At 34.6% G+C, this 57,671-nt stretch carries 60 protein-coding genes and 3 pseudogenes (1 of these 63 cut by a window edge); 16 read left to right on the top strand and 47 right to left on the bottom strand.

Going from position 1 to position 57,671, the window contains the following annotated elements; all coding sequences use genetic code 11:
- Window positions 1-40: 40 nt before the first annotated feature.
- The 5 genes from CDZ92_RS04935 to CDZ92_RS04915 form a co-directional block, all read right to left on the bottom strand.
- Window positions 41-289, bottom strand: coding sequence for a methionyl-tRNA formyltransferase (locus CDZ92_RS04935; protein ID WP_096154054.1), 249 nt, complete (start codon window positions 287-289; stop codon window positions 41-43).
- A gap of 134 nt (window positions 290-423) precedes the next feature.
- Window positions 424-906, bottom strand: a complete 483-nt coding sequence (locus tag CDZ92_RS04930; protein ID WP_217990658.1) for a hypothetical protein — start codon at window positions 904-906, stop codon at window positions 424-426.
- Window positions 907-1,337: 431 nt separating this feature from the next.
- Entirely contained in the window at window positions 1,338-1,886 is a 549-nt protein-coding gene (locus CDZ92_RS04925; protein WP_096154050.1) for a hypothetical protein, read from the bottom strand.
- Between the two features lie 22 nt (window positions 1,887-1,908).
- A complete protein-coding gene (locus CDZ92_RS04920) occupies window positions 1,909-3,825 on the bottom strand; it encodes a 3'-5' exonuclease (protein WP_096154049.1) in 1,917 nt (638 codons plus the stop codon).
- Window positions 3,826-4,220: 395 nt separating this feature from the next.
- Window positions 4,221-5,843 carry a GIY-YIG nuclease family protein gene (locus CDZ92_RS04915; RefSeq protein ID WP_096154047.1) on the bottom strand — a complete coding sequence of 541 codons (1,623 nt, stop codon included), beginning with the start codon at window positions 5,841-5,843 and terminating at the stop codon, window positions 4,221-4,223.
- A gap of 488 nt (window positions 5,844-6,331) precedes the next feature.
- Between CDZ92_RS04915 and CDZ92_RS04910 the strand changes: the two genes are divergently transcribed.
- Window positions 6,332-6,931 carry a restriction endonuclease gene (locus CDZ92_RS04910; RefSeq protein WP_096154045.1) on the top strand — a complete coding sequence of 200 codons (600 nt, stop codon included), beginning with the start codon at window positions 6,332-6,334 and terminating at the stop codon, window positions 6,929-6,931.
- Window positions 6,932-7,054: 123 nt separating this feature from the next.
- On the opposite strand, the gene CDZ92_RS04905 is transcribed toward CDZ92_RS04910, so the two are convergent.
- The 18 genes from CDZ92_RS04905 to CDZ92_RS04820 all read right to left on the bottom strand — a co-directional run bounded on the left by CDZ92_RS04905 (window position 7,055) and on the right by CDZ92_RS04820 (window position 19,560).
- Window positions 7,055-7,837, bottom strand: coding sequence for an NERD domain-containing protein (locus tag CDZ92_RS04905; RefSeq protein WP_096154044.1), 783 nt, complete (start codon window positions 7,835-7,837; stop codon window positions 7,055-7,057).
- Window positions 7,838-8,174: 337 nt separating this feature from the next.
- Window positions 8,175-8,447, bottom strand: coding sequence for a helix-turn-helix domain-containing protein (locus tag CDZ92_RS04900; protein ID WP_096154042.1), 273 nt, complete (start codon window positions 8,445-8,447; stop codon window positions 8,175-8,177).
- Between the two features lie 99 nt (window positions 8,448-8,546).
- The gene (locus tag CDZ92_RS04895) at window positions 8,547-9,056 is read right to left on the bottom strand and encodes a competence protein ComK (RefSeq protein WP_096154040.1); all 510 of its coding nucleotides are present in this window, start codon (window positions 9,054-9,056) and stop codon (window positions 8,547-8,549) included.
- A gap of 383 nt (window positions 9,057-9,439) precedes the next feature.
- A complete protein-coding gene (locus CDZ92_RS04890; RefSeq protein WP_096154038.1) occupies window positions 9,440-10,294 on the bottom strand; it encodes a GNAT family N-acetyltransferase in 855 nt (284 codons plus the stop codon).
- Window positions 10,295-10,425: 131 nt separating this feature from the next.
- The gene (locus tag CDZ92_RS04885) at window positions 10,426-10,980 is read right to left on the bottom strand and encodes a YdcF family protein (RefSeq protein WP_096154036.1); all 555 of its coding nucleotides are present in this window, start codon (window positions 10,978-10,980) and stop codon (window positions 10,426-10,428) included.
- Window positions 10,981-11,410: 430 nt separating this feature from the next.
- A complete protein-coding gene (locus CDZ92_RS04880) occupies window positions 11,411-12,073 on the bottom strand; it encodes a hypothetical protein (protein WP_141395199.1) in 663 nt (220 codons plus the stop codon).
- A 245-nt stretch (window positions 12,074-12,318) separates the two neighbouring features.
- Window positions 12,319-12,747, bottom strand: a complete 429-nt coding sequence (locus CDZ92_RS04875; RefSeq protein WP_096154032.1) for a hypothetical protein — start codon at window positions 12,745-12,747, stop codon at window positions 12,319-12,321.
- A 100-nt stretch (window positions 12,748-12,847) separates the two neighbouring features.
- The gene (locus CDZ92_RS04870) at window positions 12,848-13,369 is read right to left on the bottom strand and encodes a hypothetical protein (protein WP_096154030.1); all 522 of its coding nucleotides are present in this window, start codon (window positions 13,367-13,369) and stop codon (window positions 12,848-12,850) included.
- Window positions 13,370-13,516: 147 nt separating this feature from the next.
- Window positions 13,517-13,705: a hypothetical protein gene (locus CDZ92_RS04865; RefSeq protein WP_096154028.1), complete on the bottom strand. Its 189-nt coding sequence runs from the start codon at window positions 13,703-13,705 to the stop codon at window positions 13,517-13,519.
- Window positions 13,706-13,795: 90 nt separating this feature from the next.
- The gene (locus tag CDZ92_RS04860; protein ID WP_096154026.1) at window positions 13,796-13,987 is read right to left on the bottom strand and encodes a hypothetical protein; all 192 of its coding nucleotides are present in this window, start codon (window positions 13,985-13,987) and stop codon (window positions 13,796-13,798) included.
- Between the two features lie 102 nt (window positions 13,988-14,089).
- Window positions 14,090-14,305, bottom strand: coding sequence for a glycosyl transferase (locus CDZ92_RS04855; protein ID WP_096154024.1), 216 nt, complete (start codon window positions 14,303-14,305; stop codon window positions 14,090-14,092).
- 155 nt (window positions 14,306-14,460) lie between these two features.
- On the bottom strand, window positions 14,461-15,291 hold the full coding sequence (locus tag CDZ92_RS04850) for a DUF368 domain-containing protein (RefSeq protein ID WP_096154022.1): 831 nt from the start codon (window positions 15,289-15,291) through the stop codon (window positions 14,461-14,463).
- Window positions 15,292-15,438: 147 nt separating this feature from the next.
- On the bottom strand, window positions 15,439-15,657 hold the full coding sequence (locus CDZ92_RS04845; protein WP_176483714.1) for a hypothetical protein: 219 nt from the start codon (window positions 15,655-15,657) through the stop codon (window positions 15,439-15,441).
- A 129-nt stretch (window positions 15,658-15,786) separates the two neighbouring features.
- Window positions 15,787-16,242, bottom strand: coding sequence for a GNAT family N-acetyltransferase (locus CDZ92_RS04840; protein WP_096154021.1), 456 nt, complete (start codon window positions 16,240-16,242; stop codon window positions 15,787-15,789).
- A 393-nt stretch (window positions 16,243-16,635) separates the two neighbouring features.
- Window positions 16,636-17,511, bottom strand: coding sequence for a GNAT family N-acetyltransferase (locus CDZ92_RS04835; RefSeq protein ID WP_255249781.1), 876 nt, complete (start codon window positions 17,509-17,511; stop codon window positions 16,636-16,638).
- A gap of 193 nt (window positions 17,512-17,704) precedes the next feature.
- Window positions 17,705-18,175, bottom strand: coding sequence for a VOC family protein (locus tag CDZ92_RS04830; protein WP_096154017.1), 471 nt, complete (start codon window positions 18,173-18,175; stop codon window positions 17,705-17,707).
- Window positions 18,176-18,518: 343 nt separating this feature from the next.
- Window positions 18,519-18,704 (bottom strand): DUF6366 family protein, encoded by a 186-nt coding sequence (locus tag CDZ92_RS20225; protein WP_141395198.1) that lies wholly within the window; start codon window positions 18,702-18,704, stop codon window positions 18,519-18,521.
- A 76-nt stretch (window positions 18,705-18,780) separates the two neighbouring features.
- Window positions 18,781-19,560 (bottom strand): PhzF family phenazine biosynthesis protein, encoded by a 780-nt coding sequence (locus CDZ92_RS04820; RefSeq protein WP_096154015.1) that lies wholly within the window; start codon window positions 19,558-19,560, stop codon window positions 18,781-18,783.
- A 314-nt stretch (window positions 19,561-19,874) separates the two neighbouring features.
- Here CDZ92_RS04820 and CDZ92_RS04815 point away from each other — a divergent pair, with 314 nt between their 5' ends.
- Both CDZ92_RS04815 and CDZ92_RS20470 read left to right on the top strand, forming a co-directional pair.
- Window positions 19,875-20,135 (top strand): HRDC domain-containing protein, encoded by a 261-nt coding sequence (locus CDZ92_RS04815; protein ID WP_096154014.1) that lies wholly within the window; start codon window positions 19,875-19,877, stop codon window positions 20,133-20,135.
- Entirely contained in the window at window positions 20,122-20,268 is a 147-nt protein-coding gene (locus CDZ92_RS20470) for an HRDC domain-containing protein (protein WP_096154012.1), read from the top strand. Before CDZ92_RS04815 ends, CDZ92_RS20470 begins: the two co-directional genes overlap by 14 nt.
- A 203-nt stretch (window positions 20,269-20,471) precedes the next feature.
- Here the strand turns inward: CDZ92_RS20470 and CDZ92_RS20465 are convergent, their stop codons facing one another.
- Window positions 20,472-20,522, bottom strand: coding sequence for a hypothetical protein (locus CDZ92_RS20465; protein ID WP_369679958.1), 51 nt, complete (start codon window positions 20,520-20,522; stop codon window positions 20,472-20,474).
- A gap of 320 nt (window positions 20,523-20,842) precedes the next feature.
- On the opposite strand from CDZ92_RS20465, the gene CDZ92_RS04805 reads away from it, so the two are divergent.
- Window positions 20,843-21,388 carry a DUF6199 family natural product biosynthesis protein gene (locus CDZ92_RS04805; RefSeq protein ID WP_096154010.1) on the top strand — a complete coding sequence of 182 codons (546 nt, stop codon included), beginning with the start codon at window positions 20,843-20,845 and terminating at the stop codon, window positions 21,386-21,388.
- A gap of 261 nt (window positions 21,389-21,649) precedes the next feature.
- Here the strand turns inward: CDZ92_RS04805 and CDZ92_RS20460 are convergent, their stop codons facing one another.
- The 3 genes from CDZ92_RS20460 to CDZ92_RS04795 form a co-directional block, all read right to left on the bottom strand.
- On the bottom strand, window positions 21,650-21,727 hold the full coding sequence (locus CDZ92_RS20460; RefSeq protein WP_227521581.1) for a putative holin-like toxin: 78 nt from the start codon (window positions 21,725-21,727) through the stop codon (window positions 21,650-21,652).
- 531 nt (window positions 21,728-22,258) lie between these two features.
- A complete protein-coding gene (locus CDZ92_RS04800; RefSeq protein WP_096154008.1) occupies window positions 22,259-23,329 on the bottom strand; it encodes a M14 family zinc carboxypeptidase in 1,071 nt (356 codons plus the stop codon).
- Between the two features lie 313 nt (window positions 23,330-23,642).
- Window positions 23,643-24,146: a GNAT family N-acetyltransferase gene (locus CDZ92_RS04795; protein WP_096154006.1), complete on the bottom strand. Its 504-nt coding sequence runs from the start codon at window positions 24,144-24,146 to the stop codon at window positions 23,643-23,645.
- A gap of 221 nt (window positions 24,147-24,367) precedes the next feature.
- On the opposite strand from CDZ92_RS04795, the gene CDZ92_RS04790 reads away from it, so the two are divergent.
- Window positions 24,368-25,786: a M20/M25/M40 family metallo-hydrolase gene (locus tag CDZ92_RS04790; protein WP_096154004.1), complete on the top strand. Its 1,419-nt coding sequence runs from the start codon at window positions 24,368-24,370 to the stop codon at window positions 25,784-25,786.
- 1,427 nt (window positions 25,787-27,213) lie between these two features.
- On the opposite strand, the gene CDZ92_RS04785 is transcribed toward CDZ92_RS04790, so the two are convergent.
- On the bottom strand, window positions 27,214-28,863 hold the full coding sequence (locus CDZ92_RS04785) for a M20/M25/M40 family metallo-hydrolase (protein WP_096154003.1): 1,650 nt from the start codon (window positions 28,861-28,863) through the stop codon (window positions 27,214-27,216).
- 537 nt (window positions 28,864-29,400) lie between these two features.
- Between CDZ92_RS04785 and folE2 the strand changes: the two genes are divergently transcribed.
- Entirely contained in the window at window positions 29,401-30,297 is an 897-nt protein-coding gene (gene folE2 / locus CDZ92_RS04780) for a GTP cyclohydrolase FolE2 (RefSeq protein ID WP_096154001.1), read from the top strand.
- Window positions 30,298-30,480: 183 nt separating this feature from the next.
- Here folE2 and CDZ92_RS04775 read toward each other — a convergent pair whose 3' ends face one another.
- From CDZ92_RS04775 to CDZ92_RS04760, 4 genes are all read right to left on the bottom strand, one after another.
- The gene (locus tag CDZ92_RS04775; protein ID WP_096153999.1) at window positions 30,481-30,843 is read right to left on the bottom strand and encodes a hypothetical protein; all 363 of its coding nucleotides are present in this window, start codon (window positions 30,841-30,843) and stop codon (window positions 30,481-30,483) included.
- 806 nt (window positions 30,844-31,649) lie between these two features.
- Window positions 31,650-32,945: an ABC transporter substrate-binding protein gene (locus CDZ92_RS04770; RefSeq protein WP_227521476.1), complete on the bottom strand. Its 1,296-nt coding sequence runs from the start codon at window positions 32,943-32,945 to the stop codon at window positions 31,650-31,652.
- A 298-nt stretch (window positions 32,946-33,243) separates the two neighbouring features.
- Window positions 33,244-34,536, bottom strand: a complete 1,293-nt coding sequence (locus tag CDZ92_RS04765; protein ID WP_096153995.1) for a voltage-gated chloride channel family protein — start codon at window positions 34,534-34,536, stop codon at window positions 33,244-33,246.
- A gap of 9 nt (window positions 34,537-34,545) precedes the next feature.
- Window positions 34,546-35,160 (bottom strand): DUF421 domain-containing protein, encoded by a 615-nt coding sequence (locus tag CDZ92_RS04760; protein ID WP_096153993.1) that lies wholly within the window; start codon window positions 35,158-35,160, stop codon window positions 34,546-34,548.
- Window positions 35,161-35,570: 410 nt separating this feature from the next.
- On the opposite strand from CDZ92_RS04760, the gene CDZ92_RS04755 reads away from it, so the two are divergent.
- A complete protein-coding gene (locus tag CDZ92_RS04755; protein WP_096153991.1) occupies window positions 35,571-36,452 on the top strand; it encodes a helix-turn-helix domain-containing protein in 882 nt (293 codons plus the stop codon).
- A gap of 183 nt (window positions 36,453-36,635) precedes the next feature.
- Here the strand turns inward: CDZ92_RS04755 and CDZ92_RS04750 are convergent, their stop codons facing one another.
- From CDZ92_RS04750 to CDZ92_RS20455, 4 genes are all read right to left on the bottom strand, one after another.
- Window positions 36,636-37,613 (bottom strand): sensor domain-containing diguanylate cyclase, encoded by a 978-nt coding sequence (locus CDZ92_RS04750; protein ID WP_096153989.1) that lies wholly within the window; start codon window positions 37,611-37,613, stop codon window positions 36,636-36,638.
- A 2-nt stretch (window positions 37,614-37,615) separates the two neighbouring features.
- On the bottom strand, window positions 37,616-38,452 hold the full coding sequence (locus tag CDZ92_RS04745) for an alpha/beta fold hydrolase (RefSeq protein WP_096156915.1): 837 nt from the start codon (window positions 38,450-38,452) through the stop codon (window positions 37,616-37,618).
- A 346-nt stretch (window positions 38,453-38,798) separates the two neighbouring features.
- Complete coding sequence (locus CDZ92_RS04740; RefSeq protein WP_096153987.1) at window positions 38,799-39,173, bottom strand: hypothetical protein; 375 nt, start codon at window positions 39,171-39,173, stop codon at window positions 38,799-38,801.
- Window positions 39,174-39,281: 108 nt separating this feature from the next.
- Window positions 39,282-39,332, bottom strand: coding sequence for an SEC-C metal-binding domain-containing protein (locus CDZ92_RS20455; protein ID WP_227521580.1), 51 nt, complete (start codon window positions 39,330-39,332; stop codon window positions 39,282-39,284).
- Between the two features lie 544 nt (window positions 39,333-39,876).
- On the opposite strand from CDZ92_RS20455, the pseudogene CDZ92_RS04735 reads away from it, so the two are divergent.
- A pseudogene (locus CDZ92_RS04735) lies at window positions 39,877-40,005 on the top strand (DUF2200 family protein); the annotation flags it as partial.
- A gap of 95 nt (window positions 40,006-40,100) precedes the next feature.
- On the opposite strand, the pseudogene CDZ92_RS04730 reads toward CDZ92_RS04735, so the two are convergent.
- Window positions 40,101-40,244 (bottom strand): annotated as a pseudogene (locus CDZ92_RS04730) (GntR family transcriptional regulator); the annotation flags it as partial.
- 300 nt (window positions 40,245-40,544) lie between these two features.
- On the opposite strand from CDZ92_RS04730, the gene CDZ92_RS04725 reads away from it, so the two are divergent.
- Window positions 40,545-41,552, top strand: a complete 1,008-nt coding sequence (locus CDZ92_RS04725) for a DUF3231 family protein (RefSeq protein WP_176483713.1) — start codon at window positions 40,545-40,547, stop codon at window positions 41,550-41,552.
- Between the two features lie 154 nt (window positions 41,553-41,706).
- Here CDZ92_RS04725 and CDZ92_RS04720 read toward each other — a convergent pair whose 3' ends face one another.
- Window positions 41,707-42,507: a TerC family protein gene (locus CDZ92_RS04720; RefSeq protein ID WP_096153980.1), complete on the bottom strand. Its 801-nt coding sequence runs from the start codon at window positions 42,505-42,507 to the stop codon at window positions 41,707-41,709.
- A 1,156-nt stretch (window positions 42,508-43,663) separates the two neighbouring features.
- Here CDZ92_RS04720 and CDZ92_RS04715 point away from each other — a divergent pair.
- Complete coding sequence (locus CDZ92_RS04715) at window positions 43,664-44,896, top strand: hemolysin family protein (RefSeq protein ID WP_096153978.1); 1,233 nt, start codon at window positions 43,664-43,666, stop codon at window positions 44,894-44,896.
- A gap of 106 nt (window positions 44,897-45,002) precedes the next feature.
- On the opposite strand, the gene CDZ92_RS04710 is transcribed toward CDZ92_RS04715, so the two are convergent.
- Window positions 45,003-45,350 (bottom strand): hypothetical protein, encoded by a 348-nt coding sequence (locus CDZ92_RS04710; RefSeq protein WP_096153976.1) that lies wholly within the window; start codon window positions 45,348-45,350, stop codon window positions 45,003-45,005.
- Window positions 45,351-45,712: 362 nt separating this feature from the next.
- Between CDZ92_RS04710 and CDZ92_RS04705 the strand changes: the two genes are divergently transcribed.
- Both CDZ92_RS04705 and CDZ92_RS19850 read left to right on the top strand, forming a co-directional pair.
- Entirely contained in the window at window positions 45,713-46,063 is a 351-nt protein-coding gene (locus CDZ92_RS04705; protein ID WP_096153974.1) for a DUF2200 domain-containing protein, read from the top strand.
- 80 nt (window positions 46,064-46,143) lie between these two features.
- A complete protein-coding gene (locus tag CDZ92_RS19850; protein WP_157842707.1) occupies window positions 46,144-46,314 on the top strand; it encodes a hypothetical protein in 171 nt (56 codons plus the stop codon).
- A 92-nt stretch (window positions 46,315-46,406) separates the two neighbouring features.
- Here CDZ92_RS19850 and CDZ92_RS04700 read toward each other — a convergent pair whose 3' ends face one another.
- Window positions 46,407-47,261: a dimethylarginine dimethylaminohydrolase family protein gene (locus tag CDZ92_RS04700; protein WP_096153972.1), complete on the bottom strand. Its 855-nt coding sequence runs from the start codon at window positions 47,259-47,261 to the stop codon at window positions 46,407-46,409.
- 40 nt (window positions 47,262-47,301) lie between these two features.
- Window positions 47,302-48,036 (bottom strand): YqcI/YcgG family protein, encoded by a 735-nt coding sequence (locus CDZ92_RS04695; protein ID WP_096153970.1) that lies wholly within the window; start codon window positions 48,034-48,036, stop codon window positions 47,302-47,304.
- 218 nt (window positions 48,037-48,254) lie between these two features.
- On the opposite strand from CDZ92_RS04695, the gene CDZ92_RS04690 reads away from it, so the two are divergent.
- Window positions 48,255-49,004, top strand: coding sequence for an endonuclease/exonuclease/phosphatase family protein (locus CDZ92_RS04690; protein WP_096156914.1), 750 nt, complete (start codon window positions 48,255-48,257; stop codon window positions 49,002-49,004).
- Between the two features lie 96 nt (window positions 49,005-49,100).
- Here CDZ92_RS04690 and CDZ92_RS04685 read toward each other — a convergent pair whose 3' ends face one another.
- The 3 genes from CDZ92_RS04685 to CDZ92_RS04675 all read right to left on the bottom strand — a co-directional run bounded on the left by CDZ92_RS04685 (window position 49,101) and on the right by CDZ92_RS04675 (window position 51,033).
- Window positions 49,101-49,496, bottom strand: a complete 396-nt coding sequence (locus tag CDZ92_RS04685; RefSeq protein WP_096153968.1) for a DUF6069 family protein — start codon at window positions 49,494-49,496, stop codon at window positions 49,101-49,103.
- A 22-nt stretch (window positions 49,497-49,518) separates the two neighbouring features.
- Entirely contained in the window at window positions 49,519-50,385 is an 867-nt protein-coding gene (locus tag CDZ92_RS04680; RefSeq protein ID WP_096153967.1) for an SDR family oxidoreductase, read from the bottom strand.
- Window positions 50,386-50,463: 78 nt separating this feature from the next.
- Window positions 50,464-51,033 carry a TetR/AcrR family transcriptional regulator gene (locus CDZ92_RS04675; RefSeq protein ID WP_096153965.1) on the bottom strand — a complete coding sequence of 190 codons (570 nt, stop codon included), beginning with the start codon at window positions 51,031-51,033 and terminating at the stop codon, window positions 50,464-50,466.
- A gap of 1,522 nt (window positions 51,034-52,555) precedes the next feature.
- Here CDZ92_RS04675 and CDZ92_RS04670 point away from each other — a divergent pair.
- On the top strand, window positions 52,556-52,957 hold the full coding sequence (locus tag CDZ92_RS04670; protein WP_096153963.1) for a metallophosphoesterase: 402 nt from the start codon (window positions 52,556-52,558) through the stop codon (window positions 52,955-52,957).
- A gap of 319 nt (window positions 52,958-53,276) precedes the next feature.
- A complete protein-coding gene (locus CDZ92_RS04665) occupies window positions 53,277-54,296 on the top strand; it encodes an STAS domain-containing protein (RefSeq protein ID WP_096153961.1) in 1,020 nt (339 codons plus the stop codon).
- Window positions 54,297-54,415: 119 nt separating this feature from the next.
- Here CDZ92_RS04665 and CDZ92_RS04660 read toward each other — a convergent pair whose 3' ends face one another.
- Entirely contained in the window at window positions 54,416-54,997 is a 582-nt protein-coding gene (locus CDZ92_RS04660) for a CBO0543 family protein (RefSeq protein WP_096153960.1), read from the bottom strand.
- Between the two features lie 715 nt (window positions 54,998-55,712).
- Here CDZ92_RS04660 and CDZ92_RS04655 point away from each other — a divergent pair.
- Window positions 55,713-55,940, top strand: a pseudogene (locus CDZ92_RS04655) (TipAS antibiotic-recognition domain-containing protein); the annotation flags it as partial.
- A gap of 72 nt (window positions 55,941-56,012) precedes the next feature.
- On the opposite strand, the gene CDZ92_RS04650 reads toward CDZ92_RS04655, so the two are convergent.
- Together CDZ92_RS04650 and CDZ92_RS04645 are read right to left on the bottom strand one after the other, a co-directional pair.
- Window positions 56,013-56,402 (bottom strand): VOC family protein, encoded by a 390-nt coding sequence (locus CDZ92_RS04650; RefSeq protein ID WP_096153956.1) that lies wholly within the window; start codon window positions 56,400-56,402, stop codon window positions 56,013-56,015.
- Between the two features lie 183 nt (window positions 56,403-56,585).
- A protein-coding gene (locus tag CDZ92_RS04645; protein ID WP_096153955.1) for an LTA synthase family protein crosses the window boundary here: on the bottom strand, window positions 56,586-57,671 show its 3' portion. Its footprint extends 888 nt past the window's final position; the window shows 1,086 of its 1,974 coding nt (coding positions 889-1,974); its start codon lies off the right edge, out of view; its stop codon occupies window positions 56,586-56,588.

Genomic DNA, 57,671 nt, shown 5'->3' with positions numbered 1-57,671 from the left:
TTAGTGCGGTAACGGAGTGTCCCTGACTCGTAACATATGATTATATCTTTTTGATATTAAATTCACTCATTAATATTCGTATTAACTCTAAGGCCGATTTCTCTTCAATTTGGAAAGATTGACTAATCTTTCCTTGAAATTGACGATCTTTAGATCCATAAGTGTCGACTTGAAAATATTTGTTACCCATTCTATCAGTAAAACTTGTATAAGTTGCGTCTACTTCATTATGGACAGTATTTCTTTCTTTTTCTATTTCTTTTACAGATCTAAAATTAATTTTTGCCATTATATTCTCCTAATCTAACACATTTTATTTGAATCCTATTTACATGTTTTTCTTTCTCCTTCAAACTTTGTACAAATTCCTTTATTCATTTCCTTCTTGCTAAAAGCTATTTTCTCCCTCGATAATCATAGTAATTACTTGTATTCATCTGTATGATATATAATTTGTACACTACCACTTATTACATCATACTCCATTATCTCAACATCATTCGGTATAAGGTGACTATACCTCCGGATATAATATTCTCCTAAACTCTCTCCTCTTTTATCGCTAACATCCTTCAATATAAAGAATATTTTCCTGAAGTTTTTAGGAGCTAAATAGAAATAATACATTGCTTCATTCCATACAGTGATTTTAGCACTAGGAACTTTACCGCTAGATGTCCAGGTATGCGACTTACATTCAACTATTATGTTTCCATAGGTTTGTGACCTACACCCAAGGTCAAAGGAACGAATCTTTTTCTTGTGACCTGTTCCAATAGATAAAGGAAAGTCCTTTTGTAATTTAATATCTTGTGCATCGAAATAGTTAAGAACTTTGTCTTCAAATTCTCGACCAACATGTGCGTTGCTAGTCGAACCAATTCTTTGAAAGTTGTTAGTCATCATCTGTCCTCCTAATGGTTAAAACGTTCTTTTCTCTCCTCTTTGTCTTCTTCTAGTGGGAATGGCATGGAGTCGACGTTTACGATACTCCTAGGAAATAATATGGAGTAAATTTTTTGTTAGCAATATATATCCCATTTTTCAATAAATTATAAAAATCTATCAATCTACTAAAGAAAAATACTATAAGGAATATCTAGTTATGGTGCCAGACCCCCGACGTAATAAAGTATTACCGTAACAGGGAGTTAGATACCTTAACAAAATAATCTTAGATAGAAAGTCAGCTCCCTGCTATGATACTACTTTATCAAGCTCGTGGTCAGTCACATAAATCGGTAATAGAGACTCTGTCTTACATTAATTGTACTGGTACTAAAGTGAAGCTAATATTCAAATTTTATAATAAATGATCGTAACAATTCGTAAACATACTAATTCTTATAACTCAAAATGCTTTCAATATTATCTAATAAGAATTTCTTTCCTATATCATTAAAAACAACTTGTTGGTATTGCTCGTTATTATAGTGTTTTGTAATGGATTCAATACCGTATCCAGCTGATTTATCGTTTGGTACGGTACGTTTCTTTCCATTGTCTACGGTCTCTACTGAGAGAATACCCATTGATCTTAATTTTCTATTAATCACAGCACCGTTTAGCTTTTTACTAACATCTAGATTAATTACTTTATTGATTGCTTGTGCAAATTCATTTATTCCAATGAGTCCTACTGGTAGCTCAACTTGATCCTTCTCTTCTTTTGAGATAATAAAAGTTGAAGGCTTTCTTTTGGTACTTTTTTTAGTAGTCACATCATTCTCCAGGTATTCGGATAAAAAGAACAGCTGTCTTATTATTCGTGGATCATTTAATAAGCATGATTCCCTTACAGGAGTATGGTCTAATGGATTAATACCGTTTGCTAATAGTTTTATCATCTTTTTAGACTCTATTAATCTCTCAGTGTTATTTTCCATAATCATTACCTCCCCAAATATGTTAGCTTCTTTTCTCTTCTAACTTCTTCTCTACTCTCTCCTCAACTACTCTATCAAAATACTCTGTAAACTCCGATTCACCGGAATAAGACAAGCACAAGTATTGTTTCGCCCTTGTCATTCCTATGTATAGAAGAGATGCTTCGCGTTCTTTGTCTTCTTCTAATGGGAAAGGCATAGAGTCAACGTTCACGATGAATACTGTTTGGTAGTCTAAACCTTTACTACTATCGATCGTACTTATTTTTACTTTTCCATCTTCTTTTTCAAAGGATCGTTTCGATTGGTCGTTTTCTGTAATCCAATAGTATGGTAAGCCCTCAGATGAAAGGCTACGTGTAATGATATCGATGATTGGTAGTTTATGTGTTCTTTTTACACGGTAAAGAATGAGCATTTCGTCTAATGGGACGTTTTTTTCTTCGTGCAATTTCTTGATCTGCCTTGAAACGATTCGCATTTCATTATAAAAGCTAGTCGACTTTAAGATAGCTGGTTCTGGGCCTTTTCTTTTTGTACTTTGAGGAGCGATGATTTCTACTTCTAGTTCACGGTTCACGACCTTCTTTTTAAAAGCAGATTTTGACTGATAAAAGTCCCAAGCGAATTTGACTATTTGGGCTGTATTTCGATAGTTAATGGATAAAACTTTCGATCGTCCTTGGAAGCTTAGTCCAGTATCTTGTACATAAGATCGCTTTCTTTTATAAATAGTTTGTGCTCTGTCTTCTACTAATAATAGCGATTGTGTATCTTCGTTTATTAATAAACTAACAAGTTTTAACCAATCAGACTCAAAGTCTTGTCCCTCATCAATTAATATTGCATCATATGTTGGTAAAATGGCTTCCTTTTTAACAAGTTTTTCTACTATCTCTGGAATTTGCGGTTCTCTTATTTTTAATTCATTTTTTAGCCAACTATGAAAATTACGTACGATAATATTTTTATTCATAGGTTCATTGACTACACTTTCTCCTGTAAAGTCAAAGTCAAAAAGGTCTTCAGGTTCGTTTAACATATACGTAATCATCTGTTGAATGGAATTGGATAAGGAAATGTTATAGCAAAGGATTAGTATTTTCCAATCAGGGTTCTTTTTTGCTAACATTTTTGCTCGGCTAGCTAGAATTAACGTTTTCCCACTACCTGCTACTCCACGAATAAGTCTGTTTTTGTCGCCTATTTGCTTTGCCAAATTTTCTTGGTGCAAATCCATCGTTTTTATATCGTGTAAAGATAGAAGTAGCTGATCTTGATACGGAACTGGGGCCTTAAATTCCGCACTTATTCTAACTTCTGGGAACAGGTGATAACGGATGGAATTAATATCTTCTAACGATAACGGCTCTCTTAATCGAAAAGGCACAACAAACATGTTTAAGATCTTTTCCATTAAAACCTCTTCTGAAAACTCTTCTTTATCTGGATCTATTTCATCTCTGGTTAAGCAGAGAGTCGGCTCCATTACGGAATATAGTCCTTCTTTAACAAAATCTTTGGAATTCATTCTTGTAAACACAACACCATGACCGTATGGGAATTTTAATGAAAACTTATATTTTCCATCTGTTTGTATTAGGTTTTTATCTTTCTTCAAAACATCTACTAGATGAAACATATTTTCACGTGCCTGCTTTAATGGGCTTTTTGTAATAGTTTGTTGACCTGAAGTTGCAACAATATGCCATTCATCATGGTTAACTTGAAACAGAGTACTTTTTGTATAATCTTTTACTTCTAAAACAACAAGTCCTAAGTCTTGACCGATAATGACAAAGTCGGGCCTTCTTCCCTGTATTTCCGGTTCATAATAAACAATGTAATCGTCAGGTAGATATGTTTTTAACGTTCTAAATAACAGCCGTTCTCCAGCTGTTGCAGTAGATCTTATTGTTTCAGGTACTGTGACTGCCATAATTGTCCGCTCCAAAAATGTTTATTTTTCCCTATTATACAACATAATTTTACAGGCTAGGTATCTATTTTGGTAATTTCGGCCTAATATGAGTTGAACATCTTTTACTAAATCATTTTTCTTTTTCATTCGAAGGTGATTAGTCACATATCAAGCTAATCTTTGTCCTTTTGAACTGTTTTTCTAGGCTAAATAAAAAAGTGTTTAACATCTGTTTAAATGGACAGTTGTTAAACACCAAAACCTATTCAAGCTGTAACTCAAAAATTCACTTTAATTTATTCCCATGTATTAATGACTATTTAAAATGCTCTGCCTTTCATCTAAGAATAGAGATACTGAATTCAAAATACGTTGTAACATTATCTTATAGGTTGTTGACCTTTAAGGATAATTTATAAAGTCGTTTCTAGTTCTTCTGTTACTAAGCTGAGACTTTGACGATATTCTTCCGCTTTCATAGTAGTGGTAAATTCTACTGTAGGATCAATTTCTTGAACAATTTCTTGTAGCTCAAATACGTCAATGTTAAAGAATTCTTTTCTTAAATTTACTTTATTGATCCTGCTTTTTTCTAAGTGATTATGAATCTTTTGTTCTAAATCAACTGCATTATCACTAAACACCATTGCATGTATGTCAAACCTGAAAGGTACAGATGCATTTCCTAACTCATCAATTCTGTCTAACGGGTTTAACCTTCGAGTCATACCTATTTTAAATGTTCTATCTCCGAATGAACCTAAGTTAGAAATTACGTAAACATATCCTGCTCTTCCATTGGCTCTCTTCAGGATTTCTTCTTTCTGTTCCTCAATATTGCTAAACTGCTCTTCTAATTCTGTTAATCTTAGTTGCAATGCCAGTATTTTTTCTTGGTCTTGCTCTTGTGATAGCAACTCTTTATTCTTATTGATTTCTGCTAAATATTTTTCTCCTTCTAGTTCTATCTTTTTCCGCTCTTGCTCAAGTAATCGACGTTCTTCCGCTTCTTGACGCATTTGCTCTTTAATTAGCTTTTGTTCCTCTTTTTCTTTTTCCTTTTGAATATGGTATTTATATTCGATTTGAATCGCATTTCGGAATAATGGCTCTAGTTCTGCTAAGAATCGTGTAATAGTAGGGAGTATGGAAGCATTTCCATTTCCGCATATAGTAAGATATTTTTCAATTAACTCTTTAGAATTATTTAGTGCTTTGTCCAAGTTCGTATAACTCAAGGTATATAATATGTTTTGTAGTTCTGCTTGAAGGCCTATGACCATTAAATCGTATATTGTTCTGTTTGCTTTAGATGTATAACGGGATTGATAATCTTTTAACAATTTCTTAATTAATTTATTGTTAACATTCATTTCTTTTCTAAGTTCTTTAGAAGCTTTATGATGAAGGTCTAACTCAACAATAGTATGTAGATACCCTTCTTCAAGCTGATTGTCAAGCTCCTGTAGTTGTTGCTCTATATATGAGTAGTTAATTGCATTAGGGAAATTTTCAACTAGTTGCTTGATTCCTTCTATTTCTACTTTATACTTTTCAATTAGCTTTTGATGTTTGATAAGTTGTTTTTCTGTCTTAACAGCCTCATCTTTAAGAAGCGACACTTTTTCATTTTCATCAATAAAACGTTTTTTTGTTTCCTCTAGTTCGGAAAGTTCTGTCGTTAGTGCAATGATTTGCTCATTATAATTTGAAATAGTATTTTCAAAGTTGTTAATTTTACTTACTAGTTCATTATTTTCCTCGATTTTTTTATTTAATTGCTGTAGTTCCTGCTCTTTACTAGTTAGTGTGGTTTTTACATCCTGTAATTTTACTTCCGCTTCTTCATATTGAGACTTCACTTCCTCTAAATTGTCAAAGCCACTTTCTTCCCATTCCTTTTTTATTGCTTTTTCTTTTTTATTACGTACAAACAACAGAATTATACCGACAATAAGTGGTATCCCATACAACCACCAACCTGCAAATAAAATAGCAATGAAAGTTGTTGATAAGTACCAAGGTAATTTTCTCATTCTCCAAACATCCTTTCTTTTAATTTAGTTTAACTGAGAATCTAACGCCATGTAACGCAATTACTCATCTATATATGATGTATGTTTCTAATTATGGAACCATTACATCATATATAGATATGTTTGTCTCGACGATTGTTTTTAATCCATATATTGTTATTTTACTATCATTCTCCTAAAATTTGTTCTTTTCGACAAAGAAAGACAAATCAAGACCAAGAATTCGTCATTAGATTTTAATTACGGTGGCTGAACTCCGCGGTTTTAAGATATTAGCGCAGCATGGGGCAGGCAACGTACTTATATTGTGCTTATAAAGAGGTCGTTTTCAATTTATTTGAGGGTTATTTCTTTTTGTTCTTTTCTTTGTGTCGTTCTTTGGAAGCAAGTGGTCTATGTCATAAGTAAATAAAATGTGTTCCCTACCAATTGTTTAGTATAATTTTCTGTTTTATTGATAATGATTAAATCTGAGGTGATATATTTTAATGGAATATTTAATTATAGCGATACTTGCAGGACTATTAATATACCAATGGAAAAGTAGTAAAAGTTTAAAAGAAGATCACTTTAATAAGGAATTATTATTAAAGGATGAGTTTAAAAGAACTATTGCTTTGGGGCTCTATCAAAGATTTTGTAATGAAGTAGAAGAAAAACGATACTCCTCGGCTTTTCTCAAAAGTAATCCATTAGATTTTGAACACTTTATTGCTGATGTATTAAAGCATAAGTATGGTTTTGACTCATTTGTCACAAAGAGCTCCGGTGATTTTGGAGTTGATATAGAGCATGGTATAGGGGATGGAAAAGTAATAGGACAAGTGAAATGTGAACGTCAAGATATTGATTATGAGCCAATTGCAATCATACATTCTAATATGATTAAACAAAATGCATCCAAAGCATATGTTGTTTCAACTTCAGGTTTTACTAATAATGCTAAGATTTATGCAGAAGGATTGAACATTGACCTAATAGATGGATTGGAACTTGTAGAAATGTGGATTAACTACAAAAGTCCAATTGCTAAAACAATTGAATACAAACCGTTTAAAAGTGAATCGACAGATACAATTAGTATGTAATAGATTAGGTACGATACAATTCCCTCCAGTATGGGTAATAGAATCGTACCTTATCAGACTTTACTACTTAGAGATGCTTATGCTATAACGCAACAAAACTCAATAATACAGCAAATGGCCTGTCTAAGCCCCCTTCTCCACAAACCTACATTTCGGAAAATTATTACATCCTTTGAACTTGCCGTATTTTCCATTTCTAAGTTTTAGTTCTTCTCCACATCTTGGGCAAATGTTTTGGTTCACTTTTTGCTTAATTGATGACTGTTTAGCTTTAATGTTTTTTACATGTTGTTTTGCTATCGTTTTTTTATCTTTAGTGCCAGCTTCTTGTATTTCAGATAATTTTCTTGAAATTGATTCAACCGTTGGTGTATTGACTATTTTTGTGTTTTTTAATGTTATAGTGTTCATAAGATCTCGCAAATAAATAACATCTGCTTGTTCAAACTTCATACTATTTTTAAAAGTTGCCGTTTTAAAGAAAACAATGATAGAGTGTGTCGGGATATTTTCTCCCTCTTCACCTAACAATTCTTTTAACGCACGAATGTGGCCTTTGTTTTGCCAAATAGGGTTTAGGAATTTTTCCTTTCTTTTATAGATTACTTGAGTCCAATTTTTTTGATTTTCCGATCCGAATATCCAGCCATCATAAAACTTTGTTTCTAGTACAAACAGTCCGTATTCAGAAATGATTAGGTGGTCAATTTGAGAGTACGTACCATCGGATATAGGAATATATAGATCATGATAGGAATGATAAGTGCCAGGATATCGTCTTTCGAGTTTTTCTATTTCTTTCCTTACTCTTCTCTCTCCTATTGCCCCGTACCATTTTGATTGATTTTTCTTTACCCAAATAATCAAACCGATTACTAGAATCGGAAAAATATACATTTCCATCATTTAAACCTCCAACTAGTAATGTGTTCTAGTATTCTATTTGACATTTTTTTCTTTTCCCCTCATTTTTTTACAATATTATTGTAATAGAAATACTTTTATTCGACACAGAACTCATGTTAGTTTGTATAATTTTCTTTATCTAGAGCAACAAAAAAAGCCTACCATCAATGGTAAGCTTATACACTGCTGATATTCCCAGCATCTATATATACGGTTCTTACTTGAAAATGTTAAGTTTGAGTTCGAGAAAATCAATCATGAGACAGGTTACTTTTCCACTTTACAGACATGTAACACTTCCCAATACTATTCATAATTCTTATTGGTTGTGTTACTATTACTCCTCACCTTGATTACCTTTTTTTATTGTAGGGAAAACTTTTTTGACTGCATTTATTAGTAGTTCTAGCGGATCTTTTAAATCCAGTCCTCTAGCAATCTTCATTATGGTCATAACAGAAGCTTCTTTTTCTCCTCTCTCAATCTCTCCTAAGAATTTATCATTTATACCCGCTGCATCAGCCAATTCTTCGATGGTTCTTTTTTGTGCTTTTCGTATTTCTCGAATGGATTCACCAATCGTTTCACCTAAAATGGTAGTCTTTCTCATTGTACCATTACCCCTGTTTCCACAATTATCATGGTAGGAAAAAGGGGGTTACACAGTCAGTAGACGGTATTTGCGTGTATTTGATGAAAATATTTTTAATTATCTAGTAGGCATCTTATTTCTTCCCTTCACCTCGAAGGAAAAGTTGATTGTCTGTTCGGTACAAAATAGCGAGAAAATCACAGCTGATTTATGGATTTGTTGTAGCAGTGCTTGGTAGGAAACTTGAGCCTCAAGTTTTGTCGTGTTATGCATGACGATTTCACAGCGATTTTTATCTATTGGTGTTACCCGCTTTATTTGATGATACATGAACCATGCACAGTTCATGTTTTCTGGGGAGTGTGTTGGGAAAATGATTAATTTAAGTGTTTCAGAGATTAAGATCGGTGTTTTTTGTACGTAGTTAGTTTTGTGAATAATTGCTTCTCTTCTACCTGTAATAGATGCTCCGTAGTCTAAACAGTTTCTGTTTAGAATGGAGTCTATTCTTTCCTCTGTAACATAAATACTTTCTTCCTCGATGATTTTCGTCTGGTAGATTGGATGAAAGTTTGGTAGCATTGCAATCGTTTGTGGATTGATCTTGTATTCCGTGATAATGTCCATAGGTTATCCCCTTTCATATTTTAGATTTCAGAATATAAAAGAAAAAAGGTTGTAATGGCAAGGAAGTTTTGGAATAATCGACTAAATATTCCATTTAGTGACAACCTCTTTACCATAATTATCTATACGTTTATACGGTGGTGGAACAGTCTATAGACGGTAAAATACTTTTTTTGTCATTTTTATATTTATACATTTAGTCCCCGATTGTGGAAAATGCTTTTTCTATTGAACGGTATATTTGTACTGTGAAGCAAGTAGTTCTGGTGTTCTTCTTCGCTGAATCAAGATTAACGTCCTAAATAACAAAAAGACGCGTCATGAAATAAACGCGTCCGATAATGGAAGATCCGATTTGATATTTATTAGTTATTGAAACTGAATTATTCGCCTTTATCAAAACCGAGATGAACAGAGTCTGCAATCCTTTCATAGCCAATTTCCTTATAGATCTTATTTGATGTCGGATTCATCATATCTGTGTACAAAACGCAAAAGTTGAAGTCTTTAAGTAGTTCTCTTGATACCGCTGTAACAAGCGTCCGAGCAAATCCTTTTTTGCGTTCTTCTTTTGGCGTAAACACTAAACTAACGGTTACACCGTTCTTTGTAGGACGTGACTTCTTCATCATAGATACGATCTTTCCTTTATCCTCCCAAACAAAGACCTCTTGTTCCTTTAGAAACATTGCAACACGTTTTTTCACTTGTTCAATTGGCGAGATCGGCAGTCTGGCATCCTTTTCAAATGAGTTGTACCACTTCTCGATAAGTGCAGAATCACATTCTTCCGCATAACGCCATGAACCGGGACTATGTACAAGCGTTTCATTGACCTTATTTAAACGATACAATCCTTGGTCCATAAGGAGTTGATGAGCCTTACCGGTTTTAACTTCCCACTTCTTCGCGACTTTGTATGCCCACTCTTTCAGACTGATGATTGAACGAAACTCAATTTCTAGTTCGACCATATTTCTTAGGAAGAAATCTATTATTTCTTCTAAACGGTTTTCATCGACAAAAATAAGATTTAACGGATGCGGGGGTGTCATTTGGAGAAAGGCTAACACACTTCCATCTTCCTCGATTGTCGCCATAAATGGATTCTCATAATTACCAGCTTTAATCGCTTGCAGTACACCGTAAAAAAGACTGAATACATCTTCCTTTTCCAATAAAAAAGACTCTATCTTCTTCTCAAAATCATGAGCATTATCATTTACTTTAAATTCCATTTTCAACACTCCATCATAATCAAATTAAATCGAAGGCACTGATTTAGAAGTACCTTTTTATTACGCATTTGGCCAAATTAAGGTTTCTCTTTATTTAAGGATTGTGCCCGTTTGCGGCAATAACCAAGTAATTATTTAGTCCAACTAGGAATTATTTCACCGAAATATGTACCAATTTTCTTAACTTCATCCATTACACGTTTAATGCCTACTTCTGATAGAAACCAGTTTTCCTTTGTTATTCCATATCTATCAACACAAGGTGAAACGAAGAACTCACAATCTATTGGAAATTCAGCCTGATAGCATAATAGTGAACGGCGAGCATGCCCTGCTTTACAAACCACAATCGCTTTTCTCGGAACTATACTCTTCCTATGAAGAACTTCTAACGATAAACGAGCATTTTCTAATGTATGTTGTGCCTTGTCTTCTTTTAAAATTGCTTCTTCAGGTATTCCATTTTCCATACCAATTTTTCGTAAATACTCCCACTCAGTGGTTCCGACATGCTGTTTATATCCGCCAGAAGGAAGTATATAAGGAGCCATTCCTTGCTTATACAAGTCTGCAGCCTTCTCCATTAATGGAGGATGATTTGCACCAGGAACCAATATTACATCTGCTGGAGAAACTGAGTTTTCCACAAAAATAAATTCAGTAATACAATCAAACGGATTAGACATCTGATAAACTCCCCTTATCATTATAGGCTTCATTGGAATAGGTTCACCGCTGTCCTAAACCATCATAATGGCAGAGTAATACTTTGATTACATGTATCCATTCCCCGAAAGCGGTGACTGCCCCCAGCAGAGTATAGCTTTACCAAACTGGGGGACTGTTCCAATAGCCTGAATCAATTGTTTATCCAAGTTATTAGGAGTGATTGGATAAACGGTTCTGAAAATTGTCCTGCTTCGTTTTGCTTCAATGTATTTCCTCCGAAATCACAATTAAATAAACAGGAGCAGCCGCATTAATAACTGTTCCTGTTATTTTAAGTAAAGCACCCATTTAGTTTTCTTATACTCTTCTGTTCCTTAACTTCAACAGAAAGAAGCTAATCTCCTTCTTGAAGATTTGCACCCTTTAGTTCAACAATAACTTATGAGTTTACACGCATAATTCTCCATCTTCTGATACATTTCTATAACATTGATTTCGTATATGAACATTCTCAATGTACCAGTAGTCTTCTTCTTGTTTCATTAATACTTTTCTAACAGAGCCAGCAACAGAGTCATCTCCATATCCAAAAGTCAACACATAACCTGTAGCTACTTCATTTTCGTAATCATATACTACTCTCATTGTTACTTCCAGAAGCTCTATGCCATTTCCAAAAGAAAAGCCGTGATAATTAACCCAATTTGATATTAATTGACCAGGTGTTTCCCAGCTTTCGTTCATCGGCATAAACGGTTCGCCGATTTCACCATCCCACTCACGCCAGTTAGTTTCGCCTCTTTCATAGCCAAGAAGTTCATAACCATGTAAAAAGTCACTTACAAGTTCCCATAATTGTATGTCAGGATTTGCATGTAAAGAAGGAGCAGTTTCTATAGGGATTTTAATAAATTCTCCGTCTTTATAAACAAGATTCTCGTTACTTTTTAACTCTTCTACCTCTTTTTCAGTTTCTGCTAACGTCCTAGACTGTTCGAAAAGTTCTTTTTCCAAATCAGCAATCTTTCCTTTTAGGGTTGTTATGACTTCTTTCTCGTTATCATTTTTATTTGTACTTTCAACATTAGAACATCCGACTAAAATTAACATTAATAGCATTCCAGTTAAAAAGGTCTTCAGAACAAACACCTCCAATTAATATAAAATGACTCACATTCTCTTATAGTAAACCGCTCCGTTAGTACAATAACTTCATCAAGAAAATCCATTCTTCTTCTTGAAGAATAGCTCCCGTTTGTTTAATAAGAAATTGACAACCAAAGTTGGGGGTTTTTCGAGTGGGAATTTATACAATTACTAACCTTTAACAGTGCCATTTAAAAAAAGAAAAAAATTTAAAATAGTGGTTCCATTTCTAGATTACTAATTACTTTCTCTAATAAATTATCGCCTATTATTTTATAATCTTTATCTCTAATTTGTATATATCCGACATCAGTGACTACCATTTGTAATGACTCCGAATTGGAAGTTAATGTAACATAATAGTTAAGCAGTCCTAATCTTCCATTAGAAATCTTTTTTAATTTAACATTAGAAAGTTCATCTACTAATCTAGAGATTTCATTTTCGTCCGTAATCTTAACATGTAAGTGTTCATCGGGATTAAGATGTAAAATATATATTTCGTCTATTTTGCCATTCGGAAAAAATTCCTCTAAAGCCTCTCGATATGTAGTCTCTCTTCCTTGGATAATAAATAAACTACTTACAACAGCTACTACTATTACAGATATAACAATGAATAATACTCTTTTACTCATAAAATTCCCCCTAATTATTCTGCTTTATTTACTCGAATTAGAAAAACGACGATCTGTTATTGAAGCATCCACCCTTTAGTTGAATAAATTATCCATACTCCTATTCTGTACCCACATACAGAAATTCATTATTCTTACCAAAACGAAAATGAATATCATACTTTCGTTCACTACCATTTTGGTCATAACCATATAGAAAATAACCCACCTCAGTAGAATCAGGCTGTGGATTATAAAAATTGAAATACATAGGTAATCCAGCAATTTCTATTGGAAAATAAAAGTCACTAAGTTCACCGAAATTAACCTTACCATCGATGACTTCAAAATTAACATCAAACTCACTTCTTAATTTATCGAATTCGTTATTAGCTATATGTTTCATAATGTTCCTTGCTTTATGATCAAATATTTGCAATTTCTCTTGGTTCTTCTTTTCTTGCTCCAATTCATCATTAATAAGTCTCAGTTCTTCTTCTAAGTTACTAATCTCAATATTTTTCTCATTAATCTGAGCTTGGTATTTCAAAATTAATGATTCCTTGTCGTTCTCATCATCAGAACATGCAGAAATAACAATTAGCACCAAGACAATTCCTGTCAGATGAATATACCTTTTCATTTTATCTCCTCCAAAGTTATAATAAATTATTTCAATCCCCTTATACTCCTTACTAAAGAAACCTGCTTCAATAGTTGCAGAAGCAATAGCACGGTTTCGCTAACGCACCCGTTACTTATGTAAGAGTTGAAATACTACTTGAAGGTTTTAGTCTTCATATTTCTTTACAACAGACTTTATCCTTGATGCAATAAGTACAGCTATAAGACCAGTTATCGCCATAGATATTATATGTTCCCAACCTAATACTCCTTTTAGGATAAAATTCAGCAAGAATACACCAACTAGCGAACCAAAAACCCAAGGTATCCAGAATTTTAAAATAATATTTTTCATTTGCCCTCCCGAAAGATTTTACTGTTCCTCGGTTAGTAACTGATTTGAGTGAAAACAATTATTTACTAACGCACCCGTTTATCCAATTATTTATTTTTCATATTTCCCCTTATTTTTATTTATTGTTATTAGTTTTGTCATGACAAAATGAACTACTGCAATAGTAAGTAAAAAGTCTCTATATGCCTCATTTGTCCCCTCCAATAACGTAGCAACAATAAAGAAAAATCCAAACGATATTATAAGTAAAGCCAGAATATAATGCCAAATTTTTAGTTCCATTTTATATCCCCCTTTATTAAACAAAACTGCTCCATTTGTTTAATTACTTCCACAAAAAAGGGACTTATCCTTCTTAAAGATAAACCCCCGTTAATGCAATAATTAATTCCTATCTTTTATGAAAGTAACTATTCCAATGCTAAATACTAAGATACCGATTAACATCAATGAATGTATAAATCCATTAAGAATTGGTACATATTCACTAGTTAAATTCTTGTTTCGATACACGATATTAACCAAATTGTACCCTAAAGGGGTACTAATAAGTATAATGATAATCCCTAAAGAAACATATGTTACTGCTTGTTTGTTCATAAATCATTCCCCCTAATACAATTTCACTTCTCTTTAACTCTACTGCTCTTTACTTCAAGAAAAAAGATGCGAACTCCTTCTTGAAGATACGCATCCGTTTGTTTAAGTGTAGAATTTCATAATCCCAATATATAACCTAAATAAATTTAGTAATTCTACTCAAATTTTTTGTTCTGAATTTGCTTTAAAGTAATTATAAAAGCGATGCCCACAAAAAATGTTATCAATGACACTACGATTGTCGAAGTGCCAAGTACACTATATAAATTGTACTGAATCGCATAGATTGAACCACTAACTAACCCAATTATTGCTGCATAAGTTTCTGCCGTGTAATTTTCTAATAAGTATCTAATAAGTTTACTAGTTAGTAAAACTCCTAAAACTATACCTGAACCAATCGCTAAAATTATCGGCAAATCAAACGACATTAAAGATGCTGTGGCTATTTCATATATACCTAATATAGTCAGTATTAAAGCACCGCTTAATCCAGGGAGAACAAGAGCTGTACTTGCAAAAAATCCTGCAATGGCAAAGAGAATATAATCGGCAATAGATAAGTTATTTAAATCTATTTGATTCATGCCACTAAAAAATTGACCGAATACTACAATGCTTAAAAACAAGAGCATTATTATGTAATGTTTAAATGTAAGTTTATTTTTGGAATGATCGAGAGTTTCTTTCCAAAGGTAAGGTAAGAAACCTACAATAATACCAATAAAAAACGTTAGCGTTGGTGTACGATAGTTACTTAATAAATAGTCAATAATAAAGATAGAAATAGCAAATCCTATGACCATACCTGTCCCAAATGTACATAGAAAAGGTAAAGCCTCTTTTCTATGTTTTGTTGTCAGAATACTTAACGAATATATTAGTCGTTCATATATTCCTAAAATCATAGCAACTGTACTGCCACTAATACCAGGAACGGTTTCTGTTATTCCAACCGCCACGCCTCGAAGTATAAGGCCCAACATTCTTTTCAACACCTTAATGTTTTTAATTTTTTAATATAAATTTTCTTTTATTTAATAAAAATAACGTTCATAACTGCTAAACTAATCTCCCTTGCCGCAACAGCTCCAAAGGCTTCTTCAACTATTTGGGCGTTACTTGAATAACAACTATTTCCTTAAAAGCATAAATGATGAAGGACTTATTTCTTCACTTTCAATAACGATAGCAATTAATCCTGTTTCAGTTTTGGTTTCATGCCATTCATCTTTCTCCCAAAAAACAGCATCTCCTGTTTGAACTTTAATGTATTCTTCTTTATCTGAATTTAGAAATCTTCTTACCACTATCTTTATTAAATTGATAAAACTCCATTTTAACCCTCCCAAAACGCTTAAAATACCCATTTGGATTTAAAAGGTAATTCTCTATTGTAATTACATTAACCTGCTCTTTACTTCAACATAAAAAAGCCAATCTCCTTCTTAAAGATTAGCACTCGTTAGCTTAATAACACGTTAGCTTTTAAACTCCATAAAGTGACTTGAATTTGGATAAAGATTATCCTTTGAAAATCCTAAAGAAGTATAAAATTTATCAGCCTGTTCCGTATCTGTATGAAGCACCAAAATTTTATAATATCTTTTTGCTTCATCAATTATCTTTTTTACCAAAAGGCTTCCTATACCGTTTCTCCTATACTCTTTACTGACATAAAACCTTCTCAGCCTGCCAATAGATTGTTCGTTTGAAAATGGGTCTTTATTTAAACCACCAATAGCAACAAGGACACCTTCTTCTTTAAACACGCCAAATAAACCTTCTCTAGAATGATTAAAAGTGTTACTGCCATTTTTATAATCATTTGCTAATCTTTCTACAAAACGAAAGCCATCTTCTTTGCTTTGCTTTACTAAACTATCCACATCAAAATTCAACAGATTATATATTTGCTTTACCTCATACTTCCTCATAAGTATCCCTCTCCTAATTACGTAATTCTTGTTAAAACTGCTCCGTTAGTTTAAGTGAAAAGCTTCACAATATCACATATCTTCTAACTAAATAATAACAGAAGATAACGAAGTTTTGTTTATATTTCCCAAAATTATGTCAATAGTTACTGCACAATATTTAGTTTACTACGCACCAAAGAGCATATATATAAATGATAGCTCTTGTTAAACTAGAATCGGTAAAAAACCTCCAAACTTAGTGGAGGTTTGCATTGATTTCTTTTAGATGATAAAACATCTTAAACACTCTTCTTACTATATTTTCTTTAGTATTTTATAAACATTGACTCTGACCTGTGCTAGTTTTATCAAGCTTTTTGTCGAATTGCGTCCGATTGAGGAAATTAAAAACTATCCGAATACCTGAGCTGCAATCCCGAATAATGTATTATCTCTTGGTGGCATTTTGTCCGAATTAAAGATCAATATTGGAGGATTACTAACCTTAGTAAATCCTCTCTGTATTAACAAAATCATAAACTCTTCTTTACCTGCAGGTACATCTATTCTTATCTTCCCTTGATGCCTAGAAGCCAGGCTGTTCACAATTAAGGCAGCTACCTCCATATCTGGTGCTACAATAGGGCCCAATATCAAATTAACAGGACCCAAAATAGCTGCTCCATAGCCAATAATTTGGTCTTTGTCATCCTTCACTATTATACAATTCTCCGATTGGATTATCCTATTATTAAGGAAATTGCTTCTCCTAGCTCCGAAGGCACTTTCATCCATTTTGACAACGTCATGAAAATGGATATCCTTAAAATCTTCTATAACCAAACCACTGATATTTGAAGATGATGCAGCAACTTTATAGTTTTTACAAAGATACTTATGTACACTGTTGACAGCCATAAAGCCCATTTTTTCGTAAAGAGGTTTACCTTCTTCAGTAGCAATTAACATAATTGAAACGGTGTTAGGCACAGAATCTATACACTTTTGAGTAGCCTCTTTACCTAATCCCAATCCTCTATATTCTTTATCTACAATAACCATCCCTAAGGAAGCTACTTCAGTGTCGTAAGGAATAATTGCAGCGCTTGAAACAATTTTTCCCAAATGGTTTTTATGCCCGAAGATTTTACCAGATGCCATAATGGTTCCAATTTCATCTTTATCGTAATCCCATCCAATCGAACCGGATAGTTTAATCAAATCTGAAATATCATTTTTCTCTAATTGAACCAAGCTTAAAGATTTTTTATCGATAACAACCATCATTTGCTCCTTCATTGTTATGTTAGGAGTTTATTCTTATTGAATAAACTCCCTTTTTCTGAAACAATTTTAATAAACATCTAGTTATTGATCTTATTTTCCATAGTTGCTCTAAACAAACTACAGAAACGTATCATCTCCATCAAGAGAAATATTTAATTATCCTTCTACGTTTTAAAATCGGACTGTCTAGCAATTACTTGTTTAAATATCCCACCGCTAATTCCTCCCAATCTTCAAAATACAGCTTATCTGTAATATGTCTCAATTCTTTAGGGACTTCTACATGACACATCAATTCTAGACTGTTGCCATCTAGGTCTTCGAAGTATACTGAGGCATTGCCTTGATGTGGGCGAATAAATGGCTCAATAGTTTTTCTACTACCAAAAGGGACAACATTTACTTGAATAGACTCTAACCATTTTATCGATCTCTTTAAGTCTTCATATGAAACTTGAAAAGCAATATGGCGTAAAGAAGGGTGGTAAGGAGTTTCAAACTCTTTTTCTTCCCATAATCCCAACCAACTTTTACCTTCTTCAATCCAAAAGAAAGCTGTGTCTACATCACGCCAAGCAAGATTCAATCCTAATTTTTGATAAAATTCTATTGAATTTTTTACATTTCTAACTGGTAAGTGTGCTTCATAAAGCCCTTTAATCATCTGATTTTTTCCCTTTCCCTCTGTTCTTAAATATTAATATATCAAATAAAGGATAATGTTAAATCCATTAATAGTATTAAAATATTCTACAACATTAGTAGTAGGTAAATATCACATAAAGAAGAAATATGCTCTTTTTCTGTATAATTTACAATTTCGTTGTGAACTTTCTAATTTCCTTACTTACAACAAAACATACTCTTTAAAGTAAAAATGAGCACTAATCCTTGTACTAGGATTGCGCCCTTTAATGGAATAACTAATATATTGCTGATCTTAAATTTACTTAATGCTTATTGAAACTTTCGCTCCCAAAATTAGCTGAACATATTTGAAAAAGCTTTTAGGAAATATGTTTGTATAAAACATATCCCACTATTAAAACAACAATTAATACCTCTGTTACTTTCCACCTCAAACCGCCAACTAAATCTGCTGAATTTCCATTTCCAGCTCGGTTAATTCTATCAACTAAAGCCGGAGATGTTAAATTAACACCTCTTTTTTTACCAACCTGCGACGCAATCACTTTTTTTCACAAAGTCCTCTAAAGATCTCCCCCCCCACTCTTTGTTTAAGTTTTATTACATTTTAAATACTTCATTTTACTCGATCGTAATTTCTGCAACTGAATATAGGACTGCTTTTCCTGCCATCTTTACTCGTGCTTCTTCATATTTACAATAAAGGGTTCCGCCTCTGCTTGAAATTTGTCTTGCAACTAGTTCCCGTTTTTCTAATCTTTTTGCCCAAAAAGGAATTAGGCTGCAATGCAAGGAACCTGTTACTGGATCTTCGTTTATCTTTAACTTAGGGAAAAAGCCTCTGGAAACAAAATCGAATTCACTGCCTTGAGCTGTAACGCAAACACCCAATCCTTCTGGTAATTTTTCTAATTGGGCAAAGTCAGGACTTATGTTTCTTACATCTTCCTCGGACTCTAGTACAAAAACAAGGTCTCTATTTAAATACGTTTCTTTTGGCACGATTCCTAAAGCGCTAATCATTTGATCAGTAACAGAAATTTCTTCTGAAGGAACAGAAGGGAAATCAAGTTCATATAAATCATCTTGTTTGTTTACAGTTAACTCTCCACTAATTGTATGAAACTTAACGGTATCCAATTGCTTTTCATAGTAATTTAAAATGATAAATGCCGTTGCTAGCGTGGCATGCCCACAAAGGTTAATCTCTCCTCCAGGTGTAAACCATCTAAGTCGGTAATGGCCTTCTTCTTTTACTGCAAAAGCTGTTTCCGATAGGTTATTTTCAATGGCTATTTTCTGCATGAGTTCATCTGAAATCCAATCATTCATGATACATACTCCTGCTGGATTTCCTTCAAAAACCTTTTCTGCAAAAGCATCAACTACAAAATATTTCATATCATTTTCCTCCAGTGTTATAATGTGTTTTATTATTTATTAGTAGTTTACATCTATATGTATATAACACTCAACACCTAACGACTTGGAGTAAGTTTAGTTACTCTAGTAAGGGCCTATCAATAACTAGAACACTAGGGGGTTATTACATCTGTTCAAGTAAAAGGGATAAACCGGGGAAAGGGTAATGTTACCCCGTCCCCGGTTTTGTCTCTTAGACGGTAAAATACTTTTTTAATTTATTGTAAGTCTCCGTTTTTTTGTTTCTTAATGTGTAGTTTCCCACAGAGAGCTCTACTTGAAAGCCATACTATATTTTTAATAACCATACTTTAAGTGAACTTGTTTCGTTGAAACCTACTACTATTAATCAATTATTAGAAGTAACGGGAATGGGACATAAGAAAACGGAAGAATTTGGTGTGGATATCATAAATATTATTAAAAATAATACCGCTTTAGATTCCAATACGAAAACTATTGATATGGACCATTTACGATCGGATCTAACTCAGTACCGCACGGTTACAGCGAAAAAAATTAAACGTAAAACCTTTCTATATATATACGAATAAAACATTAGATTGCATCCTAGAATTGTTACCAACTAATAAGGATGAACTATTAAAAGTCGAAGGTATCGGTGTGAAGAAAGCCGAAGAGTTTGGGGAAGGAATATTAGAGATTGTTAGAAGGTTTAAAAGTTGATAGAAGATGATACTATATCAGAGCTTCTAATAGTTTTCATATAGTAGGCTCTTTCGGTTATAATAAAACTATAAAAAGGCATATACTAAAAAAGACCGCTGGTGCGCTAACACCATACGGTCCATACAATAGCAGGTTCCCTTCAAGGGAATCAGCAATTATTAGGCGTAACCCACCCTATCGCATCCAGGCTCAAGGGTGGGTTATTTTTTGTCTTTTATGATAGATACAACTAAACTAGCAAATGCAATCATTAGCACTAATGCTTGGAAAGTTGACATCATATCGGCATCACCCCCTTCCAACTGGGGTAATGCTGACCACCCTTGAATTTCCCATACTATTGTTAAAATATTATAACAAAAGAACGAACAAGCGTTCCGTATCGGACAAGATATAAAAGAAAATTTCTTCTGATATTCCTCTTTGTCATGTTTATCTTTCCACTTTCACAACAATAAGGTGCTCGGCCCCACTACGTTAAAGTTTTACCATAATGGGGGGTTTTTGTATTCTAAATTATTGAAACTTTTCGATGATATATGCGTAAATTATATAAAGGGATGTGAATATTATGATAATTTATAAACAACTTATCGTTCTTCTTTTTATTTTTCTTTTCATACCAATTACCGCAGTTGCTGAGAGTGATAGTCGTGTTGTCGTCATTGATGGGCAAGAATTTACAGTAACAGCTAGTGTCTCTAGCATAGGCTATGGTTATACCGTTTTGGCTCCAGACGGAACGAAATATAGTTATAATTGCAATACTGTTGGGACGAACATGTCGACTTGCTCTGGTAAGTTTATAGGAGAAAATGATTTTACGATGGAAGAAGATCGAATCATGATGGAGAGAATGGATAAAGCCATTTCGGAATACGAGCTTACATATGGTGTACCACGTGAAGAGAAAAGTAAATCTAGTTCGGGGAACTTTTTTACTGGGCTACTTGCCATCGCAGTCGGAGCATTTTTAACCTTTGCGCCTAGGTCTGCCTGGTACTTAGAAATTGGGTGGAAGCTCAAAGACTCAGAACCTAGTGAAGCCGCTATTTTAATGAATGTTTTTGGTGGAATTATTCTTGGAATTGTTGGGATAGTGATGATGTTTACTTAATTTTACCTATGGGGCCAGATGCCATGGCCATCAATGCATAAAGGGCACTTTCTACTAAAATAACTAAACAAGTCAGTACAAAACTTTATAGTTTTATCTTGCCGTAAAAGAGGTTATAATAACTATATAAACAAGCATATACTAAAAAAGACCGATAGTGCTAGTAACACTAACGGTCTATACAATAGCAGGTTCCCATCAAGGGAGTCAGCATTGTGGGTATATAATCCACCCTAGGTTGCTGCTAGGCTCAAGGGTGGGTTATTTTTTGTCTTTAACGATTGATACAACTAAGCTAGCAAATGCAATCATAAGCACTAATGCTTGAAAAGTTGTCATCATATCGGCATCACCCCCTTTCTACTGGGGTAATGCTGACCACCCTTGAGTTTACCATGCTATTGTATAGATATTATACCATCCACAAGAACGTGTGTTTCACTCTAATCTATGTAATTATCTTTTTTTAGCATTTAGCTTCTGTAGTTAAATATCAAAAAAGCGTTAATACATTGTGAAAGCAGTAAATCTTTTGTTATTTATTAGTTTGAACTTCCATACGATTTACGAATAATTAAGCACCTAAGAATGTATGTTAATAGTCATACTTGAACACAGTTTTTTAACCGTCAATAAATAAGGTGCTTTCGATTAACTCTGTTTTCAAGTCTTGTATTTTCGGTTATAATAATACTATAAATATGCATATACTAAAAAAGACCGCTAGTGCTCTAACACCAAGCGGTCCATACAATAGCAGGTTCCCTTCAAGGGAGTCAGCATTGGTAGTAAGAAAACCCACCCTATTATGCTTGCCGGCTCAAGGGTGGGTTATTTTTTCTCTTTTATGATAGATATGGTTAGTATTACTTATTCGTCGGATTCTTCCCCTTGACGAGTTGTTTGAAATGGAAGTGTATCCCAGAAGCTTGTATCTACTGTTTGAATGGAACCATTTGCAATTGCTTTAACAGTTGCATCAAGTGTGTTTACCGTTTGTCGAATTAAATAACCGTTACTTTTTTGACCAAGGACGGCAGAAGGGTTCGTATGGTCGGACATACCTCGCATTTCGAACAACAATGTAGCAATATCATATCTTAACGCAATTCCGTTACGGCCAATGTTAGCACCAGAACCTCCGTTATATTTTCCAAGATGCCCCCACCCTTTAGATTCAATCTCATGGAAGACAACTGCACCAAGTTTCTTTGATTGTTCTACTATTTCCGGGTTCACATTAGGATTTGTCGGGTATAAAATGGAACCTGATACATATTTGCCATCACGTTCACTTTGTGTTCCTTGATGATGTAAATCAATTAAATAATCAATGTTATATTTTGCTAGTACATTCTCATGTAATACTCTCGCTTCTGGTTGCATGAGTTCTACCTGCTTGTCGTGTTCACGGTTCAAATCATAATTATTCGCATTCGCCCGCGTTAAATGACGATCACCAGCTGCGATATATCGATCCGTAGAAAAATTCACATCCCCCATTGCACCATCAGCATTTAACATTGGAATGACGAGAATATTTACTCCATCAAGTACTGATTTTGTTTTTCCAGTACCTAAATGTTTAATAAATTCTAATGCCCCTTCGGTTGTTAACTGTTCATTGCCGTGTTGTTGTGTTAAGAAGAGAATAGTTGGGTTTTCTTCATTTGTAATATATTTCGCCATGTAAATGTCACGGCCTTTTACCGTTTGACCAATTACTTCTAATTCTAACGCATCTTGTTTTTCTGCCTGTTTATGTAAGTAGTCTACTAGTTCTTCATAAGTAGTCAAAATCGATGTTTGAATAGATTCATTTCCATTATAATTCGGCCCATTTCCAACCGCCCCAGCAGGTAAACCAACTGACGTTAATGCGCCAAATGCCATCACACCTGTTAATGATAACGCTAACATTTTTTTGTTAATTTTTTTCATAAAATCCTCCTTTAATCTCTTTATTTTATGGCTTAAACAAGCTCTCTTTAAGAGTAAAGTTTTTTGAATAATCTGTAAATGGTTATAAACAACCATTCTTCGCCATCCGAAATTTCAGACAAATAGACTGGTTATAGGGCCATAATCCCATTACGTTAAAAACTTTAACACGTTGGGGGTATGGTGCCGTTCGGGACGGGAATACATTTTCTAATTCAAATAATGTTTAATCTATTCCTTAAAAGGTGCCAGACCCCAATCGCAGTAAAGGTTTACTGAACTGGGGTCTGGCAGCTAAATAAATTGCTTATGTTCAAGAAATCTTTTTCCCGAGAATAACCAAATCTCTCTTCATTCCATCCAATTTAGCGACTTCTGGTAGATGAGCCCATTTTTCAAAACCAATGCTTGAAAAAAGTTTAATACTGGGCTCATTATGTGCAAAAACAAAGCCAAGCAAAGTATCAATTTCAAAATTAGGACATTCCTCTATCACTTTGTTTAATGTTATTTTTCCAAGTCCTTTACCTCTAAATTCTTTATGTAAATAAATAGATACTTCGGCAGTTCCATTATAGGCAGGTCTTCCATAGAAAGATTGAAAACTTACCCACCCGCAAACTTTACCCAAATACTCTACAACCCACAAAGGTCTTTTATCAGGATTATGTTCGTTAAACCACTCTACCCTATCGCTTATAGATACAGCTTCCGTATCAGCAGTTACCATTCTGCTTGGAATAGTGGCATTATAAATCTCCACTATCATTGGTAAATCTTCCATACTTGCATCTCTAAATATAATATTGTCTTTCATATAATTGCTCCTTCATAATTTTTCTTTATTTTATAATACCGCTTAGTTCATTAAGTGTATGTATTTTTATAAACTTCTCCATAAAATATCTGTACGATATGTTCGATTGTACTCAATCAAAGTAACACTTATTTTTCTAAAAATTCAAATTTTTTAAAGGAATATTCATTTCGAATCTCGAAGTAATTAATGTACGTTATGATTAGGGAGGGGATTTTAATTTGAGTCACGTCTTATTAGAAGAAATAAGAGTATATACAAAAGAAGCAGTCAATCATTCATTAGAAAGTTTAAAAGACTATTTACGATTACCTACTATATCCGCCCAAAACAAAGCCATTCCTGAAACAGTGGCGTTTGTTGTTAACTTGATTGAAAACGCTGGTGGAAAAGCAGAAGTATTAGATGATTTAGGTGGTAATCCTGTTGTTTATGGTTACTTCGCTGCAACAAAAGATCCAGATATAGCTAAAACGTTACTTTTTTATAACCATTATGATGTTCAGCCACCTGAGCCTTTTAACGAGTGGAAAACAGATCCTTTTGAGCCAACTGTAAAAGATGGAAAACTATTCGCCCGAGGTGTATCCGACAACAAAGGAGATTTCATTGCTCGTTTAACAGCCATCAAAGTTTTAAAAGAAGTAGCTGGCGGACTTCCTTGTAATATTAAGTTTATGGTAGAAGGAGAAGAAGAAATTGGCAGTCCGAATTTAGCACCTTATATTCAAAAATATAAAGAGCTTTTCAAGGCGGATGCATGTATATGGGAATTTGGATCAAAAGATGAGAAAGATCTTGTTAGTATGGTAGCCGGTATTAAAGGAATGGCGTATTTGGAACTAAGTTGTGTTGGTGCTGATATTGACATGCATTCGGCCGTTGGCGCTTATGTAGATAATGCCGCATGGCGATTAGTTCAAGCATTAGCAACAATGAAAGATAAGCATCATCATATTTTAGTAGAAGGATTTTACGATGGCATCGAACAACCGAAAGATAGTGAACTAGAAGCGGTAGCAACATTACCTTTTGATGAAGAAGCCGTGGAAAAATTATATGGGTTAAAACGTCCTTTAATTACAAAGCAAAAAGGAATCGATCCGAGAGAAGCAATGGTATTTGAACCAACCATGACAATTTGTGGTATCGAAAGTGGTTATACTGGGGAAGGAACGAAAACTGTTTTACCGAAAAGTGCAAAAGTAAAGCTAGATTGCCGATTAGTACCTGGTCAAGACCCTAATAAAGTATTTCATGCTGTCCAAAACCATTTAGTAAAACACGGTTTTGAAGATGTACATGTTACGTTGTTAACTGGTCAAAAAGCTTATCGTTCAGACTTTTCCCATCCATTTGTACAACACGTGTTACATACGGCAAAAGAAGCATATCAAACAGAAGCTTATATAGCGCCAAATTCAGCTGGAACTGGACCTATGTATGAGTTTGGAACTCACCTACAACTTCCAATTGTAAGTACTGGTATCGGGTGGGTTGGATCTAAGGCACACGCCCCAAACGAATCGATTCGCCTAAAAGATTTTGAAGATGGTGTCGTTCATATGGCACATATGATGTCTACGTTCTCTAAAGCTTTAACAGATGAAGTGGAAGAACCGGATAGCATTACGACATAATCAAATTTTAACTATCTATATAGTTTTACTCCTTTAGAAAAACGGTTATACTAACTAAATAAACAAGCATATACTAAAAAAGACCGTTAGTGCTGCTAACACTAACGGTCCATACAATAGCAGGTTCCCTTCAAGGGAGTCAGCATTGTTGGTACAAAAATCCACCCAAGGTTGCTGTCACGCTCAAGGGTGGATTATTTTTTGTCTTTTACGCTAGATACAACTTAACTAGCAAATTCAATCATAAGCACTAAAGCTTGAAAAGTAGTCATCATATCCGCATCACCCCCTTCCTGCTGGGGTAATGCTGACCACCCTTGAGTTTCCCATACTATTATAAAAATATTATAGCACAAGTGCGAACTAGCGTTCTATACAAAGTGGGGAGATATTAAACTTTACTCAGCCGTTCAATTTTGACTTTTTCTTTTGTAAAAAATTGATCGTGGGAGACCTCTTCACCATCATTTCTGACTTTTTCTTTTGTGAAATTGATCGTGGGAGACCTTCTCACGTTCATTTTTGACTTTTTCTTTTGTGAAATTGATTGTGGGAGACCTCTTCACCATCATTTCTGACTTTTTATTTTGTGAAATTGATTGTGGGAGACCTCTTCACGTTCATTTTTGACTTTTTCTTTTGTGAAATTGATCGTGGGAGACCTCCTCACGTTCATTTTTGACTTTTTCTTTTGTGGAATTGATCGTGGGAGACCTTCTCACGTTCATTTTTGACTTTTTCTTTTGTGGAATTGATCGTGGGAGACCTCCTCACCATCATTTTTGACTTTTTCTTTCATGAAATTGATTGTGGGAGACCTCTTCACCATCATTTCTGACTTTTTCTTTTGTGAAATTGATCGTGGGAGACCTCCTCACGTTCATTTTTGACTTTTTCTTTTGTGAAATTGATTGTGGGAGACCTCTTCACCATCATTTTTGACTTTTTCTTTTGTGAAATTGATCGTGGGAGACCTCCTCACGTTCATTTTTGACTTTTTCTTTTGTGGAATTGATCGTGGGAGACCTCCTCACCATCATTTTTGACTTTTTCTTTCATGAAATTGATTGTGGGAGACCTCTTCACCATCATTTTCCGCTTTTTCTTTTGTGAAATTGATCGTGGGAGACCTCCTCACGTTCATTTTTGACTTTTTCTTTTGTGGAATTGATCGTGGGAGACCTCCTCACCATCATTTTTGACTTTTTCTTTCATGAAATTGATTGTGGGAGACTTCCTCACGTTCATTTTTGACTTTTTCTTTTGTGGAATTGATCGTGGGAGACCTCCTCACCATCATTTTTGACTTTTTCTTTCATGAAATTGATTGTGGGAGACCTCTTCACCATCATTTCCGACTTTTTCTTTTGTGAAATTGAATACGAGAGCATTGACCTCACCGATCATAAGTCCTAGCCAATTGAATTTTAACCTATTAACTTCTTTATCACTTCATTTGTTAAATTCGGTACGATGTAGTGAGAAAAGTTCAGTTCTGCTCGTTCATATTTTTTATGCGCATCAAAGCCATATGGGCCGATATTGATAACTGGAACGTTAATAGCTCGAATATCATCATAGTTGATAAAATGTTTCTTCCCCCAACTTGGATTATTTCGAGAAACTGCCTCAATTCCTTGTTCGTCGTCACTTAATGCAACAAAGCTCATATCCGAAATGTAAGGGAAAAAGTTTCTCGTCACAATTGGATGTTCATAGTGTGGTTGGACAAACTGAACCGCATTGTCTAACGCTTGAAGTAAGTTTTGTTCGTTTTCATCTTTTCCTGTTACTTCAATACGTGGTGAATATAAAGAGGAGTAAAAAAGAATAATGGCAGGACTTTTATCTTCTATCCATTTCCATGCTTCTTCGACTACTCTTGCTGAATACATTCGCGTATCTAGTGATGAATCTTCTAGTAGTTTTTCTTTAAACGTATTCATTGACGACACATATTCATCTCCATATTTCTCTACTAGCTTTTCTACCATTTCTTCGTAAATGAAGACACGTGGTTGCCAAACGACTTCTCGTATTGGTTCACTAGTCGTTTCACAATACGTTTGATAACTTTTCTTAAAGTCTACCAATGCATCGGAAAAAGCAATTGTTGCTTGCTCTTTTAATAAATCTAGCACATCTTTCGGTGACCAAGAATGAATAAAAAAGTTGTAATACACATAAGTGGAAAGAGCCGTTTGCACTGTATAGGTCGGCTTTAAGTCGGTTTGTTTTAACGACACTGGTGGAACCGTTCTTTCTCCGTAAGCTTCATTACAAAGGTCAGGATTATAACTAATTTGTTTTGTTAAATAGGAGGCGATGAAATTTGGATCGATTCCTTCAAAGCAAGAACCTACATGTGTCTCTGACCCGGTAATGAAAAAAGATGGCAACAATTTCCCAACTGTTCCTTTATAAATATAACGATTTTCATCCCCTTCGTAACGAGGAGAAACAAAATCAGCATTTATAGCTGCGATATATTCGAAGTTTTGTTCCTTCTTCCATTTGCGTAACGTCTTTAATGCAGATAATATTCCGTGTGAACCGTCTTCTTCATCACACTCTGCCACAAAAACTATGTTCCCTTCTAGCTGATCCGGATTTTCACTATAGTACTTTAATAAATATAAATGACTAGCTAGTCCACTTTTCATATCAAGCGATCCACGGCCGAACATCCAATCTCCGGATTTTAAATGTTCTTCAACCATGGACGGTACCGCTTCTGTTAACATTTCTTCCACGAGATCGTCAGGAGAACAAGCTGCATCTTTTATTTGTCCAAAATCATCTATCCCAACCGTATCTACGTGCCCCATTAACATAACAGTTTTATTACTAACCCGCTTCGTTCCTTTTATATAAGCAAGCACATTGTAACGCTGCTTGTCATCGTCCACTGTTTTTTCCAAAACGATAGAAGAAGAATTCGCTTGAAAATAAGACAATTGTTTAAGCCAATTATAAATAAAATTAGCCATATCCGTTTCACCAGAAGTATTAACAATACTCTCAATGTTTACAAGTTGTTTTGTTATCGTTAAAACATCGTTATGACAAGTTAACATGAAAAATCCCCCTATGGGCAACATTTATTAGTAACCCTAAATAAATAGCTAGACTTATTATACTAAACTTTTTTTCTTTTAAAAATAAATCTTTATTGGTTAAATCTAATTATAAAAGCTCCCAACCTCAAAAAAGAGACAGGTTACTTGTCCCATTTACAGACATGTAACCCGCCTTACATGTAAAATCTACACAATGCTAAATAATAAAAAAGAAATATACGATTGTGCTGCTAACAATACAAGTACATGCAATAGCGGATTCCCTCGAAGGTAGACAGCCACCCTATCATGCATGGTTGAAGGTATTTTCCTAATGATGTTTTTTTATTATTGTCGCTCTATATCTTCAAACACTCTACTTGCTGTAGCTTTTTGCTGTCCAACGTATTTTCCTGCATAAGGATTAGCTTCTTGATCAACTTCTGCTAAAACCCTTCATTTATTAGACTATTAACACATTAAGTCTTGTTTATCACACAATGGAAGTGCATAATAAATAAGAATTATTACGATTAGCAAAAAAGGAGAATAACCATGAAAGAAATTAATCTTCCTGATAAGACATCTAGACACCGTCATTTCGGTTCAGTTGACCCAATTGTCGGAACAAAGCCTACTGAAAAAGAAAAAATGCATGACTTGCAGAATACAGACAATGATTTTTACTTTTCAATCGAGCATGTAGGTATTAAAAATATAACATATCCTGTTATTATTACTTCTTCGATGGAACCAAAGGAACAGCATTCTATTGGTAACTTTATGCTCACCACTAGTCTAGTTCGCAATCAAAAAGGTATAAACATGAGCCGTTTACCCGAAGTATTACATACTTTCTATCAAAACGGATTACAATTAGACTTTTCTTCCTTAGCGGATGTTAGTAAACTATTAGCAGAACGAATGAATCAATCCTCATCCACTATTGAAGTAAGCTTCCCTTGGTTTTTTGAAAGAAGAAGCCCTTCTATGAATCTTGCTGGATTAATGAAAGCTGATGTTACTTTAGAAACGACATACAAGGAAGGTATAGGATGGAAAGAAAAAATTTCCATGTCTGCAGCTGTTACCACTCTTTGTCCATGTTCAAAAGAAATTAGTGAGTATAGTGCACACAATCAACGAGGAATCGTAACCGTACAAGTAGAACTATCCCAAGATGGTTCATCACCTTCAAATATAAAAGAGATATTACTCGATGTTATGGAGTCTAATGCAAGTGCAAAACTTCATCCCATCTTAAAAAGACCAGATGAAAAGAAAGTAACAGAGCAAGCATACGAAAATCCTAGATTTGTAGAGGACCTTATTCGTTTAATTGCTGCAGATCTATATTTATTAGATTGGGTGAAAGCATTTACCATTGAATGTCGTAATGAAGAATCTATTCATCAACATGATGCATACGCTAAAATGTCGTACCGCAAATAAATATATACCCTGGGATCTATTCTATAAAATCCCGGGGTATTCATACCGTTTAAACTCGAGTTTAATTAATCTTGTTGTCTAAGGATAAAGAAGAATTCGATATACTGTTAAGTAATTCATGCGAGTTAAAATAGATAAAGGTGCCATCTCCCAATACACGGGGGGCTGGCACCTGTTTTTGTACTATTGGCTATTAAATTTTTCTATCGTTTCTTTGTTATCTCCAATGGAGAAAGTTGTAAAAGAAACGTTGCTACCTATTTCTACTTCTTTTCCTTCAATTTGTTTTTTTGCCTCTTCTGACAGACGATAATTCACATCTTGATTTTCCACCGTAATAATAACTTCATCTTCTGCTGTCTTAATACTCTTTACTATGCCAGTAATTTCAGTGGTTTCTCCACCAGCAAGCATTATACCACTTATATCACCTGATGCCTCATCCCCAATATCATTGGTTTTTTGACCGGTAAACCCGCATGCACTTAGGACTGATATTAATAAGAAACAACCCAATACTAAAGCTAGATTCTTCATTTTCAACACAAATATCTACCTCCAATTTTTATCTTTCATCTAATAGGTCGTAAAATAGTCAAAATAGTTTCACATTTTTTCAAATAATTCTATCTGGTGAAAAAATACGCTTAACGCAATAGGAACCAGCATATTTTGTTGCCCTGAGACTAGTTGTTAGCGTGACCTGACCGTCAAGCTTATCCACCAAAATTCAAGTATCGTATCCTATATTTAAAAAGTAATAAAAATTGAAAGTAACTAGCACGTGAAAAAGAGGCTGGGAGAAAATTGGGGGGGGAAAATATTTAAGAAGAGGCCCAAAGATTAAAAATCTTGATCTTTGGGCCTCTTCCATTTAAATTAACCGGATTTTACAATCCCTTTATACTTACTAAATGCTGATGAAGTGTATCTTCTTTATATATATTATTTTGGCCAGATGAACTTCATTAGCCTTTTGAATTTGAAGTTCAACGTTGATAATTTATTGTAATTAGATGAAGTTCAACTACGATATATTTTTTTGGCCAGATGAACTTTATCGGCCTTATGAAGTTCAGCTAGGATAAATTTTTGTAGCCAGATGAACTTCATCAGCCTTATGAAGTTCATCTAGGTTAAATTTTTGTAGCCAGATGAACTCATTAGCCATATGAAGTTCATCTACGATCATTTTTTGAAGCCAGATGAACTTCATTGGCCTTATGAAGTTCAACTACGATATATTTTTTGGCAGATGAACTTCATCGGCCCTATGAAGTTAACTACTATCATTTTTTTACCATACTAATTTCTAAAGCAAGTTTAAACTTCATTGGATTGAAATCTCTCCATCAATTATGTAAGTTCTCCACTACCTCTTCCGCTCTTTTTAAGCCTTCGTCTGGTGATAGGTTGTTAACCATAACATGGTCTATCATATGGTTAATTTTTCTCTTGTAGTCGGCGTATTCAGTCGGAGTTGAGAATACTTTCGTTACTGCTAGATTTTGAAGCATGAAGGAGTAAATCTCAGCTTCTTTTTCAGTAAATTCTGCTAAGGCTGCTTCTGCCCCTAGTTTATTTGCTGCGATATCGAAAGTTTGGCTTGCCCAATATTTTTGTGCTTCTGGACCTGTTAAGTATTGAATGAAATCCATTGCTTCGTCTGGATTTTTCGCACCACGTGGTATTTCTACTACAAGTCCTTCGCCTGTACTCCAATGGTCAGTGGAATCACTATATGCTGGAATAGGTGCAACACCTATATCAATAGTAGTATCATCTTCGCGAATGGAAGAATATAAACTTCCGTCACCTACCCACATCGCTACTTTTTCTGCAAGGAACGGGTTTGAATGAATTTCCATAAAGTTTGCAGTAAATACATTTACTGGACTTACTCCATATTTATCACGCCATTTTTTCAACCATGCTAAACCTTCTGCTTTCTTATCTGTATGAATGTTTAACTTGGTGTCCTGTATGAAGGATTGTCCATCATCTGCATTGACCATCCATGAAGTGGCACCAAATCCACCCCAAAGAGGATGAAAACCGATACGTTCATAATGATCTCCTTGCTTCCAATCTAGAAAACTTGCATACTCCTCTAATTCTTTCCACGTAGAAGGTGGGTTATTAGGATCTATGCCTACCTCTTCATATGCTGCCTTATTATAAAATAATACGTTTGTATTGGTCATAAAAGGAATAGCATATGTTCTCCCTTCGGATTCTACTACTTCCCAAAGGTGTGGATAAAACATCTCTTTATATTCTTCCGTTATGTAACTACTTATATCTGTAACCTGGTTAAGTGTTGCTCGATATGTGACGGACTGCATATCATTTATGATGACATCCGCTGGGTTTCCTGTTGCAATAGAGACGATATTGTTTGTCCAAATTTTCCCTTTCGGAAAGGCTGTATGGTTTACAATTACTTCATCTTGAGAGTTGTTATAATCGTCTATTATTTTTTCAATAATTGCATTACTAGATTCTGATTCCCAAAATGTCCAAAAATCAATGTTTACCCCTCCATCCTCCGCCTGAACAGAGCGAATTTGACCTGGCTCACATGCCACTAATGATAGAACGATACATACACTTAAAAGTAAAGCGCCGATTTTGCTTAGTTTCATCATTCAATTCCCCTTTTAACAAATCTTGTTACCATCTATAGCCTAGTTACCTCTATAAGCTATCTACTAAACATAGATTAGGGAAACTTGTATTTATTTTTGTCACCTCCAATGGAAAAAGGGCTAGTCGTTGTTAGTAAAGAAATTACAAACTGTATGACTGGCCCTAGATTTTTTAACGCTCTATAATTGATGAAGCTTTTTTACAAAAATAAGATTATTTAACATTACAATGCTTTAAAAAACAAACGAATAAATGATTGTCCACCCATTATACTGATAGAGCCTACGATCACACCACTCAACCATCTTTCTTTTCCACCGATTCTATTGTTTCTCCTTTTATGAAACGATACAATCTACTTTTCGGCTCATAAACCTTCTGAGAAGGCCAAAGTCCGTGATGTCCAGAAAAAATAAAACTCACGAAACATGCGACAAAAAAGAATTCTATCCCTTTTCCATCAAACATTTCCACACTTAACAGGAAGGCCGCAATCGGTGTGTTGGCACCACCTGCAAAAACAGCAATCATTCCTAAAGCTGCAATAAAAGACAATGGCAAGTCTATGAATGAGGACAAAGTGTTTCCTAACGTTGCGCCAATAAAGAATAGTGGGATCGCCTCTCCTCCAACAAAACCACTTCCCATTGTGATGGCTGTATATACTAGTTTAGCTAAAAAGGCGAACGTCGGTACCTCTTCTAGAAAAGATTGCTCTAGCATATCTAATCCACGGCCATTGTAATCTGTCGTTCCAAGTACAATCGTTAAAAGCACAATAACACAACCACCAACAAAAGCTCTTTTCATATGATTCTTTTTGAAAATCTTCTCAGAAACATTTTGTATACCGTGCCTTAATTGGCAATAAAGTACACTTACAAGACTAAAAATAATAGCCATTATGATTACTTTTGTAAAAGAGAAACCCGAAACTTCTGGAACAGATTTTATATGAAAGCTTTCATGCTTTATTCCCCAAATCCCCTCCGTCACATAGTGCCCAACGAAGCTTGCAACTAGGCAGGCAACAAGTGCCTCATATTTTAATTTACCTACTGCTACCATTTCCATACCGAATATAGCGCCTGTGATTGGGGTACCAAAAGCAGCACCGAATCCTGCACTGATTCCACTCATTAATACTATTTTAGTATCAAGTTTATTCACTTTAAGAAACTGAATAACGGACTGAGCTATACTTCCCCCCATTTGAATGGCTGCTCCTTCACGACCTGTTGAGCCACCAAAGAGAATGGTAATAAACGTACCTATGTAGACAAAGGGACCTAATCTTTTAAGTACGGTTGCCTTTCCATGTACTCCTTCAATTACTAAATTATTTCCCTTCGCAATATCATTACCGTTCTTTTTCCCATAGTTCATATACATAAATCCAATCAAAATTCCGCCTAAAGGAAGAAAATAGATGAGCCAAGGGTTATTTTTTCGAATTCCATCTCCAAGAAAATCATTCGTCTTTAATAGAAAGGCTGTTGTAGAACCGATTATTATTCCAATAATTAATGCAAAAATGATCCACCTGATAATGGTAAAAAGAAATAATTTATACTTACCCATTTTTTTCATGCTGCTTCCTCATTCCAAATATTTTGGAGGTGCCACTTGGTGTTTATTATCTTTAACTTCTGTAAAAATATTTTCTGTTTCATCAGAAGAGTTAAAGAGATTGGGAGCGGGTGATGATGTAGGATTTGTTCCCTGTAGCATTGATATAATTTGTTGAATATCTCCTTTTGTTGCATATTGTTTATCAGGTTTTAACATATATCCTAACTGTCCGTTAGATTCTATCGTTGCCCATTGAAGGTCACTTATGTTTTGTATCCCTTGCTGACGTAATCGTAATTCTAGCATGTCAACCGTTAAACGGAGTTTCTTCAAGTTCCTCTCGTTTATTTTTCCGTTTTCAATAATCATTAAGGATTGTCCATAAAAGAACTTCTCCAGTTTATCTACTTTCATCACGATATACTCAATGAAAAGAAGATTTAGTACAAGGAATAGAGTAATAAGCATCGTAATCCATATGTTTCGGTCACCAACTGGTTGGATAATGAGTGAGCCGACAGCCACCATCATCACTGTTTGAGCAACGGTTAATTGTGAAATAGACTTCCTGCCTGCTAATCGTAAAATTAGTACTCCACCAAACACAATAACTACTGCTTTCCATATAAAATGTAAATCCATAACCGTCCCCCTTATCTTTATTATGATTTTAAAAAATAAGCAATTTATTCATGAAAATAAATTATTTAATCTTGTTAGTCCCTCGGGCATGCAAGCTGCTTTAAGAAAATAAAAAGAGACCCCTGCTTTAACAGTGATCATTGTCAGTAAATCTCCAGACCAACTTTCTTTCTTCCTATTTACAGAGTAAACGGAAAAAATTTTTTGAGGTTCTCAATGTCTTTGACACATTTTTAACTAAAATAATCATTCTCCTTAAAATAGTTCTGGTAAACGCATCATTTTCTTTAAGGGAAACGTTGCGTTTACCCTTCTTTCCCTTCTGGATATGCGTCGTTTACTATTTTTGCTTGTTCATGCTCTTTTATTAAAATCTTTGTAAAACTACATAGAAAAGGAGCAGTTTTATTATGGAAACGTTCACTTTTGAAAATATCAAAAGCTATCAAAGTTTTGCTAGTTTGAAAGAAATGAACGAGGTGGTGCGGAGGTTTTTATATACGTACAAATCATCATTGTCGAATGCGGCCATTGAAGTCGTTCGGTATATTGCCAAACATTCTTGTAAAGTAATTGGTGTCTCTTTTTCCAAAAACGAAACGATCGCAAATGCATTGAATATTAGTTTACGAACGGTAACACGTTCTATTTCGAAATTAGTCGAGCTTGGTATCCTAAAGAAAATACATACTGTCCGGGAGAATGGCAAGCAAGGTGTCAATTTGCTAGTCATTGTGCCTTTTTTTTCAACCAAAGTGTCCACCTATCATGACCAGGCAGGTGACCACCCTAATAAAACTAGTAAGAAACTAGATTCACTCTGTGAGAATAAAAAACCTATTTACGATAAAGAGGGAAAATCGGTCAATCCCCTATCTTCTTCCCTTTTGGATCAGAAAAATTTAAAGAAAGATCCTACTGAATATATTGATAGCAGCTACTTACCTAGTTTTATCCATCCGGAATTTGTGAAGGTTGCTGATCCATTTTTTACTGCAGTTGAAATATTTTCCCTATGGGGTCGTGTTAATACTGCCTATAACAAAATACATTTTGATCGTCCTTTAGAGGAACTTATCCCTACAGTTGTTCAATCGTTGAAAGTATCTATTTTTATGCAAAAAAACAAAAAGATTCATAAGTCATTTGCGGGCTATTTTTACAATACGTTGTATGCGAACTTTATTGTGGAAAAAAGGAAAGAAAATTATCATAAGTTTATGTTTGACGTGTTTGCGAAGATGTTGGAAGATGGGGAATGCATCGAGGGGTCTGACACTGCGATTCATTAAGTATATAAACAAGCATATACTAAAAAAGACCGCTGGTGCGCTAACACCATACGGTCCATACAATAGCAGGTTCTCTTCAAGGGAGTCAGCAAATAAGGAGATAATCCACCCTCATTAAGCTTCTCACGCTCAAGGGTGGGTTGTTTTTTTTCATGATAGTTACAATTAGAACTACCAACGTGATCACACCATTTGTGAAGCATGTGTGATCTTGTTTCGACCTTTATGTTTTGATGCATATAACGCTGCATCAGCTCTAGATTGAATTGATTTTTTCGTATCCCCCTTCCTAGTAGTTGCCACCCCAATGCTGACTGTGACAGAAGGGATTGTCCACTCTGCGGTTTCTATACTTTTTCGGATCCGTTCTGCAACAATGATGGATTCATTGATATTTGTATTTGGGAGAATCAATGTAAACTCCTCTCCGCCATAACGGGCAGCAAAATCATCTTCTCTTAACTCATGCTTTAGTAGGTTCGCAAACTTTTGAAGAATTTGATCCCCTACTAAGTGACCAAAATTGTCATTGATCCTTTTAAAATAGTCAATGTCAATTAAGAGAAGTGAAAATAGAATAGATGTTTCTTTAAACAATGATAGGTTCTTATATAATGCTTCTTTGTAACTCCTCCGATTAAATAACCCAGTTAATTCGTCAGTCACAGCTAATCGTTGTAATTTTCTATTTAATTCTAACAATTCCTTTTGTTTGTATTCTAACTCGATTTTCACTTTTTCAAGTTCAGAAATTGCCTGTACTTTCTTTTTTTCACTTTCTTCCGCATCTTTTTTTGCAGCTAAAATTACTTTTTCATGCTCATACCGTTGTTTCATCGGAAATAGGATACAATCATTTATAATCAAACCATCTCGTTTTATACGCACCCCATTAAGAAGAACAGGCAGATTTTGACCGTTTTTTAATTTTAATGTAATGTGCATTTCTTCTACTTTTTCTTCTACTTTCATCCTAGGAAAAAAGTAAATTTGGAAAATTATTCGACTAGGTTTTGTTAATATAAGATTAACATGTTCCTCTTGCACCTCTTCGATATCGTAGTTAAGTATTGTAAGCAAAGTTTGATTTATACATAAAATCGTACCGTTATCGGAAAGTGTCAAATAGCCGCATGGAGCATAGTTCAACTTTTCGTCCATATCTATGAACCTACCTCTTGATTATTGGTTTTCCCGGTAGTAGTAATATATTCCTTTATTAACTGTATCGTCTCATCTGGATGACTCATATGAGGACAATGTCCAGTAGCTTTCATTAGGCGGAGTTCACTGTTTGGCATATTTAATTTGATATAATGCCCAACCTCTATTGGCGCAACGTCGTCATCCGAACATTGCAAAATTAACGAAGGAACCTTCACAGCCGGTAATAAACTTCTATAGTCAGAAAAGAACGTTGCTATTGCAAATTCACGTGCAACTACAGGATTTGTCGTACAGAAACTTTCTTCTAATTCAGCAGAAAGCTCCGGCCGATCAGGATTTTTCATCACCAGGTTGGAAAGATAATTAGACCATCCTATATAGTTTAATTCCATCATATTGATTAATCCTTCAAGATCTTCCTTTTCAAATCCACCTATGTATTCAGGTGGGTCGTTTAAATAACAAGGAGATGGGCCAATCATGATTAACCTTTGAAATAATTCAGGTTTTTGAATCGATGCAAGCATACCAATAACAGATCCAACTGAATGTCCAATAAAAATAACTTTATTCAACTCCAATGTTGTACATATCTCCAGAACATCTTGTGCATAACCGTGTAATTCACGATATTTATTAGAACTGTATGCTTCATAATCCGACTTTCCTGAACCAACATAATCAAAAAGAATTACCTTATAATTACTCTCAAAAGCTGGTGCCACAAACCTCCACATATTTTGATCACAACCAAATCCAGGTGCAAAGATAATAGCCTGCTCCCCTTTTCCAGCGATTGTTACATTATTTCGTCTTAGAACCATATTCACTATACTCGACCTCTCACTCATGTTGATAAAATGTTATATTTACTCGCGAAATAGTTAAATTTTACTATAAATTTCATAATATATTAGTTCTATTTTAAATACAATATTAAGACTCGAGACTTGGAGCCAGCCCTGACACCAATCTTATGACGCTTGAGGTCAGCGGAAACAATAGAATAATCGTTAAAATAGTATCTGCCATCTAGGTCCCTCCTAGTTAAAAAATTAAAGTGCCAGGTGCCAGGTGCCAGGCACCACCCGAATTTTGTCGAATACTAGCAGACCTTATTCAAATTTGAAACTTTGAGCCCATCCTACAGCTCAATCAACCTTAGTTGTCTATTTTTTCTCATTCTTCATGCGTAATTCCAAAAGGCGCTCCACCTTCTGTACATCCTGCTATGAATGCAAAAGTTTCATCAGATTCAATTAATTCTTTTAGAGCTTCGTTTCTTTTTTTCTCTTTTTTTCTTAATTTAGCTTGCTTCTTTTCTTTCATAATTCTAGTAACATACTTTTCTTCTTCTTGACTAATTTTGGCTCCAAGCATTTGGAGTTCTTTCTTCGAATTTTTTAGATTAAGACCGAACGTTTTCGAATAACTTGTTATAATGTTTTTTCCTTGATACGTTTCAATCCATTCTTTTCCTTTTTTCATACGTACGTCTTTTAGCAGTCCCCAAAATTCCTTCTTCTTACTTTTACCTTTGTTTCGCTTCTTCATAGTAATTTAAGATTTCTCCTTACTGTGCTAACAGTTGCTGTTGCTTTCACGGTTATTTTCTTAGTACCGCTTGGATATACTACATCTTCTTTTTTCATACAACATTTTTTATATTTTTTCCCTCCCGCTACCACACGGACAGTTTTGATTTCGACTTATACTAATTATCTAAAAACCTCTCTTACCCTAAAAAGTTATCTTAGTTAATTACAACTTTAAAACTTGCGATGGTAGATTTCAATCACATTACTTGAGTTTTAGATAGATTAACTAAAACTATGTTTCATTTATCATAACTAGAGACAAAAGACATCAAGATTCACATTGAAATTCGGTAGTTATTGTTGGTGAAAGGTCCAGACCCCAAGAGCGTTAAAAATTTATCATGCTGGGACTGGTCCATTTTCAAAAATGCGCCGATAAATTAGTTCTATTACCGATAAACCTGGCTAATCGCTGATTGGAGTTACGTATTCGCCGATTAATGCTTAAGTTTTCGCTGATAGAACCCGAAAAATCGCCGGTAGAATACAAATTTTCGCCGATAAAACCAAAAAAAGCGCCGATAAACAAATAACCATTCAAATTCCTATCCGAATTTCTTACCAAAAATCGATTATATTGTTTTTGTGGTAGATTAAACATATACAATTTTACTCGTTTTCAACTTTAGTTCGTTTGAACTCTACTATTTTTCGTACTAAAATTGGAAAAGCAAACATCCTTTGAATCATTTTTTGAAGAAGCACCTCAACTTAATCCTTCGAGAGAGTTAATTAAAGGTGTTGTCTGTGGTGTGCGAGTGGAAGACATTGAAGAGCCAACTATGAAGTTAACTACATAGGGGGCAAGTTTCGTGACCAAACATAAGATTTATACAATGAGTTTCGCAAGTGATTAACCGCATTATGTTGCGAAAGCAGAGAATAGGAGATTAATTCCTTTCGCTACAGTAATGTGGTTCACCTTATAAAACTGAACAAGCTGATTCGTTGATGGAATTTGGTCATGCGCTTTTAGTTGATTGTTAAGAATCTGACTTTCAATCACTTCTTTTATTTGAATAAATATTGGCTTTTTTCATCTGAAGTTTTACTCAATGGGTACCTCACCTCCATATTTGTTATATGGTTATATATGACTATATGAGTATACGCACTAAAGTCAATGATTTAAATAAAGACTTTATAAAAAATTAGCGAACAGCTTAAATCACTGTTCGCTTAGCTTATATGCCCAATCAAACGTTCTTTAGAAAACAAAAAGTGCCTATCGAATCTTTAATAGTATCGTTTCTTATACACGCAAAAAATTTAATAAATTTTAATTATATGTCCATAATACATAATGACCAAAATTTGGAGGGAAGTTATGATGGATATAAAGCTATCTACTTCAGAAATCGCTCATCTATGGGGAACCTATATTAACGATAGTATGGCAAACTGTGTTCTCCAATATTTTTTATTGAATGTAGAAAATAATGATGTTAAAGGTCTATTACAATTTGCGCTAAATATCTCGCAAGACCATCTGCTTTTTTTGACTGATCTATTTGAAAAAAATAAGTTCCAAATACCTGTTGGTTTTCATAAACAGGATGTTAATAAAAATGCTTCAAGATTGTATTCAGATGAATTTTATCTTTATTATCTTAAAGGTATGGCCTTTATTGGTGGAAATGGATACAGCCTAGCCCTTGGAAACGCTGCTCGTAAAGATGTACGTAACTTCTATATCAAAGCCATTCAAAGTACTTCCCTACTATATGACAAAACTGTTGACGTTTTGTTAGAAAAGGGGCTTTTTGTAAGACCACCACAAATTAATATACCAACAAAAGTAGATTTTGTTACAGAAAAGAGCTTTCTTACAGGTTGGTTAGGAGCTAGAAGACCATTAACTTCAGTGGAGATTATGAATTTATCCTTCAACATTGAGCGTAATGATTTAGGACGTACCTTATTAACAGGGTTTCAACAGGTTGCTCAAGACAAAGATGTAAAAGAATTTTTATCAAAAGGAATTCAAATTGCTTCTAAACATGTTGAAGTATTTGGTTCGATATTAAGTGAATCTGGTATACCAACTCCAATGGTTTGGAACTCACTTGCTACTGAATCCACAGACTTTACCTTCTCTGATAAATTAATAATGTTCCATTCTGCCGCCTTGACTGCTGCTAGTACAAGTCATTATGGAACTAGTATTGGTACAAGTCCTAGGCGAGATATTGGCTTACATTATTCAAGATTATTCATGGAAGTCTTAAAATATGGGGAAGACGGAGCCAATATTATGATTAAAAATGGATGGCTAGAACAGCCACCTACCGCAACAAATCGTAAAGCTTTAAAGAATAAAAACTTAAAAAGTTAACTAAATTTGTAAAACTTTAAGTAGTGATTTTTTTCACTACCTTTTCGGTATTATAAAATATACCCCAGAACCAGTCTTTATGATTCCGGGGTAATTTATATGTTTTATTTCAAGTTCACCAAAAAATTAAAGTCCCTTATTAGTTGGTCAACCTTTATAGGCGTGTTGGTTGTGCAACATCTTGATTCACATTAGTACTAGCTATAGCTTTTGAATCCTTGGAAAAAATCCACCCAGCTACTCCTATTACTAAAAGCGTAGTCCAGAAGATTACTTTCCACGTTATACTCTTAGCAAAATCTTGTGAAATGATGGATAGTTCGGGGTGGGATAAAGCATACACTGCTAGTTTCACTCCAACCCATGCTACTACTACATAAGCGGTTGTTTCCAAACCTGGTCTTTTATCGAGTAAATCTACAAACTTACTGGCAGCAAATCTCATAATTAATAACCCTATGATTCCACCAGCTAAAACGATAGCAAAATGCCCGCCGTCTAGTCCTCCTATTTGAGGTAAGTTCGTTGTTGGAAGCGTAGCTGCTAATGCAACAGCAACAAGTATAGCGTCAACAGCAAATGCAATGTCAGCTAACTCTACTTTTAATACTGTAAGCCAAAAGCCAGATCCTTTTGACTCTTTTGCTTTTTTATTTAAATATTTTTTTAACACATGCTTTTTCATTAAGTGGTAAACTGCAATACCAATTAAGTAAGCCGCTCCTATTGCTTGAATTTGCCATATATGAATTAGGTAGGAAATAATGAACAAAGAACTGAAGCGGAATAGAAATGCACCAGCTAATCCATAAATCAATGCTTTTTTTCTTTGTTCTTTTGGCAAATGTTTCACCATTGTTGCTATTACTAGCGCATTATCTGCGGCTAATATCCCCTCTATTCCAATTAGAATTAGAAGTACCCATCCATATTCCATAATCAAAGCTGTGTCCAATTAAAGTTTCTCCTCCAAAAGAGTTATATTTTATTTTGTTTATAAGATTAACATGAATATTTTCAAAGATTTGTTTACCATGTTCTATTTTTGTATATACCACTATATTTCTCGGTGGTTGATTTATATCAAGTGTAATAATTGTTACTACGTACAACTTGCCAATGATTAATAACGCAAGCAAAATAAATAATTTTTTTCGCCTATCTACGTCCAATTATTTCTGTGTTCTCCTTTATATCTTAAATTTAAACTGTATTCACTATTTTTATGTTATTTAATAGTAAGTATCAGATCGTATTTCCCCTCCATTAATTGAATAGAACAATTATCTTGTCGATTGTTGTAGCTGTCAAAAGAGAATACTAGCAACAACAAATTCCCGAAAGAAAACAAAAAGACCTTCACCAATTAATTGGTAAAGGTCTATAAGCACCTATATTATACCTTTACCAGATTGGCAAAGGTCTCGCAAACAACTGTAATGTTGCCAGTTAAGCCGGCGACTAGAGTCGCGTAATGTCGACGTAACTGTAAGCTACTCCCCTTTGGAGTATTATAAGCTCACAAGGAGCGATAGCCTTAACTCTCAGACTATTAAATTAATAATATAATTATATTTTTAGGATGTCAACACTTTTTATATATGGCTACCCTGAAAATACATTATGGGTACTAAATATTGATTTCCAGCTGCAGGTGTTCGCTTTCCGCGGGCGGTCGCGGGAGCCTAACACCTGCAGCTGAAATCAATTGTGTAGGTAAAAACACGAATAATTTTCATTCTCCATGGTGCAAATATTTTCCTTGCATGGGTGTCTACCCTGAAAAGTTTATTTAGGGGTACTATCTGTTTATGTTCGCTACAGGTGCTTCAATTGCTACAAAAATGCTGAATGCAACAATAACTTTTCACTTATCAAGGGATGGTCGCATAAATAAAACAACAATTCTTTAACAAAGTTTTATAGGGCACTGGGACAGCAGTTTACCTTTCTAAGAAAAAATCGTTTCTTTAATTGCGGCTAGACTAAATCTTTTCAACAACAGTATAGCAAACTGAACCAAAGACTAGAATTGATTGCGATTATTATGATAATTATTATAATAATGATATACTTTATTAATTAAACTATAATAGCGGAGGTGCTAATTAGTGTTTATTGCACTAATTTTCTTTTTATTTATGTCTTTCTTTCTATCCGGAAGTGAGACTGCTTTAACAGCTGCGAACAAAATGAAAATTCAAACACGAGCTGAGAATAATGATAAAAATGCTCAAAAGCTACTAAAACTTATCTCAAAACCAGAAGAGTTTATTACAGGGATCCTTATAGGAAACAATATAGCTAACATTATGTTACCTACTCTTGTTACTATTATTGCACTCCAACATGAAATCCATATCGGTATCGCTACAGGTGTGCTGACTGTTGTTATAATTATTTTTGCGGAAGTGCTACCTAAATCAATCGCTGCAACGTTTTCTACTAAAATAGCATACTTTGTTGCACCAGTCATTAGTATTCTTATTATAATATTAAAGCCTCTTATTTTCTTACTATCACGATTTACACGACTTGTTATTGGTTTTCTATCAAAAGGAAAACAAGCAGAATTAAGTTTTTCTAAAGAAGAAATAAAAACGATGGTTGATATTGGACTAACAGAAGGAACTTTTGTAAAGGAAGAATCTCAACGAATAAAAGGGGCTATTGACTTTTATACGAAAGATGTACGAGATGCACTAAAGACCCCTCGAATGGATATTCATGGCCTATCATGTGACTTATCCTTTGAAGATTCAAGAAGTTTTGTAATGGATAGTAAATACACACGTTACCCTGTTTATAAAGATAATATGGACAACATCATTGGAGTGTTTCACGCAAAGCAACTACTTTCTTGGTCGTTTGATCCTTCTAAAGAAATAAAGGATTTTATGGATAGTGATCCACTGTTTATTACTGAATTTATGCCGATAGAAAGAGTATTTAAAATGATGTTGAAAGAAAAGAAACATTTAGCCATTGTTATCGATGAATATGGAGGAACAACTGGAATCATTACTCATGAAGATATTATTGAAGCCATGATTGGCCAAGAAATAGAAGATGAGACAGACGAGGCTGATGAGGTCCTTATCGTGGAGCTTACAGAAAATCATATCACATGTCATGGGAAAATTTCTATAAGTCGATTTAACGAAATTTTCAAGGCAAAAGTTCCTGAAGATTCAGATACACTGTCTGGTTTTATCTTTAGAGAGCTCGGACATATACCTGAAATAGGAGAAACACTTGAATACCAACACCTCCATTTTGAAATCAAAGAAATGAATGACAACATTTTGAAAGAAGTAACAGTTACTAAAAAATCTGTTCTCTAATAAGTCAAATATTTTTTATATATGAAGGGCCAATCCCCCACTCCGTTAAGCTTTTAACAGAGTGGGGAACTGGCCCATAATAAGACTAAAAAAGCAGAATGTACCATTAATAGTAAGGATGATACGGATACGGTTGCGGAAGAATATAAGGTAATAAGGCTAACGCAGCTAAAGAAGCTAGTGGAAAACGTTGACGTCTATATCGTCGGTACCTTCTTCTAGGCCGCCCGTAGCTACCATAATATTGTCTTGAATCCGTTTCATACTCACTTTCCTTCTCCATTACATCCTCGCCAGCTAAAACCGTGACATTATCCATGTCAACATTTTCTATTATGCCATCAAGAGCACTTCCATCTACCATAGTAATCGTAACATGATAAGACATGTATTTTTTACACTCATCATGTATATTCCTTAAGTTGCTTTGGTAATCATAACTTTCTTTATTCATATTTTATTTCAACTCCTCTAATACATGATATTCACCTAGAAGAAAGATGGTACACTGTACAAAGTAATTGATGTAAATTTTTGAACACTAATAATTGTTTTGAAAAGGTCCAGTCCCCCACTCCCATACACACTTTCTTCTTCATATTTCTATTAGTATCGTGCGCCAAGTGGTCAGAAACTGCGATTTTCTTATGTATCAAGGTGTCCCCCGATGCAAAAAAGCGCCGATAAACAAAAAATAATGTTGTTATTGTGGTAGATTAAACATACACATTTTTATTTATTTTCAGCGGTTTGTTCGATTGAACTCTACTATTTTTCATACTAAAATAAAGAGTTCTACATAAGGAGGAAAGTTTTATGACCAAACATAAGATTTATACAATGAGTTTCGCAAGTGTCTATCCGCATTATGTTACGAAAGCTGAGAAAAAAGGACGTACAAAAACGGAAGTCGATGAAATCATCCGTTGGTTGACCGGATATAGTCAGGAAGAGTTAGAAGCACAACTGGAAAAGCAGACAGCCTTTGAATCATTTTTTGCAGATGCGCCGCAACTAAATCCTTCGAGAACGTTAATTAAAGGTGTTGTCTGTGGTGTGAGGGTAGAAGACATTGAAGAGCCAACTATGAAGTTAATTCGCTATTTGGACAAACTAATTGATGAGTTAGCAAAAGGAAAAGCGATGGAGAAGATCTTAAGACAATAGTAATTATAGAAAGAAGATAGAGATATAGTTGGACAACATTTTTAAGACTGAAAAATTACTGTGATGAAGGAAAAGTAATATTGGCTGGTAAAACTGACAGAGTAGATGAAAAAGGATTTGAAATTGTTATTTTTAAAGAAGAAAACGATGAAAAAGCTGAAGTATTTAAAAATGATGATCCGGCAGTAAAGTATGGCATTATGACTGCTGAAGTTTTTCCTTATCGAATAGCACTTGGAATGAACGATTAAAACGGTGTCAGACCCCTAATGCACTAAGGGGTCTGACATTGCGATTCACGGCTGCATCAAGGTGTCTGACCCTTCAATGCATAACCCCGTCCCTATTCTCTCACCACAGGCAATGTGCAGCAACGAAATGATCCTCCAGATTTGATTATTTCCATAATGTCCACTTCAATTACATCATAGCCGCGCCTCTTTAGCTTACTGTTGATTTTTTTATTAATCGGCAAACTGAAGATTTTCTTGTTCCCAATGCTCAACATATTCGTGCCCATAGTAAATTGTTCTTCAGTTGTTACTTCTATTAACTCAAATCTTGCAGTAAGAATGTCGATTTCTTTTTGCGTAAAAGCTTCCGGAAAGTAAATGGCTTCTGTTGGAGAAATAATATTAAACACACAATCTAGGTGTAAATATTTTTCCTCAAATGGGAGCATCACCACTTCATGTTGCGGGAAAATTGCTTTTAGTTGTTCAATTGCTCGATGGTTTGTTCGATTACTAAGTCCAACATAAATGGTATGTCCATCAACGATAACGTCCCCACCTTCAATTTTGTCCCCTTTTAAATTGAAATAAGAAATATCATTTTCCTCTAACCAATCCTTTAACACTTGCTCTTCTCCTTGCCTTAGCTCATGTGCCATTTCTGCAACAAATATGACAGGACCATAAGTGAATCCGATATCTCGTGTGAATACTTGCTCCGGAAAATGTGATTGAGGGGTTAAGCGTATTACTTCTACACCGTTAGCCTCCATTGAATTGACAAAATTTTGGTGTTGAATTTTGGCTAATTCGGTATGAATTCCAACATGTTTATATTTTTTCTGCGTTTCGTTAATTACGTCTCGAATCTCCATAAACTCTGGCTCACAAACAATAACTTGCCTTAACACATCATATTCGCTTCTGACTAAAGGTTTTAGTGCGGTTTTCGCTAGTGTGGACATTCGTTCATCAATCCCCCATTACATTAATTTTCATCACAGTTTAGTTATCTTTATGATGGAATGGACATTTTCCTTTAATCGGTTCACTGTCGTCACCAATGAAAAATTGCTTCCACTCATTATGTTCTGGATCACCATAGTGCGAAATGTCAGGATGCTTCGGAAGGTTGTCCCATTTTTCCACGCGCTCTCTCACTTTTTCACGAGACATTATTCCACCCTTTTCTGTCCCTTCAAGTCCGTCGAAGATTTTTCGTGGCTGAAACCCCATAACAAGTCCTTTACCTAAATTTCTCGTTTTTCTTTGTTTATAAGCAGGGGCATTTCCAAAAATAAAGATAGGTTCCCCATCAAAATGAAAATCCCATAAAAAGTGATCAGGGTCCTTCGGCTTTTCTACCGGCCACTCCTTCTTATCGTTTTCATGTAAGTTTTGTAGAATATCCCAAAACTTTTTACGATAATGTTCTATATCGCCTTCTTCTTCTTCCGGTTCCACAAAAACAAAAAGGCCATGTCGAACATATGGTGGCTCCTTAAACAGCTTTAAAAAGTCCTCTACCGCTTTCGGCAAATTGGACCAATCATCTTTCGAAAGGTATGCATAACGTAGCTCGCCTTTTTTCTCCGCAGTCATTCCAAAATAGCAAGGAAAAGTCTTCATCGTTACAATGTCACGGAATATCTTGTACTCTTCAATTACCCACTCTGGAACTATTTCTGGATTTGTCATGTCTTCTTTTGTTAAAAGCGCTTTTTTCATTTTCGTTTGCATTCACTTTTCCCCTTTGTATAGTAATCTATATCTTGAGTTACCCATTAATAGATTACTCGAAACCATTTTACAAATATTAGGACTTAACTTTTCCGTCGTGGTTTTCGCCTTTGAACAGTTTTCAAAAAAGGAGAGGATAAAACTGTTCCTATTTTAGTAAAATAAGGATGCTTCTTATATATTCCATTTTCAGAAAAGAAAAGAGTGAAGCAACTTCAATGAGAGTTTTAACATTTAACATTCATCACGGGAAAGGTATGGATAGAAAATTAGATTTAAGTAGAATTAAAGACGTTATACAGTCATCACAAGCAGATATTATAGGATTGAACGAAGTGGATCAAGCATTTTCTAAGCGGAGCCAATTTGTGAATCAAGCTATGTGGCTTGCAGATGAGTTAAATATGAATTATAGATTTGGTTCAACGATATCTATTCAAAAAAAGAAAAATTCCACGGCAAGGGAATACGGGAATGCCCTTTTAACGCGTTTTCCTATTGTTAGTAGTCGTAACCATAAGTTTGATTTTTTACCTCGACTTGTCGAGGACAGAGGGCTATTAGAAGTGGATGTACAAGTAAACAACAGCGCTTTATCTTGCTTTGTAACACATTTAAGCTTCACTCCTTTACAACATCTAAAACAATCTACTTATATAATAGAAGAAGTTAAGAAAAAGAGAAATCCAACTATCGTCATGGGCGATTGGAACATGAAACCATATTCCGCGAGCTGGCGAGAAGTTTCGAGCTATTTAATAGACGTAAACAATGGACAAGGGCACAACCATACATTCCCCTCTAATAGACCTTTTATGAAACTAGATTATATTTTCGTTAGTAAGGAGCTAAAGGTTGTAAGTGCAAAAGCCTTAAAGACAGATATACTAGCTTCCGATCATTTGCCTTATTTAGCGGAGATTGAGATTAAGAATAAAAAAAGTACACCATGGGTTCAGACACAGTGAGTCACTGATAAAGGTGTCTGATCCAAGGGGCTCAAATCAACGGTTTATATTGGCAACTATCTCTGTTCCCATGTCAAATTCCAAAACCAGTTATCCTTATTTTTTTACAAACTTCGGTATTAAATATAGAGCAAAACCGCTGACAAAAACGTGCATCACATGAGCCGTTATTTTGTATGCATCTGCCAAATCCGCTTCGGCTGTGTACGTATTGAATAGGAAACCCATTAGGACAATTACGGTAAACCATCTTACAGGTTTTTTTGTGAATTTTTGCAGTATATAAAAGATAATGGTTCCAACAAATACAGCCACCACTGTTGCGAACGTAATAAAAACAATATATAGTGTGTCCCTATTTTGACCGATAAGGCCAATGTCGTGACCAACTAATATACCGAATAGGATAAAGATAATGTTCACAATTGCTCCAATAATTAATGCTGCAAGTAAACCTGCTTTCAAATATGATTTAAATTTATTCTTATACATTATAAATACTCCCTCTCTAAAATTATTTATTCCAAGCGTTCTGAAAATCTATTGCATATTGCTCAAAGGAAATGGGCTCCCGCTTCAAAATTTTCTTAACATCGTCGGTGATTTTCTTTGCAGACCCAAATCGTGTTATAACATAGAGCATCGTCATGATGTTAGCAAACTCTTTTTTTATCCCCCTATGAATTAAGGTTTTTCGGAATACCAATATGCTTGGATTTTTGTATTCTATTTTTCTACCTAAAGTTTTTGATAGAATCTCTGCAATCTCATGGTAATCCAACGCTTTAGCACCTGTTAATGTGTATGCATTGTTACAATGCCCATTCTCTGTCAAACAAACGGCAGCTACATCTGCAATGTCTCTTGTGTCAATAAAACTTGTTTTCGCTTTTCCTACTGGCATATACAACTCATTTCTTAAAGCGATATCTTCTAGATGCGTCGTGTTTAAGTTTTGCATAAAAAAAGAAGGGCGTAAAAACGTGTGATTAATTCCTGATTCTCGAATTAAATTCTCTATCTTTCTATGAGGTACAATAGGGTTTTTTTCTACTCCCATGAGAGAAACAAAAACAATATGTTCTACCCCCTTTTCCTTTGCCATCGTAAGAAATGGTTTCATGTCTTTTGTTGGATTCGCGAGTTGTGGAGGGCGAATGAGAAAAACCTTTTTCACATGATCCAGCGCTCCGTCAAAGGTGAATGGATCAAGAAAATCAAATTTAACTGGCTCAACCTTAATGTTCTTAAATCTATCGCCAGCTTTATCTGTTTGGAAAAACGCTATCTTCACCCTTTCTCCTTTATCAGCAAGAGCATGGGCCACATAATAACCGATATTTCCTGTTGCACCAGTAACTAAAATTTTCGATTTACTCATGATTTTCCCTCCTGCATTTTTTATAGACCAGTCTATATATATTATGCAAAAGCTCATAACATGAATAAGTTTCGAGCATTATTTTTGTAAGATGTTTGGTATGTATTTTGCTATTAGTCGCAATGGATCGCCGTTCTTTCTTGTCAACACATTAATAAATGCACCTTCAATCAATGCATTTATAACTAATGCCGCTTCCTTCGCTTCACTTTCCTCATATCCCGCTTTTATCAGTTTAGAAGCGAAAATTTCGTGCCATTTATCATATGCTTTTTTACAAGTCTCTCGTAACACTTCACTCGTATTTGCCGTTTCTAGTGCGACAGCTGCCACAGGAATTCCTATCTTTTTGTCGTTTTCTTCAAAAGCATTGGCTAATTTCAGAATAAATGTTTGGATGGCTTTAATCGGTTCATCCTCAGACATAAGGCCTTCTTTAATCTGAAATGCCACATTTTCCGTTGTATTTTCTATTGCTACACATGCAAGCTGTTCCTTTCCCTCTGGAAAGTAATAATAAAGAGAGCCTTTAGGAGAACCACTTTCTTTTGTTATCTGGTTCAAACCTGTTGCATGATAGCCCTGTTCTTGAAACAATCTAGAAGCTGTTTCGATAATTTTTTCTTTAGAAGACTTTTTCTCTGTCATAACACTTACCTCACTTTTATAACAACTGGTCTATATATAATTTAATACATGCATCTTTAGATTGTCAAATGTGATTTTGGGGATCTGAAGTTACTAACGATTCTTTCGATTCGAATAACTGCCAAATCGAAAATAAAGACCAGTGACAGGTGCTTTTTGGACACCCTATCTATACTTTTTTCTTCTATCGGTACTTTTTGATTGGATATGGATACTTTTTTTCTACTCCAATGGATACTTTTTTTCGTTCTATAGGTACTTTTTGGACTCCTATCTATACTTTTTTCTTCTATCGGTACTTTTTGATTGGCTATGGATACTTTTCTCTACTCCAATGGATACTTTTTTTCGTTCTATAGCTACTTTTTGGACTCCTATCTATACTTTTAACTTCTATCGGTACTTTTTGATTGGCTATGGATACTTTTTCCTACTCCAATAGATACTTTTTATCGTTCTATAGGTACTTTTTGGACTCCTATCTATACTTTTAACCTCTATCGGTACTTTTTGATTGGCTATGGATACTTTTTTCTACTCCAATGGATACTTTTTTTCGTTTTATAGCTACTTTTTGGACTCCTTTCTATACTTTTAACCTCTATCGGTACTTTTGGTTGGGCTATGGATACTTTTTTCTACTCCAATGGATACTTTTTTTCGTTCTATAGGTACTTTTTGGACTCCTATCTATACTTTTAACCTCTATCGGTACTTTTGGTTGGGCTATGGATACTTTTTTATACTACAATGGATACTTTTTTTCGTTCTATAGGTACTTTTTGGACTCCTATCTATACTTTTAACCTCTATCGGTACTTTTGGTTGGGCTATGGACCTTTTCTTGTTTTAACTAGTTTGGGTTCAATGTAAGTTGTATATAGGGACTAATAAATGTAAGTGTACTTTATCTTCAGGCAACTCCGAAAGGATTTTTATTACTTCCTGCTTCCTCTTGGATATCTTTAGGTAATAACCAGTTAATATTGTAGACAAAGTATATTATTTGATCATCGTCTTTCAACATATATCTTTGTTTTTACTCACCACAAACTTTCATCCTTCTCACTTAACTTAATAATAAACGGAAAAATGACTATGAAAATAAGACTTAAAAATCCTAACGTCATTGTCCGCTGCGTTACAAACAGAAAAACCTAACTAAATGACTTTCAAAAATAGAAGCTCCTACAATAACAGTTAAGAAAATCAAACCAAACTTCGCCACAAACTTCGTATAAGCTATGGCCATATCAGATTACTCCGGCTCCCCTTTGTACTGCCATTTCTGCCCGAATTTCATACTATCCTCCGGATCAAGATACGCCCAAATCAGCACCGCATATAACGGCAACAATAGAATAATAGTTAATCGTTGTTTCTGTTGTCACAATAGAATTATTTTGAAAATATAGGAAAAAATAAAGATGAAAATAGCCAGTAAGCATAAGGTTAACTTTCTTATGAGTTTCTTCTTCATGTAATCATCATCTCTTATATAGGTAATTGTAGTAATAGTCAAATGCATATAGTTGGAATTGATGAACCTGCCAAAACAAATGACAGTTATGGTGAGTCAGGAATTATTAAGGAAGCTTTAGAAGATACGTTAGACGGACTCGATCATGATAGTTTCAAAATACTACTGTCCCATCGACCTGAATTTTTTTCTTTAGATGTCCAGTATAGTTTGGAACTCGTTTTATCAGGCAATGCCCACGGTGGACAAGTTAGAATCCCATTCGTAGGTGGATTAGTCGCTCCTAATCACGGGTTCTTTCCGAAATATACAGCAGGTACACATACTAAAGATAACACCGTCATGATTGTCAACAGAGGGCTCGGTAATAGCATCATACCGTTTAGAATTTTTAATAGACCAGAAATAATAGAAATTCAGTTAGAGTTATTAAAGAGTGAATAGTGTATCGAGGGGTCAGACACCGCAATTCAATAATGCCTCAAAGGGTCTGTCTCCTCGGTGCACTTCGTGACACATAAACCACTTTTATAGACATGTTTTTATTTAATCCTTTATAATGAGGTTATCCATCTACATGAGTCCGTTTCATAAAGAATCATTACTACACGAAAAACGAATTTTAAGGCTCTATTCACTTGTGAAGACTCTCAAAGATGAACATACTATGTTTTTTAGAGAAGATAATTCGTTTTTCACTAAAAGAACCGTAATTATGAAATCGATTCAAATATAAAGAATTTTATACGAGGGGGAAAATAGCATGGCGGATAAGACAAGTATAAAAATCGAAGGAACTGAATTTAAATGGGATGTAGAAAAAGGAGAATTTCTTTTTGAAGAAAGAGATTCTGTTCTTTTTTGGATAACAACAGCAATGAAAACGTTCTTTGATACCATAGAGGAAATCTCAGGTGAAGAATCATCCAATTTAGTTTTTGAAGCAACAGGATTTCGCCAAGGACTTGTTGTTGGTGAATTTTTTGAGAAAATGAAGCAAGTTAGTGTTGCAGAAGCAGCGGAAGCCATTGCAAGTACATATGCAGCTGCAGGGTGGGGACGTACTACAATTGAAAACTTAGATTTTGACGCTAAAACAGTTACCGTGCTATTAAAAGATAGTTGGGAGCACAAATTAAATGTGGCTCAAGGTAAAACAACTGGTGGAAACTTTCTTCCTGCGCACTTTGCAGGCGTATTTTCCGGATTATTTAATAAGAATATTTGGTATAAAGTAATAAAATACCAGGTGGAAGGTAATGAACATACGGTTATTAATTACTTTCCATCTGATATTACAGTTACAGAAAATATACACCAACTAGCAAGAAAAAAAGAATCGGAACAAATCGTTAAATTAGAAAGCATGGTTAATGACAAAACGAGAGAACTACAGGAACTTGTTAAACAAATTTCCTCTCCTATCATCCCAGTACTGGAAGGAATTGTTGTTGTTCCATTAGTAGGGAAATATGATTTAGAACGTTCGGAAGAATTAGTTGAAAAAACATTAAATAACCTCCCTTCATACAAAGCAAATTATTTAATATTGGATTTAACAGGTATAGATCGAAATATTTGTGAAAACACAACTAGCTTTATTGAAAAAATATGCCTAGCTTCTAAATTAATCGGAACAGATGTAATCCTCGTAGGAATCTCTTCCGAACTGAGTATGTCTATTTCTAAGTCAAACATTGATTTCTCGAAATTTTATTTCTTCCAAACGTTGCAACACGGCATTCAATACGCACTAGCCAAAATGGGAAGACAGCTTGTGTAAAATTAATTGTGTGACAGTATAAAATAATTTAGCATTAGAAATAAACTCCCTGTCTAATTAGACTTGGGAGTTTTTTACTTTATGAACCATGGGGTCAGACACCACAATTCACTTATACATCAAAGGGTATGTCCTTTCGATGCACTTTTCTGAAGCTTTAGAAACAAGTTTGTAATCAACTTAGAAATTACAAAAAAACCTACGTAGAATAAGAACAAATAAAAGTAGTTTACAAACTCAAACATTCTAAAGAAATTGTGGCTTACTAGTATAGGTTTTAATATAAATGCAAAAACAGCTGATAATAAAGTAGAGTACAAATAAAAATTCTTTTTATGATTAATCGTCCATTGATATATGAGCATATAAGCAACCGGTACTAGCGAGGCATCTAAAGCAAAACTAGGTAAAATCGGGAGAATTTCGTATGGGTACTCCCACAATCCCATTCTAATCCCTGCTGAATTCGTATAAGCGAACCAAATGTGATAATTTAACCCATAAAACCCAAGTAGAAGCATTTTGCTCCTATCTATTTTAATAAATAGGACAATCAGTGGAACAATTAACATTGTTGCAACAACCCAAAATTGCCAATCATCGAACCAGGAGTACAATTTCCAATATTCTACTGCCATTTTAGAGATACTTTCCTTAGCATCCCGAATAGTTTGTAGCATTTTTTCTTGTTTTTCATTCATGTTTCATTATCACACCTTTTTCGTTTGATACCTCCTTATATTTCCCAGATAAAGCTTGCTTAACCATGGATTTGTAATCAATTAACAAGTAGTATTTTTGCTTGCTCATAAAACAGAAAAATAGCCATTATCAAGATAAAACGGACCAAGGTGTCAGACACCAAGATTCTACTTTTATATTAAATGAAGTTCCTCTGCAAACATTTTTTTATGCCAAATGAACTTCATCGGCCTTATGAAGTTCATCTACTATCATTTTTTTATCACGATTGAACTTCATTGGCCTTATGAAGTTCATCTACTATCATTTTTTTATCACGATTGAACTTCATTGGCCTTATGAAGTTCATCTGCAAACATTTTTTTATGCCAAATGAACTTCATCGGCCTTATGAAGTTCATCTACTGTCATTTTTTTATCACGATTGAACTTCATCGGCCTTATGAAGTTCAACTACTATCATTTTTTTATCACGATTGAACTTCATTGGCCTTATGAAGTTCAGCTATAAACAAACTTTTATGTCAGTTGAACCTCAAGACTTATTTTCGTTTCAACAATAGTGACACCATTATTAACTGATTCAGTAAGTGATACTTTTACGTACTCTGGCCCTTAGACGCAGTTATTTAAAATTACCTATTTACATTAACGCAACGTTAAGGTGTAAAGTAAAGTTTAGGTAGAAGGTGAAAAGATAGAATATACCGTTAAGCTTTTAAAACGGGTGATCCTTCGAGTGATCTTGCACAAAAAGCAGCTGATTTGCATAAAAGATGGCTAACATTCTACTGGTCTGAATACAGTAAAGAGGCTCATGCTGGTGTTGTCCGGATTTATGTAGATGACGAAAGATTTAAAGCCAACTATGATAAAGATCAGGAGGGGGTCGCTGAATTTTTAAGAGATGCTATTCATGTCTATACAGGATTTAAAAATTAAGTGCGGTGCCATCCCCAAATACGTCGGGATGCCACCTTTTCTTAACGCACCAAGGGGGTCAGACACCAAGATTTATTGATGCATCGAGGGGTCTGTCCCTTCGACGTCAAATTGTAGATATTCTAAGACATTTCCGAATGGATCTCGAAAACTAATATATTTTCCTGGAGGACATTTAGTAGGCTCATCCAAAATGAAATCAACTTTATGTTCTTTTAACATTTTTACTGTGTGTTCAATATCCTCTGTTTTTAATCCTAAAACTACTCCTGTAGCATTGCTATTTGCATTGTATGAAAATTTTTCCGATTCCTCTAAAACTATTGGTAGATTTCCGTTAACGAGTGTTACAATCTTATCCCCATATTGTTTATTTACTTCGAAGCCTAAAACTGTAGTATAAAAATCAATAGCCTTCTGAATATTAGGTACATAAATACCAATAACACATACTTGGCTCAAATTGTTTCCTCCTTTAATTTCTCGCTTATTTATATTAAATATTCTCTTTAAAAACAAAATCACCTGCTAAAAATTGTAATTCCTTTCACAACATGAAGGTACCTCCCCCCCTGGCTAATACTTTAAACACACTGGGGCTCAGGCACCTAATATTGCAAGAGAATAGGACCTTTACATTTTCGCTTATTTATCAAATAAAAGTCTTCTATAATAATCCAAGTCTAGTATTCTAGAAGAAACATAAAAGCGTTGGTTTACATCGTTTGCTATACGATCTATATACGGCTGGTCCACATCCGTACCTTCATTTGGAGTAAATTCCCCTGTACGAGAAAGGTACTTTCCTTCTTTTGTAATAAAGCTTCTATCTCTAAAGATAACTAATGGTTCTATATCAGAGAATATATCTCTTCCCATTAGTAAACGAGAATCGAATTCTATTCCTAATAGATTTGAGATGGTAGGCATAATATCAAGGCTAGAGGTTGGTTCATTAATAACAATGCTCTCCTCGCCATGCGCATAAATAATTAGTTCACTTTTGTGAATGCCGAAGTCGATATCCACTTCTTTGCCTGATAATTCATTTATCGTTTCAAAATCCAATCCATATGGATAATGGTCCGCACTTATCACAATCAACGTATTCTCTAACACTCCTGCTGCCTCTAATTCGTTCAAAAGGTATTCCATTGCTAAATCAAATTCAACTTGTGTCGCAAGATAGGCTTGTGCTTGCGTTGAAAGATCTAAATGGTCCACATAGCTTTTATTTTTCCATGCCATTGCTTGACCGAAGAAATTGTATTCTAAATGCCCGCTTACTGTCATGTAGTATACATGAAATGATTCGGAATGGATAAATTCTGGAATGGTTTCTTTCATCATTTCTAAATCAGAAGGAGGCCATGACTTTTCTACATTTAAGCCATTCCCAATCCCCTTATAATCATATCCCATATTAGGATGCGATTTATCTCGGTCGTAATACGAATAGGTATAATTATGATACGCTTTCGTTGTGTAACCTAGGGCTCTTAATTGATTCCCCATAGCGAACGGTTGATGATTTTTGCTTGAACGAGAATAGCTCCAAACGGCTGGCTTCGGTATAAGCCCAGTGGTTGCTACATATTCACCGTCAGAAGTACTCACATCCCAAGTAGGTACATAGAAATCTGTAAAACGAAATCCCTCATTTACTAGTTTGTAAAGAGTTGGTGTTACTTCTTTATGTGCAGCATAAGGAGCAAACGCTTCTGCAGTGAT

Source organism: Bacillus sp. FJAT-45066 (assembly GCF_002335755.1).
Classification (GTDB): Bacteria; Bacillota; Bacilli; order Bacillales; family Bacillaceae_I; genus Bacillus_CD; species Bacillus_CD alkalisoli.
This window is presented reverse-complemented; position numbering and strand designations above follow the sequence as displayed.

Bases quoted from the DNA above. Each gene is read 5' to 3' on its own strand.
- CDZ92_RS04935 (WP_096154054.1), bottom strand. From the start codon at position 289: ATGGCAAAAATTAATTTTAGATCTGTAAAAGAAATAGAAAAAGAAAGA.
- CDZ92_RS04930 (WP_217990658.1), bottom strand. From the start codon at position 906: ATGATGACTAACAACTTTCAAAGAATTGGTTCGACTAGCAACGCACAT.
- CDZ92_RS04925 (WP_096154050.1), bottom strand. From the start codon at position 1,886: ATGGAAAATAACACTGAGAGATTAATAGAGTCTAAAAAGATGATAAAA.
- CDZ92_RS04920 (WP_096154049.1), bottom strand. From the start codon at position 3,825: ATGGCAGTCACAGTACCTGAAACAATAAGATCTACTGCAACAGCTGGA.
- CDZ92_RS04915 (WP_096154047.1), bottom strand. From the start codon at position 5,843: ATGAGAAAATTACCTTGGTACTTATCAACAACTTTCATTGCTATTTTA.
- CDZ92_RS04910 (WP_096154045.1), top strand. From the start codon at position 6,332: ATGGAATATTTAATTATAGCGATACTTGCAGGACTATTAATATACCAA.
- CDZ92_RS04905 (WP_096154044.1), bottom strand. From the start codon at position 7,837: ATGATGGAAATGTATATTTTTCCGATTCTAGTAATCGGTTTGATTATT.
- CDZ92_RS04900 (WP_096154042.1), bottom strand. From the start codon at position 8,447: ATGAGAAAGACTACCATTTTAGGTGAAACGATTGGTGAATCCATTCGA.
- CDZ92_RS04895 (WP_096154040.1), bottom strand. From the start codon at position 9,056: ATGGACATTATCACGGAATACAAGATCAATCCACAAACGATTGCAATG.
- CDZ92_RS04890 (WP_096154038.1), bottom strand. From the start codon at position 10,294: ATGGAATTTAAAGTAAATGATAATGCTCATGATTTTGAGAAGAAGATA.
- CDZ92_RS04885 (WP_096154036.1), bottom strand. From the start codon at position 10,980: ATGTCTAATCCGTTTGATTGTATTACTGAATTTATTTTTGTGGAAAAC.
- CDZ92_RS04880 (WP_141395199.1), bottom strand. From the start codon at position 12,073: ATGTTAATTTTAGTCGGATGTTCTAATGTTGAAAGTACAAATAAAAAT.
- CDZ92_RS04875 (WP_096154032.1), bottom strand. From the start codon at position 12,747: ATGAGTAAAAGAGTATTATTCATTGTTATATCTGTAATAGTAGTAGCT.
- CDZ92_RS04870 (WP_096154030.1), bottom strand. From the start codon at position 13,369: ATGAAAAGGTATATTCATCTGACAGGAATTGTCTTGGTGCTAATTGTT.
- CDZ92_RS04865 (WP_096154028.1), bottom strand. From the start codon at position 13,705: ATGAAAAATATTATTTTAAAATTCTGGATACCTTGGGTTTTTGGTTCG.
- CDZ92_RS04860 (WP_096154026.1), bottom strand. From the start codon at position 13,987: ATGGAACTAAAAATTTGGCATTATATTCTGGCTTTACTTATAATATCG.
- CDZ92_RS04855 (WP_096154024.1), bottom strand. From the start codon at position 14,305: ATGAACAAACAAGCAGTAACATATGTTTCTTTAGGGATTATCATTATA.
- CDZ92_RS04850 (WP_096154022.1), bottom strand. From the start codon at position 15,291: ATGTTGGGCCTTATACTTCGAGGCGTGGCGGTTGGAATAACAGAAACC.
- CDZ92_RS04840 (WP_096154021.1), bottom strand. From the start codon at position 16,242: ATGAGGAAGTATGAGGTAAAGCAAATATATAATCTGTTGAATTTTGAT.
- CDZ92_RS04835 (WP_255249781.1), bottom strand. From the start codon at position 17,511: ATGATGGTTGTTATCGATAAAAAATCTTTAAGCTTGGTTCAATTAGAG.
- CDZ92_RS04830 (WP_096154017.1), bottom strand. From the start codon at position 18,175: ATGATTAAAGGGCTTTATGAAGCACACTTACCAGTTAGAAATGTAAAA.
- CDZ92_RS04820 (WP_096154015.1), bottom strand. From the start codon at position 19,560: ATGAAATATTTTGTAGTTGATGCTTTTGCAGAAAAGGTTTTTGAAGGA.
- CDZ92_RS04805 (WP_096154010.1), top strand. From the start codon at position 20,843: ATGATAATTTATAAACAACTTATCGTTCTTCTTTTTATTTTTCTTTTC.
- CDZ92_RS20460 (WP_227521581.1), bottom strand. From the start codon at position 21,727: ATGACAACTTTTCAAGCATTAGTGCTTATGATTGCATTTGCTAGCTTA.
- CDZ92_RS04800 (WP_096154008.1), bottom strand. From the start codon at position 23,329: ATGAAAAAAATTAACAAAAAAATGTTAGCGTTATCATTAACAGGTGTG.
- CDZ92_RS04795 (WP_096154006.1), bottom strand. From the start codon at position 24,146: ATGAAAGACAATATTATATTTAGAGATGCAAGTATGGAAGATTTACCA.
- CDZ92_RS04785 (WP_096154003.1), bottom strand. From the start codon at position 28,863: ATGTTAACTTGTCATAACGATGTTTTAACGATAACAAAACAACTTGTA.
- folE2 (WP_096154001.1), top strand. From the start codon at position 29,401: ATGAAAGAAATTAATCTTCCTGATAAGACATCTAGACACCGTCATTTC.
- CDZ92_RS04770 (WP_227521476.1), bottom strand. From the start codon at position 32,945: ATGATGAAACTAAGCAAAATCGGCGCTTTACTTTTAAGTGTATGTATC.
- CDZ92_RS04765 (WP_096153995.1), bottom strand. From the start codon at position 34,536: ATGAAAAAAATGGGTAAGTATAAATTATTTCTTTTTACCATTATCAGG.
- CDZ92_RS04760 (WP_096153993.1), bottom strand. From the start codon at position 35,160: ATGGATTTACATTTTATATGGAAAGCAGTAGTTATTGTGTTTGGTGGA.
- CDZ92_RS04755 (WP_096153991.1), top strand. From the start codon at position 35,571: ATGGAAACGTTCACTTTTGAAAATATCAAAAGCTATCAAAGTTTTGCT.
- CDZ92_RS04750 (WP_096153989.1), bottom strand. From the start codon at position 37,613: ATGGACGAAAAGTTGAACTATGCTCCATGCGGCTATTTGACACTTTCC.
- CDZ92_RS04740 (WP_096153987.1), bottom strand. From the start codon at position 39,173: ATGAAGAAGCGAAACAAAGGTAAAAGTAAGAAGAAGGAATTTTGGGGA.
- CDZ92_RS04725 (WP_176483713.1), top strand. From the start codon at position 40,545: ATGATGGATATAAAGCTATCTACTTCAGAAATCGCTCATCTATGGGGA.
- CDZ92_RS04710 (WP_096153976.1), bottom strand. From the start codon at position 45,350: ATGAATAAAGAAAGTTATGATTACCAAAGCAACTTAAGGAATATACAT.
- CDZ92_RS04705 (WP_096153974.1), top strand. From the start codon at position 45,713: ATGACCAAACATAAGATTTATACAATGAGTTTCGCAAGTGTCTATCCG.
- CDZ92_RS04700 (WP_096153972.1), bottom strand. From the start codon at position 47,261: ATGTCCACACTAGCGAAAACCGCACTAAAACCTTTAGTCAGAAGCGAA.
- CDZ92_RS04695 (WP_096153970.1), bottom strand. From the start codon at position 48,036: ATGCAAACGAAAATGAAAAAAGCGCTTTTAACAAAAGAAGACATGACA.
- CDZ92_RS04690 (WP_096156914.1), top strand. From the start codon at position 48,255: ATGAGAGTTTTAACATTTAACATTCATCACGGGAAAGGTATGGATAGA.
- CDZ92_RS04685 (WP_096153968.1), bottom strand. From the start codon at position 49,496: ATGTATAAGAATAAATTTAAATCATATTTGAAAGCAGGTTTACTTGCA.
- CDZ92_RS04680 (WP_096153967.1), bottom strand. From the start codon at position 50,385: ATGAGTAAATCGAAAATTTTAGTTACTGGTGCAACAGGAAATATCGGT.
- CDZ92_RS04675 (WP_096153965.1), bottom strand. From the start codon at position 51,033: ATGACAGAGAAAAAGTCTTCTAAAGAAAAAATTATCGAAACAGCTTCT.
- CDZ92_RS04670 (WP_096153963.1), top strand. From the start codon at position 52,556: ATGCATATAGTTGGAATTGATGAACCTGCCAAAACAAATGACAGTTAT.
- CDZ92_RS04665 (WP_096153961.1), top strand. From the start codon at position 53,277: ATGGCGGATAAGACAAGTATAAAAATCGAAGGAACTGAATTTAAATGG.
- CDZ92_RS04660 (WP_096153960.1), bottom strand. From the start codon at position 54,997: ATGAATGAAAAACAAGAAAAAATGCTACAAACTATTCGGGATGCTAAG.